Origin of the sequence: Croceitalea sp. MTPC5, assembly GCF_036985505.1 — a bacterium.
In the GTDB taxonomy this organism is placed as follows: Bacteria; Bacteroidota; Bacteroidia; order Flavobacteriales; family Flavobacteriaceae; genus Croceitalea.
This window is the reverse complement of record NZ_BTGQ01000003.1, coordinates 402,343-460,013: the sequence shown is the minus strand read 5'-3', so window position 1 is coordinate 460,013 and position 57,671 is coordinate 402,343. Positions and strand designations below refer to the sequence as shown.

At 40.1% G+C, this 57,671-nt stretch carries 53 protein-coding genes and 1 tRNA gene (2 of these 54 only partly in view); 26 read left to right on the top strand and 28 right to left on the bottom strand.

Annotated elements, in window-relative coordinates; translation table 11 throughout:
* The 18 genes from AACM45_RS12010 to AACM45_RS11925 all read right to left on the bottom strand — a co-directional run.
* Positions 1-183: the 5' portion of a hypothetical protein gene (locus AACM45_RS12010; protein ID WP_339142947.1), read on the bottom strand. The gene continues 24 nt to the left of window position 1, outside the view; 183 of the gene's 207 nt are visible here — the first part of the coding sequence; the start codon lies at positions 181-183; the stop codon falls past the left edge of the window.
* A gap of 1 nt (position 184) precedes the next feature.
* On the bottom strand, positions 185-787 hold the full coding sequence (gene lptC, locus AACM45_RS12005; RefSeq protein ID WP_339142945.1) for an LPS export ABC transporter periplasmic protein LptC: 603 nt from the start codon (positions 785-787) through the stop codon (positions 185-187).
* Between the two features lie 2 nt (positions 788-789).
* The gene (locus AACM45_RS12000; protein ID WP_339142944.1) at positions 790-2,163 is read right to left on the bottom strand and encodes a tetratricopeptide repeat protein; all 1,374 of its coding nucleotides are present in this window, start codon (positions 2,161-2,163) and stop codon (positions 790-792) included.
* A 102-nt stretch (positions 2,164-2,265) separates the two neighbouring features.
* Entirely contained in the window at positions 2,266-3,531 is a 1,266-nt protein-coding gene (locus AACM45_RS11995) for a hypothetical protein (protein WP_339142943.1), read from the bottom strand.
* A complete protein-coding gene (locus AACM45_RS11990; protein WP_339142942.1) occupies positions 3,532-4,260 on the bottom strand; it encodes a type III pantothenate kinase in 729 nt (242 codons plus the stop codon).
* Positions 4,261-4,326: 66 nt separating this feature from the next.
* Positions 4,327-6,075 (bottom strand): hypothetical protein, encoded by a 1,749-nt coding sequence (locus AACM45_RS11985; RefSeq protein WP_339142941.1) that lies wholly within the window; start codon positions 6,073-6,075, stop codon positions 4,327-4,329.
* Positions 6,068-8,344, bottom strand: coding sequence for a tryptophan-rich sensory protein (locus AACM45_RS11980; protein ID WP_339142939.1), 2,277 nt, complete (start codon positions 8,342-8,344; stop codon positions 6,068-6,070). The genes AACM45_RS11985 and AACM45_RS11980 overlap by 8 nt, the downstream gene beginning before the upstream one ends.
* On the bottom strand, positions 8,341-9,630 hold the full coding sequence (locus AACM45_RS11975) for a BatA domain-containing protein (protein ID WP_339142938.1): 1,290 nt from the start codon (positions 9,628-9,630) through the stop codon (positions 8,341-8,343). The genes AACM45_RS11980 and AACM45_RS11975 overlap by 4 nt, the downstream gene beginning before the upstream one ends.
* Position 9,631: 1 nt before the next feature.
* A complete protein-coding gene (locus AACM45_RS11970; RefSeq protein WP_339142937.1) occupies positions 9,632-10,528 on the bottom strand; it encodes a DUF58 domain-containing protein in 897 nt (298 codons plus the stop codon).
* A 9-nt stretch (positions 10,529-10,537) separates the two neighbouring features.
* Positions 10,538-11,539, bottom strand: a complete 1,002-nt coding sequence (locus AACM45_RS11965) for an AAA family ATPase (RefSeq protein ID WP_339142936.1) — start codon at positions 11,537-11,539, stop codon at positions 10,538-10,540.
* A 13-nt stretch (positions 11,540-11,552) separates the two neighbouring features.
* The gene (locus AACM45_RS11960) at positions 11,553-12,173 is read right to left on the bottom strand and encodes a DUF4159 domain-containing protein (RefSeq protein WP_339142934.1); all 621 of its coding nucleotides are present in this window, start codon (positions 12,171-12,173) and stop codon (positions 11,553-11,555) included.
* Positions 12,174-12,287: 114 nt separating this feature from the next.
* Positions 12,288-13,604: a TldD/PmbA family protein gene (locus tag AACM45_RS11955; protein WP_339142933.1), complete on the bottom strand. Its 1,317-nt coding sequence runs from the start codon at positions 13,602-13,604 to the stop codon at positions 12,288-12,290.
* 27 nt (positions 13,605-13,631) lie between these two features.
* Positions 13,632-15,272 carry a TldD/PmbA family protein gene (locus tag AACM45_RS11950; protein ID WP_339142932.1) on the bottom strand — a complete coding sequence of 547 codons (1,641 nt, stop codon included), beginning with the start codon at positions 15,270-15,272 and terminating at the stop codon, positions 13,632-13,634.
* Between the two features lie 196 nt (positions 15,273-15,468).
* Positions 15,469-15,687 carry a GIY-YIG nuclease family protein gene (locus AACM45_RS11945; protein ID WP_339142931.1) on the bottom strand — a complete coding sequence of 73 codons (219 nt, stop codon included), beginning with the start codon at positions 15,685-15,687 and terminating at the stop codon, positions 15,469-15,471.
* Between the two features lie 85 nt (positions 15,688-15,772).
* Entirely contained in the window at positions 15,773-16,057 is a 285-nt protein-coding gene (locus AACM45_RS11940; RefSeq protein ID WP_339142930.1) for a GIY-YIG nuclease family protein, read from the bottom strand.
* An 85-nt stretch (positions 16,058-16,142) separates the two neighbouring features.
* Positions 16,143-16,427 carry a GIY-YIG nuclease family protein gene (locus AACM45_RS11935; RefSeq protein ID WP_339142929.1) on the bottom strand — a complete coding sequence of 95 codons (285 nt, stop codon included), beginning with the start codon at positions 16,425-16,427 and terminating at the stop codon, positions 16,143-16,145.
* 41 nt (positions 16,428-16,468) lie between these two features.
* Positions 16,469-16,541: transfer RNA gene (locus tag AACM45_RS11930), tRNA-Phe, on the bottom strand.
* 297 nt (positions 16,542-16,838) lie between these two features.
* On the bottom strand, positions 16,839-18,410 hold the full coding sequence (locus AACM45_RS11925; RefSeq protein ID WP_339142928.1) for a glycoside hydrolase family 32 protein: 1,572 nt from the start codon (positions 18,408-18,410) through the stop codon (positions 16,839-16,841).
* An 85-nt stretch (positions 18,411-18,495) separates the two neighbouring features.
* On the opposite strand from AACM45_RS11925, the gene AACM45_RS11920 reads away from it, so the two are divergent.
* Genes AACM45_RS11920 through AACM45_RS11900 form a run of 5 tightly spaced genes read left to right on the top strand, consistent with a single transcriptional unit; the run spans position 18,496 to position 22,096 of the window.
* Entirely contained in the window at positions 18,496-19,023 is a 528-nt protein-coding gene (locus AACM45_RS11920) for a rhodanese-like domain-containing protein (RefSeq protein ID WP_339142927.1), read from the top strand.
* Positions 19,004-19,630, top strand: a complete 627-nt coding sequence (locus AACM45_RS11915) for a TIGR04282 family arsenosugar biosynthesis glycosyltransferase (protein ID WP_339142926.1) — start codon at positions 19,004-19,006, stop codon at positions 19,628-19,630. Before AACM45_RS11920 ends, AACM45_RS11915 begins: the two co-directional genes overlap by 20 nt.
* Positions 19,623-20,438, top strand: coding sequence for a purine-nucleoside phosphorylase (locus tag AACM45_RS11910; RefSeq protein WP_339142925.1), 816 nt, complete (start codon positions 19,623-19,625; stop codon positions 20,436-20,438). Before AACM45_RS11915 ends, AACM45_RS11910 begins: the two co-directional genes overlap by 8 nt.
* 41 nt (positions 20,439-20,479) lie before the next feature.
* Positions 20,480-21,187, top strand: a complete 708-nt coding sequence (locus tag AACM45_RS11905) for a TIGR04283 family arsenosugar biosynthesis glycosyltransferase (protein WP_339142924.1) — start codon at positions 20,480-20,482, stop codon at positions 21,185-21,187.
* Positions 21,188-21,193: 6 nt separating this feature from the next.
* Positions 21,194-22,096, top strand: coding sequence for a hypothetical protein (locus AACM45_RS11900; RefSeq protein ID WP_339142923.1), 903 nt, complete (start codon positions 21,194-21,196; stop codon positions 22,094-22,096).
* A gap of 25 nt (positions 22,097-22,121) precedes the next feature.
* Here the strand turns inward: AACM45_RS11900 and AACM45_RS11895 are convergent, their stop codons facing one another.
* The 6 genes from AACM45_RS11895 to AACM45_RS11870 form a co-directional block, all read right to left on the bottom strand.
* A complete protein-coding gene (locus AACM45_RS11895) occupies positions 22,122-23,141 on the bottom strand; it encodes an N-acetylmuramoyl-L-alanine amidase family protein (RefSeq protein WP_339142921.1) in 1,020 nt (339 codons plus the stop codon).
* Between the two features lie 35 nt (positions 23,142-23,176).
* On the bottom strand, positions 23,177-24,097 hold the full coding sequence (locus tag AACM45_RS11890; RefSeq protein ID WP_339142919.1) for a hypothetical protein: 921 nt from the start codon (positions 24,095-24,097) through the stop codon (positions 23,177-23,179).
* Between the two features lie 90 nt (positions 24,098-24,187).
* Positions 24,188-25,447, bottom strand: coding sequence for a POTRA domain-containing protein (locus tag AACM45_RS11885; RefSeq protein ID WP_339142917.1), 1,260 nt, complete (start codon positions 25,445-25,447; stop codon positions 24,188-24,190).
* A 17-nt stretch (positions 25,448-25,464) separates the two neighbouring features.
* On the bottom strand, positions 25,465-26,466 hold the full coding sequence (locus AACM45_RS11880) for a glycoside hydrolase family 113 (RefSeq protein ID WP_339142914.1): 1,002 nt from the start codon (positions 26,464-26,466) through the stop codon (positions 25,465-25,467).
* A gap of 47 nt (positions 26,467-26,513) precedes the next feature.
* Entirely contained in the window at positions 26,514-27,380 is an 867-nt protein-coding gene (locus AACM45_RS11875; RefSeq protein ID WP_339142912.1) for a hypothetical protein, read from the bottom strand.
* Positions 27,381-27,408: 28 nt separating this feature from the next.
* Positions 27,409-28,131: a DUF547 domain-containing protein gene (locus tag AACM45_RS11870; protein WP_339142910.1), complete on the bottom strand. Its 723-nt coding sequence runs from the start codon at positions 28,129-28,131 to the stop codon at positions 27,409-27,411.
* Positions 28,132-28,356: 225 nt separating this feature from the next.
* Here AACM45_RS11870 and AACM45_RS11865 point away from each other — a divergent pair, with 225 nt between their 5' ends.
* The 7 genes from AACM45_RS11865 to AACM45_RS11835 all read left to right on the top strand — a co-directional run bounded on the left by AACM45_RS11865 (position 28,357) and on the right by AACM45_RS11835 (position 35,346).
* Positions 28,357-29,706 (top strand): NAD(P)/FAD-dependent oxidoreductase, encoded by a 1,350-nt coding sequence (locus AACM45_RS11865; RefSeq protein WP_339142909.1) that lies wholly within the window; start codon positions 28,357-28,359, stop codon positions 29,704-29,706.
* Between the two features lie 95 nt (positions 29,707-29,801).
* Entirely contained in the window at positions 29,802-31,406 is a 1,605-nt protein-coding gene (locus AACM45_RS11860; RefSeq protein WP_339142907.1) for a 4Fe-4S binding protein, read from the top strand.
* 2 nt (positions 31,407-31,408) lie between these two features.
* On the top strand, positions 31,409-31,873 hold the full coding sequence (locus AACM45_RS11855) for a toxin-antitoxin system YwqK family antitoxin (RefSeq protein WP_339142906.1): 465 nt from the start codon (positions 31,409-31,411) through the stop codon (positions 31,871-31,873).
* Positions 31,870-32,562, top strand: coding sequence for a glycosyltransferase family 2 protein (locus tag AACM45_RS11850; RefSeq protein ID WP_339142905.1), 693 nt, complete (start codon positions 31,870-31,872; stop codon positions 32,560-32,562). Before AACM45_RS11855 ends, AACM45_RS11850 begins: the two co-directional genes overlap by 4 nt.
* Positions 32,563-32,564: 2 nt before the next feature.
* Positions 32,565-34,049 carry a cellulose synthase family protein gene (locus AACM45_RS11845; RefSeq protein WP_339142903.1) on the top strand — a complete coding sequence of 495 codons (1,485 nt, stop codon included), beginning with the start codon at positions 32,565-32,567 and terminating at the stop codon, positions 34,047-34,049.
* An 82-nt stretch (positions 34,050-34,131) separates the two neighbouring features.
* Positions 34,132-34,836, top strand: coding sequence for a helix-turn-helix transcriptional regulator (locus AACM45_RS11840; RefSeq protein ID WP_339142901.1), 705 nt, complete (start codon positions 34,132-34,134; stop codon positions 34,834-34,836).
* A gap of 54 nt (positions 34,837-34,890) precedes the next feature.
* Positions 34,891-35,346 carry a GyrI-like domain-containing protein gene (locus AACM45_RS11835; protein ID WP_339142900.1) on the top strand — a complete coding sequence of 152 codons (456 nt, stop codon included), beginning with the start codon at positions 34,891-34,893 and terminating at the stop codon, positions 35,344-35,346.
* A 123-nt stretch (positions 35,347-35,469) separates the two neighbouring features.
* Here AACM45_RS11835 and AACM45_RS11830 read toward each other — a convergent pair whose 3' ends face one another.
* The 4 genes from AACM45_RS11830 to AACM45_RS11815 form a co-directional block, all read right to left on the bottom strand.
* Positions 35,470-36,624 (bottom strand): serine hydrolase domain-containing protein, encoded by a 1,155-nt coding sequence (locus AACM45_RS11830; RefSeq protein WP_339142899.1) that lies wholly within the window; start codon positions 36,622-36,624, stop codon positions 35,470-35,472.
* A 55-nt stretch (positions 36,625-36,679) separates the two neighbouring features.
* Positions 36,680-37,483: a helix-turn-helix domain-containing protein gene (locus tag AACM45_RS11825; RefSeq protein WP_339142897.1), complete on the bottom strand. Its 804-nt coding sequence runs from the start codon at positions 37,481-37,483 to the stop codon at positions 36,680-36,682.
* An 82-nt stretch (positions 37,484-37,565) separates the two neighbouring features.
* Positions 37,566-38,303 (bottom strand): LytR/AlgR family response regulator transcription factor, encoded by a 738-nt coding sequence (locus tag AACM45_RS11820; RefSeq protein ID WP_339142895.1) that lies wholly within the window; start codon positions 38,301-38,303, stop codon positions 37,566-37,568.
* Positions 38,304-38,376: 73 nt separating this feature from the next.
* On the bottom strand, positions 38,377-40,155 hold the full coding sequence (locus tag AACM45_RS11815) for a histidine kinase (RefSeq protein ID WP_339142893.1): 1,779 nt from the start codon (positions 40,153-40,155) through the stop codon (positions 38,377-38,379).
* 150 nt (positions 40,156-40,305) lie between these two features.
* Here AACM45_RS11815 and AACM45_RS11810 point away from each other — a divergent pair, with 150 nt between their 5' ends.
* From AACM45_RS11810 to AACM45_RS11745, 14 genes are all read left to right on the top strand, one after another.
* Entirely contained in the window at positions 40,306-40,869 is a 564-nt protein-coding gene (locus tag AACM45_RS11810) for a DUF6252 family protein (protein WP_339142892.1), read from the top strand.
* A gap of 75 nt (positions 40,870-40,944) precedes the next feature.
* Positions 40,945-42,990, top strand: a complete 2,046-nt coding sequence (locus AACM45_RS11805) for a hypothetical protein (RefSeq protein WP_339142891.1) — start codon at positions 40,945-40,947, stop codon at positions 42,988-42,990.
* Positions 42,991-43,400: 410 nt separating this feature from the next.
* Positions 43,401-44,771, top strand: coding sequence for a polyprenol phosphomannose-dependent alpha 1,6 mannosyltransferase MptB (mptB, locus tag AACM45_RS11800; RefSeq protein WP_339142890.1), 1,371 nt, complete (start codon positions 43,401-43,403; stop codon positions 44,769-44,771).
* A 203-nt stretch (positions 44,772-44,974) separates the two neighbouring features.
* A complete protein-coding gene (locus AACM45_RS11795; protein ID WP_339142888.1) occupies positions 44,975-45,595 on the top strand; it encodes a GNAT family N-acetyltransferase in 621 nt (206 codons plus the stop codon).
* Between the two features lie 89 nt (positions 45,596-45,684).
* The gene (gene argG / locus AACM45_RS11790) at positions 45,685-46,866 is read left to right on the top strand and encodes an argininosuccinate synthase (RefSeq protein ID WP_339142886.1); all 1,182 of its coding nucleotides are present in this window, start codon (positions 45,685-45,687) and stop codon (positions 46,864-46,866) included.
* A gap of 121 nt (positions 46,867-46,987) precedes the next feature.
* Positions 46,988-47,962, top strand: coding sequence for an N-acetyl-gamma-glutamyl-phosphate reductase (argC, locus tag AACM45_RS11785; protein ID WP_339142885.1), 975 nt, complete (start codon positions 46,988-46,990; stop codon positions 47,960-47,962).
* Positions 47,963-47,989: 27 nt separating this feature from the next.
* Positions 47,990-48,784, top strand: a complete 795-nt coding sequence (proC, locus tag AACM45_RS11780) for a pyrroline-5-carboxylate reductase (RefSeq protein WP_339142884.1) — start codon at positions 47,990-47,992, stop codon at positions 48,782-48,784.
* 98 nt (positions 48,785-48,882) lie between these two features.
* Positions 48,883-50,010 (top strand): aspartate aminotransferase family protein, encoded by a 1,128-nt coding sequence (locus AACM45_RS11775; protein ID WP_339142883.1) that lies wholly within the window; start codon positions 48,883-48,885, stop codon positions 50,008-50,010.
* 92 nt (positions 50,011-50,102) lie between these two features.
* Entirely contained in the window at positions 50,103-51,041 is a 939-nt protein-coding gene (locus AACM45_RS11770) for an acetylornithine carbamoyltransferase (RefSeq protein ID WP_339142882.1), read from the top strand.
* Positions 51,042-51,116: 75 nt separating this feature from the next.
* Positions 51,117-51,896, top strand: a complete 780-nt coding sequence (gene argB / locus AACM45_RS11765) for an acetylglutamate kinase (RefSeq protein WP_339142881.1) — start codon at positions 51,117-51,119, stop codon at positions 51,894-51,896.
* Positions 51,893-52,963 (top strand): M20/M25/M40 family metallo-hydrolase, encoded by a 1,071-nt coding sequence (locus AACM45_RS11760; RefSeq protein ID WP_339142880.1) that lies wholly within the window; start codon positions 51,893-51,895, stop codon positions 52,961-52,963. Before argB ends, AACM45_RS11760 begins: the two co-directional genes overlap by 4 nt.
* Before the next feature lie 28 nt (positions 52,964-52,991).
* A complete protein-coding gene (locus AACM45_RS11755) occupies positions 52,992-53,363 on the top strand; it encodes a four helix bundle protein (protein WP_339142879.1) in 372 nt (123 codons plus the stop codon).
* Between the two features lie 24 nt (positions 53,364-53,387).
* On the top strand, positions 53,388-54,674 hold the full coding sequence (gene argH / locus AACM45_RS11750) for an argininosuccinate lyase (RefSeq protein WP_339142877.1): 1,287 nt from the start codon (positions 53,388-53,390) through the stop codon (positions 54,672-54,674).
* A 128-nt stretch (positions 54,675-54,802) separates the two neighbouring features.
* Positions 54,803-57,671: the start of a BspA family leucine-rich repeat surface protein gene (locus AACM45_RS11745; RefSeq protein ID WP_339142876.1), read on the top strand. Its footprint extends 4,025 nt past the window's final position; only the first 2,869 of its 6,894 coding nucleotides appear in the window; its start codon is at positions 54,803-54,805; its stop codon lies off the right edge, out of view.

Below are 57,671 nucleotides of genomic sequence, written 5' to 3'. Positions count from 1 at the left end.
TCTCTTTTCAAATCTTTTGCGATACTTTCTTCTAAAAAGGAACATGGCCAAAGATACTACGGCAAAAAATATAAAAATATAGGTTTCCTTCGGGGCGGTTTGCCAAAGTGTAATGATCTTATAAATCGATGCAATGGCCACGACCAAATATAAATACTCCGTATACTTCAAAATCTTAACCATATTATTCTTCTTCTGAAATTGTCATTAAACCAAATGTTTTATGGGCTTTTAAAAAAGTGAAATCACGATTGAAATCCATGCCTTGACCATCCATTACGGTCTGTTCTTCGGGGTTGGTATACGTGAACTTTTCTTCAGTGAAAATCCATTTATTAGACCTGTCCCAATACAACTGTGGTGTTTCCAATCTTTTTCCATCGTGGACATTAATAACTACGTTGCCTTGCAGGTCTATGATATTGGTCTGCGAATAGATGATACCATAGTCTGCTGTTATGACACTTTTTTGGTTGTTCTCGTCAAAAAAATCAACTTGTAGGCCCTCTGGAAACTCTTTGAACTTGAAATTAAGGTTATCAAAATCTTTATTCAATGGGCTCTTTAGTATTGCAATCACCTTTGTCGAGGCAGAATCTAGGGTCGTCATCTCTTTGGTCGCCTCAGAATAGGTTAGGGTAAAATTCTTCGCCACTCCCTGCGGATAGATATTCGCAGCAGCCTCATCACCGACCCTTTTGTAATTGTCTTTGCAGCCCAAAAAAAGGATTGCCACAGTAACTACCGTGGCAAATCGCTTTAACTTATATGTATTCTTATTCGTCACCCTTATAAACTCGGTACCTTCACACTACCACCGACCCAACAGTTAAACGTCACTGTTTTACCGGCCATGTCTGCGTTAAAGATCATTGTTTTATCGGGTGCTTTGGCATTGTAACTTGCTGCCGATTGATTGGCCCTTCCACTGATTGATGGGTCTACCCGACCAGCTTTACGTGCCATTTCAGCGGCTTTCCAATAAATGGCCCTTTTTTCAAATGGCGTGCTACCGCAGGCATTTGCACTACTGGCATAAAGATTCGCAATCAACAAATACGCTTTGCCATTCGAAGCATTTGAATTAATGGCTTTTTGTGCGTAGCTTCTTGCTTGTGACTTATTGCCTCTCTTTCGCATCATACCAGCCACCTTGTATAGTATATCGGATTTTCTGTTGCTATCGGTTTCCAATTCAACTGCTTTGTTAAAGTCTGCAATCGCACCATTACTATCCCCTGATTTAGACTTTAGTACCCCTGAATAGAAATAAGCGTCAGCAGAGGGGTCTAGTGCCAACTGTGCCTCGAACAACTTCTTGAACATAGGATCGTCGGTACATTCTTTTGAATACATTCTACCTACTGCTCTTTTCACCCAAGTGATGTCGTCTTTTTTACTTTCAAAGCTCTTCTCGTATAGTGGAATAAGGTTCTCACAGTCTGCCAGCTTACCAAGCTTGGCGTCAATACTACCGGCCACTTTACCCAAAAGTTCTGAATTACGGGTGTAGATACCCAAGTTTCTTTTTTCCTTCGCGGTCAAAGTGCCCGCTTCCTCTTTTTGAAGATAGCCATTGATTTTATCCGTATACCCTTTATTGATGACCTCATTTTGCTCGGTAACCTCATCATAGACATCAAATACTTCTTGTAAGTCTTTCTTACCCGCTTCATGCAAGTTCACCAAACTTGAGAAATAGATATACAGTACTTTAGGGTTATCGATACTTTTTAAATCACTATCGAACATTGGCTCGATCATCTCATACATTTGGTCATCAGAAGCCATATTATTGTCGCTTTTGTAAATGACCTTATCACTCATTACATCTGCCTTGGTAAATTTCTTGGGAAAGTACTTGTGGCTAGCATCGAACATGGTCAACAAATCTTGTTCGTAACCATCTTTATCAGCCCCTGAAGAATTTTTTATCTTATGTTTCAAAATCCGCTCCCCATAAGAATAAATCGCTTTGTTCAAATCTGGACAAGCCTCATAGACCTTTTTCCAAGGCTCGTAAGCCGCATCATAATTCTTTACTTTTGCGTGTTCTGCAAAAATAGAAAGGTTGGTCATGCATTCTGGGTTTTGTGCTTGGGCCATACTTAATCCCATCGACATAATAACCGCAAACATCGTTAAGTAGTGTTTCTTCTTCATCGTGTTAATTTTAAAGTCGTTAATGTACAAATTTTTGTATAACTAGCTTGAAACAGGTTTGTCAACCGAAGGTTATTTACGAAATATTTAAAATAATACTATCTAATTTATTTTTCTTTTAATAAACCATTTATCGTTGAGCGATAAACCTACATTCAGTTTAAGATAACTTTCCTCAATCAATCCGGCATCCGTTGTCCCTCTTCTTCCCAACTCAAAACCGACGTTCAAATTTGAAAAATTACCTCCTAGTGGTAGACCAAATCCAAAAGTTATGCCAAAGTTATTTATCTCTTTATCGTTCACTAAAAGACCTGTTTGTTCATAACGCATACCGGCCCTGTAGGTAATCCTTTTCAAATAGCTGGAAATAGATCGGTAATCAGGAATGAAAAAACCTCCGACCGCTATGGTACTTGCATCTTGGTACGCCACATTTTCTTGGCCTAAAAAATCATTGGAAAACGAGCTCAAGGCTTGAAAACTATATTCCCCACCAAAAAACCACTTTTTATCTTCGCCGTAACCGAGCCCTATAGTGGTTATGGTCGGTATTTTCAGTTCTGTATTGCTTAATCCCAAGGCAGCCAAATCAACATCGGCACCCTCGATCTCACTACCATTGGCTATTGAAAAAGAACTAATTCGTTCACTATTCTCAGAAACCAGGTTGACTTGGGTATCTACACCAATATGACTGAACAAGGTGTGTTTTTTCGTTATTTTCGGGGTGAAACTTAGTGCATAATTAAAGTCAAAACCTGTGATTCTTGAGGTTCTGATATCCCTTGAGCCAAAAAGTATATCTTCAATACTTTGTGCACGCTCATACTCTAAAGTACCGAAATTGTAATTGATGGTCGCCCCGATAGCCACATTTTTAACCGGTTCATACCCTAAGGATAAAAACACGCGGTTAAGACCACCTTCACCGGCAAAAACATTGGTCACATTTTGGTTGGCGGTATTTACATCTTCAGAGAGCAAGCTGAAGCCCACCGAAGAAAATGGCATTAACCCAAAGCCAATTCCGGCATTTCTTGCGATTGGAAAACCAACCGCTAAATAATCCAGATTGGTTACTGACGCCCTTTGACTCTCGTTGGCATCTTCAAGACGAAATTCCGTGTGCGAAATATTGGCGCTGTACGCCGTTAATTTTAGTTTTGAGTAGGCCGCGGGATTTCTTAAATTCACATGAATACTATCGGCATACAATCTGAGACCGCCCATCATCTGATTCTCAACGGTACCATTATTTCTAAAATCACCAACACCAAAAGTAGAAAAAGGGGATATTGTTCCGTTTTGTGCGTATATAGTAAAAGATACTAGGCAAATGCCTATAATCAGAAAATTTTTAACCATCTAGCTTTTATTGTACTCCAGCAGGTAATTTAGCCCCTCCAACAGAAATTTAGAATTCGCAAATATGGAATTTTTTAACCGTTTGGCAAAAAAATGGGCATCGCCGCCTGTTAAAATAACTGTTAAAAATTTAAAGCGTTCCCTATATTGATTAATGACCCCTTCCAATTCTTGTACAAGTCCATTGATCACGCCAATATGCATACAACTTTCGGTAGAATCACCAATGAAACCATCGGTACTTTCTGGCGATAATAAGGGGAGTTTTGCCGTCAGATTGTTCATGGCCTTGTACCGCATCATCATGCCTGGTGAAATAGCACCGCCGAAGTACTCTTTTTTTTCATTTATAAAATCGTATGTAACACAAGTACCCGCATCTATGACCAGTACATTCGTCTTGGGATAGTTGTAAAAAGCCGCTGTAACAAGGGCTATTCGATCTATACCTAAAGACTCAGGCGTAGCATACTTATTTACAAAGGGTATGTTTGAATTGTGGGATAGTAGGTGAACTTTACAGAAAAGGGAAAGCACCTCGTATTCTTTGTTTTCAAGATTTTTTACCGAGGCAATCAATGCATGTTCGATTTTAGGGTATACTTCAAAGATCTCTTTGACCATGCTTAAAAAGAAGTTACACTCACAGCTATGGCCAACTACCAATCGATTTTTATCATATACGGCATACTTGACCAGGGTATTACCAATATCCACCACTAAATTCATATGCCAAAATTACGAACAAATATGCCTACCATGGATTACTAAGGTTTTTTGGATGCCCCAACAAAACTAATCACGTATCGATTTTCTTAATTTAGGTTCAAGCCACAGATAACTAGAACCCAATACGAAGATTATAAAAAACCAAATGGGGGATATTACATGCAACACCCTAACCTTCTTTGCTGTGTTGGTTTCTTCATTGAAATACCGACGATTGGCCTTTATCAGGTACTCGCTTGTCAATGTTTTCCACTGTGCGGTATCCATAACATAGTAATCATGTATAATCGTGGTATCCGCTTCTAACCGCATGGAATTCCAACCCTTATACCGAGGATAGGTTTTCACCCTCCAAGCGTCTTGCATCAAAATACCTTGAATTGCAGGTAATTCATAACCATCACTGTGTTGAATAACAGGGGAACTAAGCCCTGAATACAACTTGACTTCATAGGGTTGGTGCTGAAAGACAAATTGACCATCGCATTGAAATTCGCCAATCCCTTGGGATTTTTTACTTAACCTATCAATGATATTTGTCCAGAGCTTTCGATAGATTCCGCTCTTGCCGCCCAACACCAATTCGTAGGTGTTTTTAAGCAGTGTCGTACCTTTTTTACCCTGACCAACTAGCTGTAAATATCCGTAATCTTCAATCATATCACCTTTTAAACCAGCTTCTTCAAAACGATAGGGATACTTTTCAAGTTTGACTTTTTTGTTCGCTGAAAATAAAATGGTAGTGGTCTTGTCCGGTTTGGTTTTGATATCCATTAAATTACCTAATCGATTGAATAATAATTCGTTTGGCTGCACCAACAACCCCAAGGCTTTGGCTTGTATGGCCTTATCTATTGTATTTATTGAATTTTGCGATAAATTGAGAAACGTAGGGGTATCTATTACAAATAAATCAAAGTTTTCCAGACTTTTTTCCGTTATGGCGTAAATGGGTTCCACATCGGTATTGAAGTATTCGAACTTATACTTTCGTTTCGTTATTTGATTTCGGACGACGACCTTATGACCTTCTTCCGCTAAAAAGTTCTTGAGGTACTTCGTCTCAAAAGATGGGAACTGATTTATGATCAAAACTTTTAAACGTTCCTTTTCCAATACGACGACCGGAATAGGGTTTTTACATATCTCATTGCCCTTATCATCCCTTTCAACAATCTGGTAGACAAATTTTCCATCTGCTTTTAACATGCCCTTTAAAACAAACGTCTGTTCCGGTTCATTTACCAAGATAACGGAATCAACGACGCTGCCACTAGCAGTCTGAAGGTACAAACGCCTTCCCTCGTCGGGATATCTGTACAACCCTTTTATATACAGGCTATCGCCTACGACGTACTCAGGTTCGTATTTCAATTTCACAAGACCTTCTGGCAAATCTGGTAAGTCATAGTGGACTTTATGGCCAGTGAGTTGCCAAAAATCAAATGGATGGATACCCTCGCCTAGAATGGTAAGCTCCTCTATATCAGACAATTCCTTTTTTATAAATCTTCCCGGATTGTACCTGATTTTTTTTAGACCCTTTATCACTTTAGCAAGACTGTCCAATTTCCGTGAGTCATAACCCTGGGTAAGCACGACCCCTTTAGTAGATGATGCTATATTGATCGAAGGTCTTAAGAAGAGACAGCATAAAGCGAAAACAGTTAATGTGGCAATTATTGAATTTACCACAAATCGAATGCCTGGGCCTTTTTCCCATTCTTTCCAAATAAAAATAGAAAGCACTGGCAATGCGCACATCAAAACTGCCCATAACACCTGACTATTATCAAAATGAAGGTCATTAATCACTAGCTTTCAATGCTTCAAATACATACTCATCTATTGTTCTATTATACTTTTTTTCCGCACTTGGCGCATCAGGTTTTTCCGGAATGGCCTCTGACAAACCTTTATGGGCCTGTAGCAGCATTTCTTTAGAATACCTTTTTGCTTGCGAAAGCCATTTCAATGCTTGTAGCGTGCCCAGGTATTTGCTGGGGTGAACCAAGGCCAAAACCGCCAATTCATTACCGGCTTTTTCGAACAACTCCCTATCGGCAGCCTCAATTTTTCCTTGGGACAAAATCAGTGCTATTCTTGAAAGGGCTTGGTCCATAAATGGATATGTACCTGTTGCCTCAAAATCATCTTGCTTTGTAGTATTTGTAATAGCGGTCAAATCACCGGACAATCGTTTTTCTTCTTTGATAGGGGGTGGGTCAAAACCAATACGATGTACATAGATGCGAGCGCTGTTTTTTATCTCTTGTATGAGTTTCAATGCTCGATATTGATAAGGCAGGGATTTTTCAGGTTCAAATAACCTTAAGTATAGTTCTGCATCCCACATTTCATTCATTGCCTGTTTCAGTTTGCTACGTAATGATTTGGCAAAGAGTGTAGAAGCTTCGGGGTCTTCGTGGTTGTGAACATACGCTTCCAATGGGTCTTCTAAACCATCAGGGGACTCATCGTCATGATCATGATCGTGTTCCGTGGCATAATTATGTTCTTCCCCATGATTATCATCGTGCCCTTCTTCGTGGTCATGCTCAACCAAATTGTGCTCATTGTCACCATCATGGTCATGGGTATAAGAGGCCAAGGTATTCCCTTCAGAATTACTTTCATTTGGCATCGGTGTTATCTCAGAAGAAAAGGCTCCCTCAGACTCATCACCCATAAACTCACCATATTTTAGTCGCAATGCCTTTTGATCAAACCCTAGCTCATTACTGGTAAAGTTAAAATCTTGTTTTTTAAGGTTGTCTCGATCGGCAATCAGCTTTTTGGTATCGATAATGAGTTGTCGCTGACTTCTGAAATAATCTGGCATTAAATCAGCTCCAACAGTACCCGCTACGGCAAATTGATTGGAAACCGTATCTTTTATAACGGCAAAATAAGTTTCCGTTCGAGTTATATTGGGGCTGGGTTGTTTGTAGTCGACAGCTTCAATATAAAAGTACAGTTCATCGCCAGCCTCCATCTTCAATTGCTTTAGGTCCAATCTTTTTTGAAGTACCATTTTCTTTGCTCCTTTTGAAATAGCATCATCAAAACGAAGCTGTTCTTCCCGAAACTTTACCGACTCCCCCGATCCCTTGCTCACCGTGGCGATAATCGCTACGTCTGAAACCCCGAAATCATCACGTACCGTTGCAGTAAACCGCAATTCTTGTTTTTCGCTATAACCGAAGGTATTAAACTGTGCCAAATTAGAAATACCAATTTCGGGGGCCATGTCTTTTTGCAATTCCAACGTATACAGCTCAGACAAATATTCATTGTTTTGGTCATCAAAGAACTTAAGGTTATAAATGGCGGAAGAATCAATCCTTATTGATTTAACATACTGTCTATTCTTAAAATCCATGGATACGTCTTCACCTCGAAACTGCAAGAGCGCCTCAGGCACTGGCTGATCAAATTGAAAACGCCAGGTCACTTTGGAACCTTCTAAAACCTTAAGGTTCATTTTTTTTGTCACTGATGTATTTCGTCTTGTATAGTTAGGATAATCAATTTCCACCTCTTGAAATGAAATCTTTGGGGGCACCGGTTTCTGGGCATTTGAATCTAAAGGCTGAAAATTCACCATCTCCTTTAGCGGGGTCTGTTCTTCGCTAACCCCGTCTTCTGCGAAGACCCTGGATTGGCGGATTACAAAACCCAACAACAAACACAAAAGGGCGATACCAGTATTGCGAACCAAATGATGACCAAACGGAATTTGACCTTGATGCAATTTGATTTTATCAGCGATCTTATGCCGTTGTATCTTGGCTATTGCCGTAAGTCCTTCACTTGGTTTTAACAACAAAGAAGAACTGTACTCCATTTCAGGCAAAGACTTGTCAAGATATTCACATGCCTTGACTAAATCGAACTGCCAGGGCCTAACCAGCATTCCTAATACAACAAGGGCCAAAACAAAGACCACTAAGGCAAGTGGTTCGCTCAGCGTAATAAAATATGAAAGTACAACAAGGCCTATGGCCAAGATAAAGATTTCAGCGACCCTAAGAAGTTGCCATTTTCTGACGACTGCCAAAAGTATGTGATCATTCCTCTTCATTGTTTTCGATGTTTGGCCAATAATCGTTCCGTTACCAATACAGGAACCAGCAAAAACCACAACCAGTCTGGCACATCCTTTACTTCCTTTTTAAATTGATTACGGGCATCGGCAATGTACACCGGAATCAATTCGGCTTTGGGCAAAAGTCTTATATCATCAAAATTCGCGATTTCCTCAACTTTGAAATCCAAATTCAAAATATCTTCCAATTCTGAAACTAATCGTCCATCTTCAATGGCATTTAAACCCAACCGTTCGGTAAGATGGTATTTGCCTTTTACAGCTGTGGGCTTAAGCAGTTTATTGGCTACTTCATCTAAGTCATAACTTATCTGTACCCCTTCAAATTTCGGACCTTCATTGTGCGCAAGCCAAATCAATACGTTTGTATCGCTCAGGTCTAGATTAGCCTGCGCTTCTAAACGATATATGGAACTAGGCCATTCTGAATATCTTAAAATGGCCTTACAGGCCGCCTCAAAATAGTGGGACTCTTTTTCAAATGCCTTCTCAAACATGATGGCCACTTTTATGGTATCCCTCTGTACAATAGGTACAACCCTGCTTTTTTCTTGACTGACGAGTCGTAAACTATCCCCTCCAATCGTTTTTAGATTATCGCCCATGGCTGCCGGGGGTAGTACTTTAAACGAAGTAACACGTTCATCACTAACTTGTGTGATGAGCTGATATTTATCCTTATCCACAAATGCTACTATAGGCTTATCAACGCTAGCAAGGTCATCTACAAGTATCCAATTACTGTTTATAGTGGTTTTTGGCCGCATTCCCTTTACACTTTCAATAAGTCCCTTGGCAAATATCACAATACTATCTGTAGGTATTTTCTCCATATCTTGCATCAATTGCCAATAATTCGGTTTCCCCATGTTGATATCAGTACCTTCTTCTATTTCAGGAAATCCATCACTGAGCAACTTAAGATCGGCACCATCGGGTATTTTATCGCGTAAGGATTTCAGCATGTCATGGGTTGCCAATGAGGGCTCAATTAAGAAGGTCAAAGGGGTATTACTGGGGTTGTGAGTAATCTGAGGTTGCGCCATTAGCAGTACTACAAGCGTCAAGGCTAGCAAACGCAACGCAAGCAATACATATTCGTTAAGTCTTATATTTTTAGTTCGCGCAGTCTCGTATTCTTTTAAGAGCTTAATGCTCCCTACTTTAATCACCTTTACTTCGCCCCTATTCAAAAAATGTATCGCCAAAGGAATAGTCAACGCTAAAAAACCCCATAGGTATGTCGGATTCTGAAAAATCATCTTAATGTAATCTCAACCTCTTTTTTAAAAATAACCGTAAAACTTCATGCAGCGGTATATCAAACCTGAACAATTCGTATCCAATACCGGAAGTGGTCATGGCTTCTTTTATGCCTTCAAGGTGTTCTTTCAAACTATTCAAATATTCGGCTTTTGCGTGATTTGCCTCAATTTTAACACGATGACCTGTTTCTAAATCCTCAAAGACCATCGCTCCTGAATACTCGAACTCCATTTCATTCTTTCCCATCAATTGTATGACGACAACTTCGTTTTTCGAGGTCTTGAGCTGTTGTATCCATCCCGATAATTCATCGTCATATTCATACATGTCAGTGACTAGAAAAATCAGTTCTTTATGGCTCCTATTATGGATTTTTTGAATATCCCTTTTATTTTTTGGCCAACTTCCTGTACTCGTTGTTCGTATCAACTCATTCAAAAGTCGATTGTAATGCTGCTTATTTGAAGTCGGGTACAGGCTTTTCAAAGCCCTATCATTTAGGGCAAAAAGACCAACGGCATCACCCTGTTGGTACGACAAATAAGCCAATGACGCTATCAAGACCCGTGCATAATCCATTTTTGACAACCCGCTTTCAGCATATTGCATAGAGGCGCTTGAGTCAACCACGAATTTAATCGCCACTTGCGTATCAATCTCCGCCTGTTTTATATAATACCTGCCGGAACGGGCCAACATCTTCCAATCCAACAATCGCATATCATCACCAGGCTGGTATGCTTTGTATTGACTAAACTCCAACCCTTGGCCCACTTTTCTACTTTGGTGGTTACCTGCTAAAAAGCCATCTACAACTACTCGCGCTATCAATGCGAGACCCGACACCGAATTGATGAGCTCTGGTTTCAGTAGCTGTTGATGATCTTGTTTCACATTGTGGGTTTAATTTGTGAATGACAGTTCTTCCAATAGGGTTTTACTGACTTTATCTGAATCAATACCTTCTGCCTCGGCCCTAAAGTTTACGATTATACGATGTCTTAGAACGGGGAGTGCCACTTTTTTAAGGTCATTCAAAGTAACCGCAAAACGTCCATCTTGTAAGGCCCGGGCTTTCGCCGTTAGAATCATAGCTTGACCGGCCCTAGGGCCGGCACCCCAACTCACCCATTCTTTCACATATGCATTGTTGGTGGTTTCCGGACGGGTCGTCCTTATCAATTTGGCCACATAATTAATAAGGTCTTCACTGATTGGAACATCCCTGACCAATTTTTGTAGTTCTAAAATAGCCTCACCACTAATCACTTTTTTGACCTCTTCCGATTTGGCCCCAGTAGTATTCATCAGAATGGTAGCCTCTTCAAGCGCAGTGGGATAACCCACCTTTATATAAAACAGAAACCTATCTTGTTGTGCTTCGGGAAGCGGAAAAGTTCCTGATTGTTCTATCGGATTTTGAGTGGCCAATATGAAAAAAGGCCTATCTAAAGGGTAGGTTTTACCCGAATAGGTCACCTCAAACTCTTGCATGGCCTCAAGCAATGCTGCCTGCGTTTTTGGAGGGGTTCGATTGATTTCATCCGCCAAGACAATATTGGCGAAAATAGGGCCTTGATTGAACTGAAAGAACTTTTTGCCGGTAGTATGGTCTTCCTCTAAAATTTCGGTTCCAACAATATCGGAAGGCATTAGGTCAGGTGTAAATTGAATTCTTCTAAACTTAAGATCAATAGCTTGGGCCAAGGTTCTTATCAATAAGGTTTTTGCCAAACCCGGCACCCCTTCCAATAGGGCATGGCCACCTGCAAGAAAAGCGATTAACAGCTGTTCTATCGTTTCTTCTTGCCCAACGATTACTTTGCCTATTTCTTTTTTGAGTAATGAAATCTTATGGGTCAACCCACTGATTTTACGCTCTGCAACTTCCAAATTTTCATCCATAATCTTCCTTTTGTTAAGAAGTTAGTGCATACATTACAATATTGACCCCGAATCGGGTGTTGTCAATTTTATACCAGCGTTTGTTTCTAAAGTCATAATCCCACTCACAGCCATAGTCTTTGTTGCTGTACAATAATCCTATTCTTCCATTTACCTCAATTGCCTTTAGGTATTCATGAACCAAATCGTCACCCCAACCATTCAGCTCTTGCGAAGTGGTCGGTGGCCCGTCTTCAAACTCAAAGAAAATAGAATAGAGCTCGTGGTCATTGGGTATCTTTTTGAGGGCCCCTACCCCAAACAATTCTTCCATCTGCCTTTCGAAGGATTTTGCAAAAAGTCCATCAATGTCATGATTGCAGTCGTCTACAAAAACAAAACCGCCATTGTCGATGTATTTTTTGAAATTCTCTTTCTCTTTTTTTGTGAACTGCACCAATTTATGACCTGATAAATAACAAAAAGGTGCCTTAAAAACATCGGCGCTGGCCAAAGGAACAATGTTCTCATTTGTATTGACCTTTAGGGTGGTATATTCCACCAATGAGTTCAGAAGGTTTGAGGGCATGCGCTGGTCCACATCCCAATCTCCGGATTCATACTGTAAGCGCGTAAAAAAAAATTCGTTACTCAATTCCCAATAGCAATTTAACTGATGATGTATTTGGGCTAAATGGAATAGCCGCAACCAAAATAAAAACTGGTTGCAACGAAAACCGTTGCAACCAGTTTTTTGAATTGTATTTATTTATACCGCATCTGACAGGCTTGTAAATGTAAAGTCCCTAATCTTCATATAAGGGATTAAGTTGCCATTGATACGCACTTGTTTCCCTAGGGTTTCTAGGTTGTTCAACATGATGATAGGGCTTTCGTTAAACCTGAAATTCTTTATCGGATGCTTAATTTTCCCATTCTCAATGTAAAACGTTCCATCCCTTGTCAGACCGGTATACAATAAGGTCTGTGGGTCTACAGATCTAATGTACCATAGTCGTGTCACCAAAATACCTTTTTTGGTGCTCTGGATAAGTTCTTCTAAAGAAGCATCACCACCTCCCATAATAAGATTATTAGGAAAAGGTACGGGGTCGACACCTTTCTGTTCAGCCCAATACCTGCTGTAAGCCAAGTTCTTGACTACTCCGTTTTCTATCCAATTTGTTTTTTTAAGTGCTTGCCCTGAACCATTCCAAGTTCCTGTTGGCACCTCGCTATTCAAAGGATCGGACCAAAGATTCACCCTTTCGTCAACAATCTTCTCACCAATTTTGGTTCCCCCGCCTTCTTTTGACATAAAACTACGTCCTTCATCCGCCGTTCTCGCATTGATTGAAAAACCTAGGTTGCTAATAAGGTTCTCACCTGCAGCAGGTTCTAGAATGACCGTGTATTTACCCGGTTCAATAGCCTTTGCCTCTTTAGACAATACCGCTTTATCAATCGCGATCTTTGAAGCCTCGGCAGCATTGAACTTCCTAATATCGTTGTAATCACGTGAAACCCAGCCAGAGCCCGTGCCATCATTACTGCGCATGGTCACGGTAAAATCAACATTGGATGATTTGTTATAGGCAAAAAGGCCCTTTGAATTCATCATCGCGCTAAAGCCGTAAGAATCGTCCAAGAATCCAGCGGCCGTAACATCATTCGCCAATGCCGGCTGAATACTATCATTCGCCACCGATGTGCGATATTCAGGTGTTACCTTAGCGGTTTCATCTACATAGTTTATTGCTTCATCGTAGACCTGCGGCCCCAGTGGCTCCATGAATTCTGGATTTTCAGGGGATAACTTTGCCAATTCTTGGGCACGTTCTACTACCTTTTTCAAGGATGCGTCGTCAAATTCATCAATAGTTGCGGTACCTGATTTCTTTCCATAACTGGATTGCACCACTAAGGTTTGGTTCGATCTATGACCGGAAGTCGAAACGGAATTTCGGGCATATCGTATATTCCCACTTTCACTTCCACTTAAATTTATTTCGCAAGTATCGGCCGAGGAAAAGCTCAGTGCCTTTTCCATTATTTGTCTAGCCTCTTCTTCTGTATATATTGCCATTTTAGTATTTTTTGAGTTAGGTATCGCTTAAATGCTACGACCGGTATTGATTACATTGATATCATTGAACCTCGTTGTAGAACTACCATGGGACACGGCACTTATCTGCGAAGGCTGTCCTTTACCATCGAAGAATGACCCGAACATACGGTAGTCACTTTCGTCACATATTTTAGCACATGAATTCCAAAACTCTTGGGTATTTGACTGGTAGGCCACATCGTTCAGCATACCCTCAATTTGACCGTTCTTGATTTCATAAAAAGTAGTACCCCCAAATTGGAAATTGTAACGTTGCTGATCAATGGAGTAAGACCCCCTACCTGCAATGTAAATACCTTTTTCAACATCTTTGATCATCTCATTGATGGAGTATTTTTCCTTACCTGGTTCTAAAGACACATTTGGCATACGTTGAAATTGCACGTCATTCCAACTTTGTGCATAACAACAACCATGCGATTCGTTTTGGCCAATGATATTGACCTGGTCTCGAATGGCCTGATAATTTACCAAAGTACCATTACGCACCAAATCCCATTGTTTGCATTTCACACCTTCATCATCATAACCGACTGCTCCCAAACTTCCGGGCTGTACCTTATCGGCTACCAAATTGACCAGTTTGCTACCGTAATTGAAATTCCCTGATTTCCATTTATCAAGGGTAGCGAAACTAGTGCCTGCATAGTTCGCCTCGTAGCCGAGTACCCTATCCAACTCTAATGGATGCCCTACCGACTCATGGATCGTCAAGCCCAAATGGTTCGGTTCTAAGACAAGGTCGTATTTACCTGGATCTACCGATTTGGCGGTAAGCATTTCTTTTGCTTGTTTCGCAGCCAAAGTTGCGTCTTCAACAATATCGTAACTTTTTCTGTACAAGGTCATCCCTGCAGGGCCCTCCAATTTCTCAGAGGCCAAACCGTCCATATATTCGTACCCCATACCCATGGGCGCACTCATTGCTTGTCTGGTCTTGAACTTACCAGCCGATTGGTCTACCGCGGTCACCCCGAAAGTAGGCCAGATACGATGCACATCTTGATCAATGTAAGAACCATCCGTAGAGGCGAAATATTTTTGTTCGTTCACCATAAATAAAGCCGAATTGACAAAGTTTGCCCCGTTGTCCATCGCCGCGGCATTCGCCTTCAGCAACAAATCAACTTTTTCGGATACCGGTACATTTTTAAAATCCTTTTCTATCGGCGTTTTCCAAGAAACCTCCCCATGCGATTGAACCGGTGCTAATTTTACCGGCTCCGTTTGGATTTTGGAATTGGCTTTTGCAATCGCCACCGCTCTTTCCGTGGCTTTTTTAATACCATCTTCGGTAACACTGTTCGTTGAGGCAAAACCCCAAGTACCATTGGCTATTACTCGAATACCAATACCAAAAGATTCGGTATTTACCACGTTCTGCACTTTGTCTTCACGCGTAAAAACGTATTGATTCAAATACCTACCAATTCGAGCATCGGCATAAGTGGCCCCCATTGATTTTGCCGTATTCAATGCCACGTCGGCCATACGTTTTTTCACAAGCACATCCATACCTGGCTCAAGCAAAGCCTCGGCCTCAATATTATTGCCCATCATACTTGTAGGCAACAATAAGGCTCCAGCGCCTAAACCGGATAATTGCACAAAATTTCTTCTTTTCATCTAGTGTAAAGTTTTATGCCTGAAAACCCCTACTGATAATTTGATAAACATAGGAAATCAGCAGCGTATCAAGACTGGTTGTTATTGCTGGGGCGCCTTTAAGAATCACCCCTTATCCGTTTTTTGAACGATTAGCTCCTAAAATACTGAATTTTGGATAGTCGTACTATGTGTTTTTAGATTTTATTAAGAGAATTTAAAAAGAATTACATGCTAGTAACACTACTTGGCATCTTAAAAGTTTCAGCTTGCATCCCTCGGAGAAAACGATCCGCCAATCGTTCGCCATCTTGGTAAATCCATTTTTATAGACGTGCGTATTATGCCGTTCAAGGCGCAACATCAGATCATGGGTCTCGCCAACATAATAGGAAGACGACTTTTCACTGTGGATGATATATAGAAAGTGTGACATTGCATCAAAACAAAAAACCCCGCAAGTAGCGGGGTTTGAAGTGGTGCCTCCAGCCCCGAAGCCTCGGGGGAACCAGGGACGGGGCTTATCGTTTTGAAAGGATGTCGTCTAAGATACCACCATCCGAAATCACCTTCTCGATGAACTTCCTGCTTTTCATCCGTTTGATGAAACCTTCGAGATAGACCGCCTCTTCCTTGGTCTTGCACTCTTTCGAGAGGACGATCCGCCAATCGTTCGCCATCTTGGTAAATCCTTTTTTATAGACGTGCGTATTATGCCGTTCAAGGCGCAACATCAGATCATGGGTCTCGCCAACATAATAGGACGACGATTTTTCACTGTGGATGATATATAGAAAGTGTGACATTGCATCAAAACAAAAAACCCCGCGAGTAGCGGGGTTTGAAGTGGTGCCTCCAGCCCCGAAGCCTCGGGGGAACCAGGAACGGGGTTTATCGTTTTGAAAGGATGTCGTCTAAAATATCCCTATCCGAAATCACCTTCTCGATGAACTTCCTGCTCTTCATCCGTTTGATGAAACCTTCGAGATAGACCGCCTCCTCCTTCGTCTTGCACTCCTTGGAGAGGACGATCCGCCAATCGTTTGCCATCTTGGTAAATCCTTTTTTATAGACGTGCGTATTATGCCGTTCAAGGCGCAACATCAGATCATGGGTCTCGCCGACATAATAAGATGATACTTTTTCACTATGGATGATATATAGAAAGTGTGACATTACATCAAAACAAAAAACCCCGCAAGTAGCGGGGTTTGAAGTGGTGCCTCCAGGAATCGAACCAGGGACACATGGATTTTCAGTCCATTGCTCTACCAACTGAGCTAAGGCACCATGCTTGTTTAAGCGGCAGCAAATATAATTTCAAATTTAAGATTAACCAATAAAAAAGTGAAAAATCAATCACAATGTGTTTTATCTTATGAATTCTTCAAAATGGATGCTACCGTTTATACGTTTTTCAATACGATCCATAAAATATAAGAACGTAACATGGTGCGAATGGGATACTTTTAAATAACCTTTAGAACCATAACAGAAAATGAACACTTTTGATAGAAAATTAGGTTATGTATTTTGGTACGGAGTGGTACTTATCTCCGTGGCATTGTTACTGAATAGCCTAATGATTTACTTTAATTGATCATCCCCTTCCCAAATCGATGATATGCCTTGAAGCTTGAAGTCATTAAGCTCGATTGAGTTCATCGATTCGTTTTCAATAGTAAGATTTGTGTAAGCGGCCGTAGGGAAAATCTGATCTGTCATTACATATTGGCCCTTATTTAGAAAAATCTCAATGGATGATCGATCTAGAAACAGTTTCACCTCGAATTCTTCCGGTAAATCTTTCACAGGCATATAGTGTAATTTATTCCCGAATTCATAGTTAAAGTTTGTTTTTCCTGATTTGGTCCGATCTAGCATCAACAGATTTGAATTCATATCAAACAGCAAAGTGGTTGCCTCGCCCAAGACGTTGCCAACGGATAACTTAAAACTTTTTTTAGGGGCCTTAAATGAAATTACAGCTTGACCAAGTGCATTTTCGGTAAGGTTAAAAGGTTGGGTTGAATCAATTATTTTCTTTTGACCACTCAAACCCTTGGAAAAATCTAAACTTGAAATCGGATAATTTTTCAAATCGTAAAATCCATCCCGTTTTTTAAGCGATAGTTTTCTTGGCAGGGTCATAGTGCTCCGCCAAGTGCTTGTTGGCGTTTTAAGGGCGTACTGCCAATTACTCATCCATCCCACAAAAATACGGTCCCCATTTGGCGTGTTGTTATAGGTTACCCCTGCATAATTATCGGCACCCCAATCCAACCATCGGTGCATTTTTTGATCTGAAATAAAATTATCACCGTCAAAATCCCCAATAAAATATTGTGTGCCACTGCCGCCATTCGGTCCTCCACTACCGATACTGATGATCAAGACCCATTTTTCCTCATCTGATCCTTCAACCTTTAATTTAAAAAGATCCGGACATTCCCAAACACCGCCATGCGCACCTTGTTCTTTACCGAAATCACTGATATGGTTCCAATCCTTCAAGTTTTTTGAACGATATAGTTTCGCATGATCGCCCGCCACCAATACCATGATCCAGCTTTCGGTCCCTTCATGCCAAAAAACCTTCGGGTCTCGAAAGTCTTTCATTGTGGTATTATCCAACACCGGATTACCCTCGTATTTGATCCAAGTGTCCCCATTATCCAAACTGTAGGCAATACCCTGGGTCTGGGTATTGATGCCTCCTGCTTTTTCAATATCCAACCTAAAATAGGTGAAAACCGCCACTATGGGCACTTTCCCATCCTTACCGAAACCTGAGGTATTATTAACATCCACAACGGCACTTCCAGAAAAGATAAATCCTTTTTCATCAGGAAAAAGTGCAATGGGCTTATGCTCCCAATTCATAAGGTCTTTACTAACTGCATGACCCCAATGCATTGGCCCCCAAACCGTAGCATCAGGAAAATATTGATAAAACAAATGATAAAGACCGTCATGATAAACCAAACCATTTGGGTCGTTCATCCAACCCGACTTGGGTGAAAAATGGTATTGTGGCCGATACATTTCATCGTATTGCTTTGTAGTCTTGACGGCTACGGCCTTTTCTTTTTCGACTTCTTCTTTGCAGGCGGTCAATAGAACAACCGCCACAAAAAGAGTGTAAATCCTTTGAATCATATTTTTCAGGTTATGCTAGTTCCAATCACTAAGTACATAGTTCAAAAGATACAAAATAGTATCTTTGATTTTCAATATTTAAAACATGCGGCTTTTTATAGCACTTCTGTTGACCGCTTGCCTAACTTCCAATGCGGTATCACAATCTAAAATTGACAAAACACTTGAAAAGTTAAATAGTAATAGTGTTCCCTACATATCAGTTGATGAATTAAAGCATACTGAAAACCATATAATTCTAGATACCAGAACCAAAAAAGAGTTTCAAGTAAGCCATCTTAAAAATGCCCTTTGGGTCGGTCATAAAAAGTTTCAAATAGATGCTTTGAACAAATACGTCACGGACAAAAACAAGCCAATCGTAGTATACTGCTCCATTGGGGTACGATCGGAAAACATTGGAGAAAAGCTACTTAAAGCGGGCTACACCAATGTACAGAACCTATACGGAGGTATTTTTGAATGGAAAAACAAAGGAAACCCCGTATATGACCCGGAGGGCAATAAAACCGAAAAAGTTCATGCCTACAGTAAGCATTGGGGTAAATTACTGACCAAAGGAGATAAAATATATCAACCCAAACCTGAAGAACTTGACACAAAGCACGAGTAACCTGCTCCTTATTTTCACCCGAAATCCAGAACTAGGAAAGTGTAAGACCCGTTTAGCGGCAACCACTGGAAACCAAATAGCTTTGGATATTTACAATTTTCTACTGGAACATACCTCTGAGATCACCAAAGGCCTGAGAGCCGAAAAATACGTTTACTATTCAGAGGAAATCTGGGAGGACGATATATGGCAAGCCAAAACCTATACCAAAAAATTGCAACAAGGTATAGATTTGGGGGAACGTATGAGAAATGCCTTTACGGATGGTTTTCAAAAGGGATTTCAGAAAATCATAATCATAGGTAGTGATATGTACGATCTTTCAGAAAAGGACATTGAAAATGCATTTTCAATGCTGAATGACCATGAATTCGTTATAGGCCCAGCAACAGATGGAGGGTATTATCTTTTAGGCATGAAATCACTTGAAGAAAAATTATTTTCAAATAAAGCATGGGGAACGGGCAATGTTTTGAAACATACTTTAGAAGATTTAAGAGAAACAAACTACGCCATGCTGGAAGAACGGAACGACGTAGATGTTTACGAAGACATTGAAACTGTGGAAGCCTTTCAACCCTTTATAAAAACTTTAAAAAATGACTAAAAAACAACTAGGTGAATCTGTTGCTTATTTACGCAGTAAAGGCTTTGATACTCCAGATATAGGTATTGTACTCGGTACTGGTCTTGGACAATTGGTCAATGAGATTAAAAACCCCATTGAGGCGCATTACCATAACATCCCTTATTTTCCTTTAGCCACGGTCGAATTTCACACGGGCAAATTAATATTTGGTTCCATAGAGGGTAAAAAAGTGGTTGTGATGCAAGGTCGTTTCCATTTGTACGAAGGCTATGACCTATTGGATGTCACCTACCCCATAAGGGTCATGGAACAATTGGGTATTCAAAAATTGTTTATCTCAAATGCAGCAGGTGCTATCAATTTAGATTTTAGAAAAGGGGATATTATGCTTATCGAAGACCATATTAACCTTCAAGGTGGCTCCCCTTTGGCTTTCAAGAATGTTGCTGAATTCGGTGATCGTTTCGTTGATATGATGGAACCGTATGATACCAAGATGCGGGCAACGGTCACGGAAATTGCGCGTAAAGAAAATATTTCATTGCAAAAAGGGGTTTATGCCTCGGTTTTTGGGCCTCAATTGGAGACCAAGGCAGAATACCGAATGTTAAAAACACTAGGGGCAGATGCCGTCGGTATGAGTACGGTACCCGAAGTTATTGTTGCCAACCACCTTAGATTACCCGTGGTAGCGGTTTCTGTATTGACCGACGAATGTGACCCTGACAACTTGAAACCTATCAATATTCAAGAAATCATTGAGATTGCCGGCAAAACAGAACCAAAAATGATCAAGTTGTTCAAAGAACTTATTAAAACCTTGTAAGTATTTATATAACATCCGTACTTTTTAAATAAATGGGTTACATGGCCAATAATGATTCTTTTAAAATCAGTATCATCATACCGGTACTGAACGAGGCTTCGACCATAGCGAGACTTCTAGAACATATCTTGGCAACCAGCTCAAAAGAAAATATTCTAGAAGTACTGGTAGTTGATGGAGGAAGTACCGATACCACTTTGGAAATAGTCAAAAAATTCAACGTGAAGGCCTTAACCTCAAAATTGGGAAGGGCAGTTCAAATGAATCTTGGAGCGAAACATGCCAAAGGAAAAATACTTTACTTTCTACATGCAGATACCCTTCCGCCAAAAAATTTTGATAAGATTATTTTGGGAGCTTACCATAAAGGATTCGAAACGGGATGCTTTCGCATGCAATTTGATTCTAAGAACTTTTTCTTACGCGGGTTTGCTTATCTATCGCGCATCAACCATACCCTTTGCAGGGGCGGTGACCAATCTTTGTTCATTTCGCAACGATTATTCGAGAAAGAAAAAGGGTTCAATGAGGCCTATCTCATTTATGAGGACAGTGAATTTATCAAACGGCTCTATGAAACTACGAAGTTTGTGGTTTTAAAACAGAGCGTCGTAACCTCAGCAAGAAAATACCGACAAAAAGGCTGGTTGTACATACAATTCCATTTTGGCATGATACATCTTAAAAACTATCTTGGTGCCGGGCCTGAAGAACTATACCAGTATTACTCCAAAAAAATAGTAACCTAACACACTATGAAAACAAGTCTTTTCCCTTTTATCGCCATTACATTACTTTTAGCTTCCTCCTGTAATGAGAACGCAAAAAAAACCGTTATCCAAGAAACCACCGAACAATCTAAAAGTGTTGTCAAAGTCCCAAATTCCTGGATTACCAGTAGGGTAGAGAAAACAAGGGAAAGACTATATAGCTCTGATGCCGGAAAAGTAGTATGGCAAGCCATGGAGGCCCATGGTGGGCTTGACAAGTGGTATCAGAACGGCCCGATATCCTTTCGATTCAATTACCAACCTTTAGATGGTGGAACCCCGCGAGATACCTATCAGGCGATAGATACTTGGCGCAGTAAGGCGAGACATTACCAAGCCAAAGATTCTACTTCACAATATGGTTGGGACGGAAAGGATGCTTGGGTAATTGCCAAAGACAGTACTGTTTTCCCCTACAATACGCGATTTTGGTCTTTGACCCCATACTTTTTTGCGGCACAACCCTTTGTATTGGATGGAAACGGGGTTAACCTCGAACTTTTGGATCAAAGAACGCATAACCAAAGAAAACAGGATGTAATAAAGGTAACCTTTGATGAAGGAACGGGTGACGCGCCCGACGATTACTATGTGCTTTACTTTGATAGTGAAACGCATATACTTTCAGTAATTCGATATATTGTTTCCTATCCTGGATATTTTAAGGATGGTGGACACTTACCTGAAAAATTCATGGAACTTAACGGGGAACAATTGGCCGATGGCATTTCATTTCCAAAAGAGTACAAAACACATTGGTTGACCGAAGAAGAATTACCAGGGGAACACATTACGAATATTACCCTAAGTGACATTGACTTCAAATCCAACTTAGAAGATGGGTTTTTCAAAGCACCCAAAGGTGCCAAGATTTTAAAAGGATTGTAAAATTGACAAGCGTCGGTAAAACAAATTAATTACGCATTTTGCTATTTTCAAACTCATAATCTAAAAGGATGCCCTCTGAAATCCATTTGGCCAATGCCTGCCGATTGTCAGGGTCAAGAATACGTTTTTGGTCTTTTTTATTTTTAATATTACCTATTTCAATATAAGTCATTGCCGGTAAGGTATTCTTAACTAAATACAAGTTACTACGGTCGGCAAAAGTACCTTTATAGCCCCGATTAGGTTGATAACGCTTATATTTTTTTGAAAAGGTTTGATGTATACTCTCAGCCAAACGTTTACCATTCGTACTTTTTTCATGATGGTAAAAAAACACGTCAATATTGGTTCCTTTACTACGGCTATCAATATGCGTTACCAACAATCGCTGGTATTTAGAGCGGTTTTCTTTGTAAAGTTTGTTGACTGCCTCAACCCGCTGCTGCAGTCTTTCGAGTTGATTCAAAGGAATTTTCAGGTCAGGGTATGTAACCTCATCCGTATCCAAGGGCAGCACCCTCTCATTTCTTATGCCATCATCTTCATCTTGAATGATCAAAAACACTTCCGCCCCCTGGGCAATCAACTCGCGAGCCAAACGTAAAGTGATATCATAGGCATACTCATCTTCGGCTATAATGGCACCTTTGTAATCTTCAATTGCCCCGGGGTCAGGGCCGCCATGACCTGAAATGAGGTAATATACCGTGCCGGCCAAACGATTACCCAAAACAGCGACTGTAGAAAAATCAGGACCAAAGATGGGATAGTTACGACTACTTTTTAGATTACCGTCAATCGCTTTTGAAAGCGTTATCGTATCTGGCAAATAATAGGTTTGCCCAGCTTTTAAGACTTCTTCTTCACCGATGAGGTTTTTATTCGCCTCTATAAACGCCGCATAGAATTTAGCAGGGTCGATGTTATTTTTTCTTAGTAATGAATACACACCATCACCTCGAGTGGCTACGGCAGTGGCCAAAGAATCTTGACTGAACAGCTTGATAACATTAAATACGACTAAAAGGAAAACGGGTAACCGCACTAATCTTTTTTACCTAAAAGTACTAATTGTGCAGCTTATTCCTCTATTTCAATGTCGGCATAATCATTCAAAACACCGCTGGCAATCATGTTAGTGAAGTCTTTTTCATTTTTACCTATCGCAATACGCTCTTCGATGTTAGGATCTTTAGAATCCCCAATATCTATCAATGTAATGGCTGGCAGGGCATTTTTTGCAAGGTAAATGGTGTGCTTATCTGAAAACACCTCAGTATATGTCTTACGGTCTTTCGTAATACGGTTCTCGTTGAAAATATGCTGTATATTTTCTGCAAAACGCTCCCCCATGGCACTATTGTCATGGTGGAAAACCGATACATCAAAGTACTTACTATTGGTAACCCCCTTATTGAGATTGATGAGTAGAAGTCGTTGGTATTTTCCGCTGTTTTTTAAATAACGCTTATTGATCGTCTCTACATAATATCCCATTTCATGGATATTGACAGACGGTTTCTTATTTTCTACGAGATAGACTTGGGCTCCATGTACCATCAATTTTTCAGCAAGTTGTTGTATGATTTGATTCTTGAGTACACTTATCTTATTGGATTCAATACTTGTTTGTTGGCTAGCCATTAAATATATGACCGCATTTTTTAGTTTCTCACTTTTGGGGGATATTTGGGCCAACTCTTTTTCAAAAAGTGATAGTTCTTTACCGTTAGTGATGCTAACTGCCTTTTTTCTGTAAGAATCTGGGGTATCTGGTATCAAATATTCACGGTCTAACCTCAGTTCACTGCCATTGGTAAGGTTTTTTTCGTTCAAAGCTATAAATTCAGCATAGTGTTTCACTGGGTCCAAGCCCTGTTTTCTTAATAGGGAATAAATGCCGTCACCACTTTCTGCGCTGATCTTATAAAAACCTTTCTTTTGGGCCATAGCGGAGTGAAAACAAATAAAACCGAGAATGAAAATAAGGCTATTCTTCATAACTTAATACGCTTGTATGCCAGCAAATATAGCACCTAATCGATGAAATGCAAAAAAATACGATAAAATGTAAATTATCTCGATGGTAAATCAGAAGTACTGGCCAATACCAAAAACGATTCCCCTTGTGGCCTCTCTAGTGACCCCGTGCCCATAGTCTATTCTAAAGATAGCATTAAAAATGCGTTTATGGATAAATCGAAGACCGGCCCCTGGGTAAATCCTTAAATTTTGATCATCGGCAAAATCACCAAAATCACCACCTGGGTTGCGCCATGTGCCCCCATCGATAAAAAGGTTACCCTGTAAAACGAACCAATCTTTTTCAATTAGGGTATGCCTATATTCTGAATTCAAAACAATCGCTGCGGTACCCCGATCGATCGTATTTCCCACACCGCGAATATTTAGATTATTATCTACTGCAAATGGTGCAAACGGTGTATCGATATTACTGGCTAGACCCAAGCGTAATCGGTTCGCCCAATTCCCTCTTTTCCCAAATCGTTTAAAATATAAGAAGTCATTAAATCCTATAGCGAAATCGGGTAAAGTCTGGTCTTGGCTACGTACTAATTGAAAGTTCAACGTGCTTCTGAAGCCTGATAGGTAGTGATAATAATATTCGATTCCATTGAAATCATAGATGAACTTGTATAAATATTTGTCCACAACCAAACTTTGCGGAACGTTGGGGTCAGTGCTTCCCGATATAAAAGAATAATCTTCGGTAAAGAGGTTTAAACCGAATTCAATGCGATGCTTGAAATCAAATTCATATAGTGCCAATAATTCAATGGATTCATTATTGTAGCGGTAATCGGCAGTTCCACCATCAAGAAAAACAGGTTCTTGGGTCGTCAAATCCTGATAACTAAAGGCCAGGCCTATTTTCGGGGTTATCAGATGCGGTGCCCGAACATTTACGCCATAAGAATTGAAAATATCATATTGATAAAAAGCCCCCAATGTGATTCCCCGACCCAAAAAATTGAACTCTTGCAACCCTACCCGGAATGCGAATTCATCATTATTCGAGGTATAAACACTCGCAAAGGGAATTATCGTGAAATTCTCTTCAACACCATAATACACATTATACTCCCCCTCTTGATTCGTTTCGAAAACCTGATAATACGCATGGGCTATACTTGGTAGCAGTTTGATACGGTTAATATCTTTTTCGATAAAAGAAGAGTCTAGGGCCATGCCCGGTTTTAATCGGGCAATTTTTTTCAAGAATGTCGTTTTCGTCTTTTTATTGCCCTGTATTTTCAGGTCAACAACCACGTTTTGACCATTTACCGCCAAGGCGATAAAGAACATAAAAAAAATGGAGCGCCTAAACATTTAGGGGCGCATTTATCTTAATAAGAACCATAAAATTCCCTTATTACCTCTTCTGAAGGTTTATTTTGTGGTGTAAAGCGATTATCACCTGATCCACCAGACCTTTCGTGATGTATGAACCATTTCCAAACAAAACCGCCAGCAAACCAATCTTCGTTCCAAAACTCATCAAAAGTAACTTGGGTGGCATTTGCCTGGGCCTGTAGGTTTACATCCATTTGGTTGCGATCTACAAGCCAAGGTTTCTTCGCGGTATAATCCATACTCCGATATCCGAATTCGGTAAAGATCACCGACCTGTTTTTTTCTTCGGACAGTTCAGCAAGTTTCATTTTCCATTTTTGCCATCCACTTTTCATTTGCTCTTGGCTCGGATCTTTTTCATCTGATAATGGAAAGTAGGCATCAACACCAATGTAATCCAATTGTTCCCAAAATGGTGTTCTTGTATACTCGTCCCAATTAGCGGCATAAGTCAGTTTTCCTGAATATACCTTTCTAACTTTTGCGATCAGCCCATTCCAGTAACCTGGCCGCTGCTTTACAAACTCCTCTAACTCGGTACCGATACAGTAAAGCTCTGCATCCACTTCTTGGGCAAGTCTTGCATAGGTTAAAACAAAATCGGTGTAGGTAGCCTCAAACGTTTTCCAAGTACTTTCATTTTCCATACTGATATCACCTGTAAATTCACCACGCCAGACCCATATCTGGGGTTTTACCATAATCTTGATATTATTCCCTTGCAACATCCGTGCATATTGCTTGGCACCTTCAAAGGTCTCACCATACCATTGGCGATCGGTATTGAAAACCACGTTTGGTTCAGAAAGGCTTCGAAGAAAGCCAAAAGGCATCACTGCCGCATAATTTGCATTTATCTTGACGACGGGGTCAACCTGCTCTTGGGTGACTTTTTCGCGGGAACCGACAAAACTTATTCCATTGATTTTTTCTTCGATCTGACTCTTACAAGAGAACTGGAGAAGGCATAAAAAGAGAAGCCCTAATCTTTTCATAGATAAAAAATTAAGACTTCTAAAATACTTCTTTTGTGTTCTAAAGTCTAAAAAACAGCGCGCAAACCTATGTTAAAACTTTCACCAAGACCAGTATCCCTACCCCTTACAAAATTGGTATAAAGGAACTCTACATTCAATTCTTTGGTCAATTGGTATTTAGCCCCTCCACCTAACGTTGTAAAATTTTGGCTAAAGTCATTTCCTAAATCTATCAGTTCGGTATGTTGCCCTAAAACCAAGACCGTAAACTTGGAACTTGGAAAATAACTCAAGAAGACCCCAGGTGTCAATCGTAGGCTATTATTTGCAAAGCTATCTTCTTCGTCACCAAAATTGAGTTCAGAATTCACCTCACTGAATATCTGCCATTTTTTTCCAGGAAACGTATAATCATAAAAGAACCTATTCTGCCATGTAAATCCATTTTGATCCAAAAACACGCCATTATCATCAAACTCATCACTGATGAGCGGAATCGAAAAAGCACTTAAGACTGAAAAGTTACCGACATTTTTAAAGGGGACGAATTTAATTGCCGGTGCAAAAGACGTCAGCCCGGTCGTTGTTCTTCGTTCGGTACTTCCATCGGTCAAAACAAAATCCCTTCCGTTGGCACGATATTCAACAATGGCACCGATATTAACCCGTCTATTGGGTGAAATTCCTGTAAAAACCTCTAAAGTAGAAGTGAAGAAATTTTGTCGAATTCCATCCTCAGATGGAAAAGTACTCTCATTTTGAGTGAAAAAATTATTGAATAATTTAATATCCCATTGGCCTTGGGCTATCAATTTAGAGGGCGTTAAGTTCTGAATAACACTTCCTCCATCATCGATATCATCTTGGGCAATTAGCGTAAGTGTGGACAAAAGAAGTCCAGCCATTAAAACATGGTTTTTTAAAATTTTCATTTTGATTGTTTAAAGTATTGTTGTTTAATTATTTGGTTTCATTCAAGCTCCAGTTGTAAGAATAGTACCCTACTTTGGCGCCATCATCAATTTTTTCCTTTCGATATTGATTTACGAAATCGACTTGACTTTTTCCACCTTGGGTAAAATCACCTTTATACCACTCGAAAAGTTGTGAAAGCTGTACTTTATTTCCCTTGACCCTGATAAAATTCGGATTGTTCAATGATAATTCTGTTTGCTTCTGTAACTGGGCTTCTAAAGTATTTGGCAAGTATGCGCTATTAATTATCGGTGGGCAACCCAAACCAGCGCAGACCAATACGAAATGAAACCGTGCTTCTTTCGGAAATTTAGCTCTGAGCAACTTATTTTCTATATCGTTTAGGGTGATGCTTTTACCACCAACATCATATTTTGTTTTGTCGAAAAAACCAGCTTTATCCAAAGGGGATTTAATAGGATAATTATCAACGATTCCCTTGATCACGGATAAATTGTAGGTATTGATCCAAAAAGCTTGATACGTTTTTTGGTCATCAACCGATACCGAAATCCCTTGGGCCGTTTGTATGAGTTCGTCTAAAGCGGTACGATCGGCTTTGATGGCTTGGTAGTCAACCTTGCCATTCTTTACGTAAGTTTTGAAAAAAGTATCTGCATCAGTAAAGAACTTTGAGGTACTTTGTGCATACCCTATCTGAAATAAGGCTATCAAAAACAGGGCGGTCAGTGTTATTCTATTTTTCATTTTTGTAAAATTTAGTTGATCAAATCTGTGGTTGAGTCGTGTGTTATTTCATTGCCCTACAGTTTTATAGGCACTTTATGAATTATTTAAGATTTCAAAAGCCTATCGTATCTTTAATATATACCCGTATATTTTTACTCTATTTAAATCCTTTCTAAATTATCTTTCTAGGTTAAGTTCATATCTTTAAGAACGACACAAAGCGTAACCAACATAAAGATCCAAATGGAGAACATTATTATCATAGGTAACGGAATTGCTGGCGTATCTGCTGCCAGGCACATCCGAAAACTTTCTGACAAAAGAATCATCATCGTCTCTGCAGAGACCGATTATTTTTTCTCAAGAACAGCCCTGATGTATGTATACATGGGGCATATGAAATTTGAACATATTCAACCCTATGAAAACTGGTTTTGGGAAAAAAACAGGATTGAACTGGTGCGGGCCTTTGTAAACAGTGTCGACACCGAGAATAAACAGCTACTTTTAGATGGCTCGAGGGCCCTCAAATATGATAAATTGATTATTGCCACGGGTTCTAAACCAAATAAATTCGGTTGGCCAGGTCAAGACCTGCATGGGGTTCAAGGCTTATATTCTAAGCAGGATTTGGATTTGTTGGAAGTCAATGCACCAAATAAAGAGGTATGCAAACGAGCTGTTATCGTTGGTGGAGGTTTAATTGGTATTGAACTCGCCGAGATGTTGAGAAGCCGTGACATTCCAGTGACCTTTTTAGTACGCGAAGATAGTTTCTGGAACGGTGTCTTGCCCAATGGGGAATCACAATTGATCAATGAACATATTAAGGAGCATCATATTGATTTACGTTTGGCCACCAACCTCAAAGAAATCGTTGGTGATGAAAACGGAAAGGTCAAGTCGGTCATCATTCAGGAGACAGGTGAAGAACTGGCTTGTGATATGGTCGGTTTAACAGCAGGGGTTACCCCCAATATCGATTTTCTTAAGGATTCTGATATTGAGCTTGGGCGCGGCGTCAAGGTTAATCGTCATTTAGAAACCAATGTAAAAGATGTTTATGCCATTGGTGACTGTGCCGAGCAGCATGAGGCCATTGGTAACCGTCGACCTATTGAAGCCGTTTGGTATACCGGTAGAATGATGGGGGAAACCGTAGCACAGACCATTTGTGGAAATAAGTTGGAATATAAACCTGGGCACTGGTTCAATTCAGCCAAGTTCTTAGATGTTGAATACCAAACCTATGGTTGGGTATTCGGTGCTCGTGGCAAGCAAGATTATGAAGAGCAGTTTCATTGGCGACATGATACAGAGAAAGTCTGTGTCACCATCTCTTTTCACAAAGACACCAATTTGTTCTTAGGAATAAATACGTTCGGAATTCGAATGCGTCACGAAATCTTTGACCGATGGCTTACCGCAGAAAGGGATGTTGATTACGTTATGGAACATTTGATCGATGCCAATTTTGACCCGGAATTTTATAGGAACTATGAAAATCAGATCGTGTCAAAATTCAATGCTGACTTTGGCAAGTCGGTCAAAACCAAAAAGAAAAGTATAAAAAGAATATTTCAATTTAGTTGATGGTTACTTTTTTACCGTGTTCCATTTTCTTGAATGAAACATGCCTAGCCTTTGACTTTCACCATCAATAAAACTAAATAAACTATCAACAAATTATGAGCACTTACGATAGAAGCATGGCCTTAACAGGGCAACCCCCTAAACAATTGAGCAGAAACCAAAAAATTGCAACGCTGATCGGTTTCTTTGGTCTAACGGTTATTTTATTGGCCGCATTCAATGTTAACCTACCCAATAAAGCCCTTTGGTTAAGTATTTCTTTGGGTGCAATCACGGCCGGTACAGTTTGGTTCGCTTGGGATATGTATGCAAACAAAGAACCAGGCATCAAAAATGATGGGGTATGGTTCAAATCGATATCGAGCAAAGGCTTCTGGGGATGGATGGCAGGCATTTCCCTCACGAGTTTCTACATCATTCTCTATTTCTATCCAGAATATTTGGGCCTGGTCGCAAAAGGGGATAATAAAGGGGTAATCGGTCTTTTTGACCCCCTGAGTCGTGCGTTGAGCGGAAATCCGGCCAGTCAATGGTTCGTCTATGGAACCCTTTATACCGTTGCGATACTGGCTTTCGGAATCAAGTTTTTATGGAAATACCGTCATAATCGTTACGAACGAATCCGTACCATTAGCGTGATGTTCTTTCAAACCGCTTTTGCCTTCATAATTCCTGAGGTAATGGCTCGATTGAATGGAACTTCAGTTTTGAACGGTGGTAAATTGCCTTATTACGACTTGAAATTGGTATGGCCCTTGAATTATTACAATTTTGAAAAATACCGGATAAATGACTTCTTAAGCGCAGGTAATATTGGTTTGGCACTTCTCATTTTCGGAATACTTTCGATTTTAGTCATAACCCCTATATTAACATACAAATACGGTAAAAGATGGTACTGTTCTTGGGTCTGTGGTTGTGGTGGTTTGGCAGAGACTGCGGGTGATTCTTTCAGGCAACTGAGCGACAAAACCGTAAAGGCCTGGAATATTGAACGATGGGTCGTACACAGTGTCGTCGTTTTTGTTACCTTGATGACTACCGCAGTAATTTATTCTTATTTAGGTAATGATACCAGTAAATATTTGTTGACCAAGACTACCTTTTTAATAAGTGTTGCAGTGGTATTTACCCTGATTTTTGCTTGGGTGATGATATTTAAGCGAGAGCAGCTACAGAAAGATGCGCAGTACGGTGCAATTGGTTACATGGTTATTATTTTGGCACTTATAGGCATACACTTTTTGAGTGGGGATGGCAATGTGTTTTTATTTAAATCTGGAACGCTACGCAAATCCTATTCCTTTTTGATAGGAAGTGTTTTTTCTGGGGTGATCGGTACCGGCTTCTATCCTATTTTTGGTAACCGGGTTTGGTGTCGTTTTGGTTGCCCTATGGCCGCGATATTAGGTTTTCAACAACGTTTATTCTCAAAATTTAGGATAACGACCAACGGAGGGCAATGCATTTCTTGTGGTAATTGCTCTACCTACTGTGAAATGGGCATTGATGTCCGTGCCTATGCACAAAAAGGCGAAAACATTGTTCGCTCTAGTTGTGTCGGTTGTGGTATCTGTTCCGCGGTATGTCCTCGTGGAGTATTGAAGCTAGAGAATGGTCCATTAAAAGGACGTATAGATAGCAATCAGGTATTGTTGGGCAATGACGTTGACCTAATGAATTTGGTAAATCAAAAATAACAATGTCCCGCTTTCTTATCTTGCTCTTTTTGTGTGCTTCACTGGGTAAATCGTATCACAGGGAGTTTTATGAAAATGGACAATTAAAGGCACAAGGCTGGAAAAAGGGGGATTCAAAGGAAGATTTTTGGAAATTTTACTACGAAAATGGCAAAATCAGTGAACAAGGCCATTTTAAGAATAATGTCAAAGTTGGCTATTGGTACGCTTATGACACGACTGGAAGATTAAAAAGCGAAGGCCACTTTGATAAGGGCAATAAAGTAAACTGGTGGCTATTCTATGATGAGAATCAAAAAGTCGACCACAAGTGCCAATTAAAAGACGGCATTAAAAACGGGTATTGCCTGAAATATAGAAACGAAGAGTTAAAATCTGCGGAGAAATATAAAAATGGAAAAAAGATAAAAGAATGGTTTAGCTTTAGCAGCTTTAAAAAAGAGAACAAACTCTCAGATCTTAAATGAGTGCTATAATCAAAGTTATCATTCCCGCCTTTAATGAAGGGGATTCCATTGGTAAGGTGGTAAGCGAACTGCCAAATTCAGTAGCTGAGATTATTGTTGTCAACAATAATTCAAACGACGATACGGTAGAAAATGCACAAAAAGCAGGTGCCACGGTCTTGACTGAAAATAGAAAAGGCTATGGATATGCTTGCTTGAAAGGACTGCAGTATATCGACGAACAATCCAAACAACCCGACATTGTCGTATTTATTGACGGAGACTACTCCGATTACCCAGATGATTTGGATAAGGTAGTAGCTCCCATATTAAATGAGAATATGGATTTGGTCATCGGTGCACGGAAAAAAGAACTACGCGAAGCAGGTTCAATGACGTTTCCCCAAATTTTTGGCAATGAATTGGCCACTTTTTTGATGCGCTTGTTTTTTGGGGCAAAATTTACGGATTTAGGACCTTTCAGGGCCATTAAATACGAAAAGCTCAAAGAATTACAAATGCAGGACAAAACTTACGGGTGGACGGTTGAAATGCAATTGAAAGCTTTACGCAAAAAATTGGCATATACCGAAGTACCAGTACGTTACAAGAAAAGAATCGGGGTCTCAAAAGTATCAGGTACCGTAAAAGGTGCTATATTTGCAGGCATTAAAATTTTAGGTTGGATATTCAAATACAGCATTAAATAATTATGGGACTAACAATCGCTTACATCATCATCGCTATTTACAGTTTCGCATTGATTTTAATTTTTTGCTATAGCCTGGCGCAATTAAATTTATTGGTCAACTATTTGAGTAATAAACGCCAAAACGAAGAAGCTCCGAAATTCAATCTTTTGGATCCTAAGGAAATACCACACGTTACCATACAATTGCCCATTTACAATGAAGAATATGTTATGGAGCGGTTGCTGGATAATATTGCTAAAATCGAATATCCCAAAAGTAAACTGGAAATTCAGGTTTTAGACGATTCTACCGATGATACCGTAATAGAGACGGCCTCTAGAATCGAAGAGCTTCAAAAAACAGGATTGGATATTCAACACATACGCAGGGAAAATCGCCAAGGCTTTAAGGCTGGCGCCTTAAAAGAAGGTTTAGAAATCGCGAAAGGGGAATTTGTCGCTATTTTTGACGCAGACTTTCTACCCGAAAGCGACTGGTTGAAAAAAACCGTACCATATTTTAAAGACAGTGAAATTGGTGTAGTACAGACCCGCTGGGGGCATATCAATAGGGATTACTCTACACTGACAAGAATTCAGGCCTTTGCCCTCGATGCGCATTTCACCTTAGAACAGGTAGGTCGTAATTCAAAAGGACACTTTATCAACTTTAATGGTACCGCAGGTATTTGGAGGAAAACCTGTATTCTAGATGCCGGTAACTGGGAGGGGGATACCCTTACTGAGGACTTAGACCTCAGTTATCGCGCACAATTAAAAAACTGGAAGTTCAAGTATTTGGAAGATGTTGAGACCCCAGCTGAATTGCCCGTGGTGATGAGTGCTGCGCGTTCGCAACAGTTTCGATGGAACAAGGGTGGGGCTGAAAACTTTAGAAAAACAGTGCTTAGCGTAGTAAAATCAAAGAACATTGATTTCAAGACCAAGTTCCATGGCGTAATGCACTTATTGAACAGTTCCATGTTCTTATGTGTCTTCATTGTGGCACTATTGAGTATACCCATGCTCTACATTAAGAACACTTATGGTCATTTGGGATGGGTATTTGAGGTTACCAGTTTCTTTATCGTAAGTACCATCATCTTATTTTTCTGCTATTGGTTTACCTATAAGAGCATACAGGGCAGTGGTTTTGACAAATTTGTTGACTATATTAAATTATTCTTCACCTTCTTCTCTGTGGCATTAGGCTTGTCATTGCACAACTCCATTGCGGTAATGGAAGGCCATTTGGGCAAACGCAGCGAATTTGTTCGAACACCAAAATTCAACATCAATAGCCTTACGGATAGTTGGAAGGGAAATAAGTATATCACCAAAAAGCTTTCACCAAATATGGTCATTGAATTTGGTCTGATGATTTACTTTTTGTTCGGCATGTATAGCGCCATTCCCTTAAATGACTACGGATTGTTTCCTTTTCATTTGATGTTGTTCTTAGGTTTCGGTTTCGTCTTCTTTAAATCGTTGACGGCCAAAGCTTAGATTTCTTTTTCTTGAAATTGTTTCATTAATTGGTGTTTTCCAATTTTATGATGAGCTTCATGGCCCATAATAAAGTTCAAAGATGGAAGAAAAGCCAAGACTTTCACGATTGACTGCCATACTTACCCAGTTACAATCTTCAAAAATCGTAACGGCAACGGCATTGGCCAAAAAATACAACGTTAGTGTTAGGACCATTTATCGTGATATTCGAACGCTTGAAAAATCAGGTATTCCGATAGTGACCGAAGAAGGTCGGGGCTATAGTATTATGGAAGGCTATAAATTGCCGCCCATTATGTTTTCTGAAAGTGAGGCAAACGCCTTAATTACTGCTGAGCAATTGGTGGTCAAAAACAAAGATGCATCATTCGTGCAGCACTATCAAGAGGCTATTCAAAAGATAAAAGCCCTTCTAAAAGGTCCGCAAAAAGAAAAGACCGAACTACTATCAAATCGAGTCTATTTTAGAAGTAACCATACGCACCAAAAGACCAGCAACTATCTAATGCAAATTCAAGCAGCTATTACCGACTTTCGGCTATTGCGAATTGTATATTTCTCGTCGCTTCAAATACGTACCGAACGAGATATTGAACCCTTTGCCCTCTATAGTACCGAAGGCAATTGGCTTTTGATTGCATTTTGTCGACTTCGTAAGGAATTTCGAGTATTTAGAATAGATTACATTCAAAAAATCATACCCCTTTCAGAACAATTTGAATCCCATGATATGACTTTAGAGGAGTATTACAAAAAATATTATGGCATTCAAGACAACCCCTGACATACCCTTGTCACCATGCTATTTTAGTTTTGTTTAAAATTAAAATTGATACGCATGACAACTTTAACAAAAGAGGCTTTTAGCCTAGTAGGTATTTCGACAACAACCTCAAATGAAAATGGTAAAGCAGCACAAGACATTCCTGCCCTATGGCAGCGTTTTATGAGCGAAAACATCGGTCACAAAGTACCCAACAAAATCAATGAAACAGTCTACGCGCTTTATTCTGACTACGAAGGTGACCATACACGACCTTATCAAATTACCATCGGTTATAAAGTGGCTAGCCTCGATAACATACCCGAAGACTTAACGGTAAAATTGGTTGCAAAATCGAAATTTGTCAAATTTATGGCTGAAGGTGATTTGACCAAAGATGCCGTCATCAATACTTGGATGGAAATTTGGAATATGGATCTACCGAGAACCTATACCGCAGATTTAGAGATTTATGATGACCGTGCCGCCGACTTGACCAATGGCGTTGCAGAAATTCTTATCGGTGTTTAATAAGCAGGCATTAAAACAAGGTGCACTTTGTGTTCTTCAACGTAAAGTGCGCCTTGTTTTATATTGGCTGTAGCAGTTTTAGCTTAGCCATGGTAAAACGTAACATTTAACACAGCTTAATAATCATGACTTTTTATTCTTCCCTTTTGCCAATACGTAATCAATGGTTTGTTGTAATACATCGCTATTGCCATCGTACGTATTATTAAGGGCAATACTGCAGTTATACGCAGGTATATGCATGAAGACCGTACCCCAAAACCCAGAGTGCAGATACACTTCGACCCCTGATTTTTTTCCAATAATACTGGTAAATCCAAGACGTTGCGCAGGAAGAACCCCTGACCTGTCTCCATAACCCATTTTCAACAACATAACATCCAGCGTCGTATCCTTCTCAAATACTTTTCCATTGAAAAGGGCTTGTAGAAAAACGGTCAGGTCATGGGTATTCGATACCAGCCCACCCCCTCCATACAAATCAATTGAATTGTCCCAATCTGAGGCGTCAATTTCACCCATATATCTTTTCACCTTTGGCAATAGCCCGTCAGGGCGCTTTTCAAGACTCTCTAGATAGGTAGCTGACATCCCTAATTTGTCAAATTTTAAAAGTTGGCGTAAACTCTTGGCAAGTCCCAATTGGTTCACATTTTCTATAATCTCACCCAACAATACATACCCCGTATCACTATAATGTTCTTCAACACCTGGTGTTGCATGGGGTTTCCCGTATTCCATAGCGAACTGGACCTGTTCGGTACGGGTCCAACGTTTTGAAGGATCTTTTGAGGCCACTTCGATATATTCAGGCCCACCTACGGCATAATCATACAATCCGCTGCGATGACTAAGGCAATGCCGAATAGTTATCTTATCTGGGTCATATCCGCCATCCCTCAAAATAGTAATGTGTTCTTGCGAAATGTATGCTGAGATGGAATCATCAAGTGATAGCAACCCATTTTCATACAATCGTAAAATAGCGGATGCTACAAAAACCTTTGTTAAACTGGCAATTCTAAAAGGCTGTTCCACTTTTACCAAACTTGTCTTTTCTAAACTATCAAATCCGCAGCTGTTCGAAAAGTCAATATTCAATTCGGGAGAAATGACTGTTAGCGACACCCCTATGACGGTTGTTTCTTTGTGGGAACAGTTTTTATCTAAAATATGTTGCAGCGCTGCATTTGAATCTTCTTTGTAGATACGGTTTTTTCCAGATGAACAGCTTAACAATGAACTGATAGCAAAGTATATCCATATTTTTTTCATCATCTTCGGTTTTTGACAAAGATTGGCATTAATAATAGAACACGATTGTAAAAATTCGTCAACTATAATCAGGGCGTACTTTGATAAAACTTGGAACTTGCAGTAGTTCTGACGGTGTATGGCCTGTAAATCGTCTCATTTCTTTAATAAAATGGCTTTGGTCATAATAATCGTATTTAGATATGTAGTGCTGCCAATTTTTATTCGTTGTGGTATGGAGTTCACGAAGTGCTTTTTTAAAGCGTTGTAAAGTCTGAAAACGCTTAGGTGTCAGTCCCGTTTCTCTTTTGAAGTAACGTTCTAGGGTCGAATAAGAGTACCCTGTGGCATCCATAATAACCTTCAAATCACAGTTCTTGCTTACTTCTTGTGACATCTCGACTACAAAACCCTCAAATTCTTTTTTATAGGCCGCAGCAAACCATTGATCAAGTTCATCTACCCATGTAATCGGGTCGATGTGCAACAGTCTGTTATTAAAGGTTTTAAAATCGGCGCCAAATACATCATCGGCAAAGGCTACCGAATCCCTCATAATCGTATCGGCACTAAAAGGAAGAAAAGGTTTCAGGGAAGAAAGCCCCCTTGACTTAAATTTTACAATAATACAGCTTTGAAGGCCAGAAAAGTCTATGTGTACGCTATGATGAATGAAACTAAAAAGCAAACTTCGGTTTGAAGAAAATGTTTTCCCCATATATGTTATCGTATAATGGCCATCAAGTACAATGATCATATCTGGGGTTATGCCAGGATAGGCATACATATGACTACTATCCAACGCTTGCAGGACTGCCCTTTTAAGGACCCAATAGTGGTCAATATGCTTTTTTACTTCCGGTAGCTGTGGCTTGTAAAGCATGGTTTTTTTGAAATTTAGCCGTCACAACCAATAAATTGAGTGCAACGTTTTACGCTATTGTAATATCCCAAATCAATAGTCCTTAAATATCAAACTTACCAAGAAATTCCTCTTTTCGCCTCACGGCTATAGGAACTTGGTTGCCATTGGACATGATTACATAGGCCTGTTTTCCTTTATGATAATTTTTCACTTGGTCCAACTTGATGAGATGTGATTTATGGCATTTGAAGAAATTGCCTTTATCAAGCAGGTCTTCGTAGAACTTAATGGGCTTAGAAACAATCTTTTCGGTGTCTTTGGTATGGAGATAGGTATAGTTTCCGCTGGCCTCAAGATGAATGATATCGGCAATTGGAATCGTCTCAAAACCATCTACCGAAGAGACCGTCAATAAATTGGGTTGCGGCCGTTCGACATTTTCAAGCAGGGCTTTTACTTGGTTATTCTTCTGATTTTGCGCCATTTTCCCTATAAGTCGTTCTATGGATTCGTTGAATTCATCTACATCGATGGGTTTCATCAGATAATCAAAGGCACTATACTTAAAGGCCTTGATCGCATAGTTGTTAAAGGCGGTGGTGAATATGGTATTGAAATGGATATGTTCTACTTGACGAAGAAAATCAAAACCCGTTTTGTCATTGATTTCAATATCCAAAAACACTAAATCCAATTCATTATTTTTGACAGCTTCGAGAGCTGTTTTTACGGTTCGGCAAGTTTCAATGACCTCAAACGTATTCGGTCGTCTTTCGATTAAATGCAACAGCCTGTTGATGCAGTGGGCCTCATCATCAACAATCAAGGTTTTTATCATCGTGGTTCAAGTTCAAGCAGGTCGCGTTTTGCCACTAAAGATAAGAATACTTCAAATTAGGTGCGGATGAACACTAAGCCGAGTGTAATGGCAATGTTACGATTACCTTCGTGCCGGCATCCTTATCTATGATCTTGATCAAACCATTGGCATTATTAGTGTTGTTGAGTACATCAATTCGGTTTTGGGTGATGGCAACGCCTTTAGAACTTTTTCCGTTCACTCGAATCGATGTCTGGGCTGACCTGCGCCCAACACCGTTATCGTCAACTGTGCAAACCAATTCATCGTTTTGGCTTTCAAATGAGATATTGATCTTTCCACCTTTTTCAATGGTGGACAAACCGTGAATGATGCTATTCTCTACAAAGGGCTGCAATAGCATAGGGGGCAGCAGTACTTCATCGGCATCCAAATCATCAGCCACCTCAATATCGAAATCGAAGGTATTTTCAAACCGTTTCCGTTCTATGGCGAGATAGGTCTTGAGCAATGCGATATCTTCTGCCAAGGTGATTGCTTTTTTATCAGAATTTTCTAAGGTCATTCGCATCAATTTGGCAAACTTACCCAAATAGTCGCTGGCCGCTTGACTATCATTTTTCAAAATATAATCACCAATGGAATTAAGGCTGTTGAAAATAAAATGTGGGTTCATTTGCGCCCGCAAAGCTTTCAATTCCACCTCAGCTACCGTGGCCTTAAACTCGGCGTCCTTTTTTTCCGTATCTGCTTTTTGTTTTCTTCGGTACAATACAAAAGCGAATAAAGATGTTACGATAATGCCTCCGCCGCCGAGAATAAAGGCATTTTTGATGGCGCGTTGGCGTTCTGTTTCGGCCAAGGCAAGAGCTTCTTTTTTATCGGCTTCATATTGGATTTCCTTCCGTGATATTTCAACTTTGAGGTCTGCATTGATTAGGCTATCATTCAAGGTGGTATAGGCTTTGAAGTTTTCAAGTGCTTTTTGGTAATCCCCCTTTTTTTCTTGGATTTTGGCCAAGGTCTGAAGGGATTTCGTCTCGGTATAGAGATTGTTCAACGACTTGACGGCATTTAAACTGGCTTGGGCGTACGACTCGGCTTTTTCCAAATCATCGCTATGCATATACACTTCTGCAGCGTTGATGTAAACAGGCACTCTCAACATTTCAAGATCTAACGAATCTATCATTTTAAGACTTGTAGAAGTATTGGCCAAGCCTTCGTCTAGGCGTCCGGCCTGTGCTTGTACCAAGCCCAAATTACTCTTTACATTGGCAATCTGAAGTACGTCTCCGGTATGTTCCGCTTCCTTAATGGAAGCTTTAAAATAGTACACCGCAGAATCGGTTTGTTGCCGAAGACCAAAAATGTTTCCGATATTCGATAGGCTATTGCTCTTTCGCTGCGGAAAGGCCAAGAGTTTCTTAAAAATGGGCAATGCCTTGTCAAAATCTTCCTGCTCGTAATGGATAAGGCCCATATTGGTGAGCGAGGCAAATTGGTATCGCTTAAATGAAGGGTTCGTTTCACTGATGGCATATGCCATTTGATAATAGTCAAGTGCGGTAAGTGGGTCTGATAGAAAATAATGGTACACCACGCCAACATTATTGCTCGCCAGCAACTTTCCCTTTTCATAATTCAATTGCTCAGCTAACGATAAGGTCTTTAGATTATAGGTCAACCAAGTGGTGTCAGATGGGGTTTGCAGCATTTTATTGGCGACGTACCGCTGTCTTAAATTGACCAAAGTAGTATCAATCCCTTTATAATTTTTGATGATATTTTGTAACGAGTCCGCAACCTGAATCTGCCCGAAAGAAATGTAACAACCTACCAGCAGTATGGCGGTGAAAAATGTTTTCATTAAAATTTCATTTGGGCATTTAAAATAACCATTAAAAACGGTAAAACCATTAATCCCTGACATTAAGCTGAAAAGTACCTACGATAATACATTTTCCATGGTCAACCTAGAAAGAAATACACACCTTGCTATTGATTAAAACAAAGACTTATGAGATATTTTATTCCATTGCTACTCTCCATGGTATTTATTGCATGTAGTAGTGACGATGATTCTGGTTCAACAGATGACGATAATCCGGTCTTGGGCGACTCATTTATCACGGCAAAAATCAATGGTGATGATTTTCAGGCAGTACCTATGGACAGGGGTGTGCCCACCATTTCAGCTGCACTCAGCGAGAGCCCGGCCTTCTTTTCATTGGTAATATCGGGTATCGACCTATTTGAGGATATTACCGAAGGGGAGGCCATCATTATTGCGATGGCCGGGTCAAGTTTTGATTTGGTAACCGAAGGTGCCCAGGTAAATAACCCTGTCGATAATCCTTTGGAACTAACCTTTGGTGGCGGGTATGCACCCTATGAAACCGGTGGGCCAAATGTGGATTTTGACACCGACGGCAGTTCTGGGTTTTTGAGGATTACGGCTATCGATAAAGAGGCCCAAACTATTTCCGGTGAGTTTGAATTTAGTGTGGAAAATTCAGATACCGGTGAAGTACTTCAGATTACCGAAGGTGTATTCAACAATATCGATTATGGTGTTAATTAATACCTTTATCCCCTAAATTGAAGACTTATCCATAGAAATCAATTCAAATCGAAATTAACCGCATTACTTCTATTTATGCCGACCAAAAGAGTTTTATGTGTTTTGATTTTCATGTTTAGTGCCGTTCTTATGACCGCACAGAACTGTAAAGATTTGGTAGGTTGGATAAATTTGATTAAGCAAGAATATCCGCAAGCGACCTCTTTACGGTATATGCATCGAGGGAAGGTTGAAAACCTTGCCGCCAATTATTTCTCAAAAGCCTATTTTGAACCGTATCGCGGGAAGGCTTACGCACTGCTATCCCAGAAAACCGCAGTTAAGGACTTCAGAAAAATCCAAGTCTGTTTCGTTAAAGGCAATTACAGAAATGACCCCCATTACAATTGGGCGTTCCAGAACATTATCACCAATTACTATATGGCGTATGGCAATCCTGGTTTTATGAATAAAATCACGACTGTTGACGCCAAACGAAGTCAATTGGAAAAAGAGTTGGCAACGGCCTCAAAAAACGGCTTTTCAAAAACGGAACTAGTACAATTTAAGCAGCGTTTGACTCGCGAGTATGCAGTACTTCTAGAAAGCGAACTGAAGCAGGCCAGTGTGGAAATCGATGCGTTGATTGCCGAAAAGACCGACACAGCACTTGATGACATTCTAGCATCCATAGAGAAATTAAATAATGAAAAACAGTCGCTACCCAAATTAGCTTCACTAAAACAACAGGCACAAAAAGTAGTAGCTGAAGCCTCACGGCCCAAACAAATCGAATTCCAATCCCGAATGGATACCAAGGCAAAGGCACTGCTACAGAACGCTGTGAAGGCAGATTTAGGCTTGGTCAGTCAGAATGAGGATATCGCTCAGATTAACGGAAAAATCAAGGTATTTCAACAAGATTATGCATCATTTTCTGGATACGATGAAGTGAAAAAAGCCCAAAAAACATTGATTTCGAAAAAAGAAAACCAGATTGATACGAAAATAAATAGCATTGAAAGTAAGATAGGACAGGCCGATAATACCGCTTTTCAACGTTTGAAAAATGAGTATTTGAGTTATTTGCCCGCACAATCTGCCCAATTTCAAAAACTGACCAGACTCTTGGATGCCAGAAAAAAGGAATTGGTAGCGCAACAACGACTGAAACAACAACAGCAAAAATTGGCCAACAGTCAAGACCGTATTGCCTATCTAGACACCAATGGAAAAGATGAGGGAACAATGCAGTTCAAGACATTGGGATTGAACAAGGCCGCATTTTTTGATTACGTCTATAGAGGTCATTTCGAGAATATCGAATTGGATGTTAATGATAGCCATTTCCTCATGATCTTAAGTGCATACTTGAACACTTTTGGCAGTCTATGTCCAGATCAACTCCCCGAAGATAAGGTAGAGATAATGACCGAGGTCTGCTCACGAGAGAGTGTGACTACAGATGGCTGGGGCGTTGAGGTAAGCAGGTATTGCATCGCTTGGAAAACAGTAGGCACGGGCATTTACGCAGACCCCAAATTATATGCCGCAAAAATGCGTTTGGTCGCACAACAAGATCAGAACGCCTTGCGAACCGTAATGGACATGTACACCAATCCTAATGCGATGGGCAATTCAGTAGATCAGATCCACAAAGCCAAAGCACTGCAAAGCGATATGTCCAACTTTTTTAGATTGAACGCATGTGATTCAAAAAGCATCACACAATTTGCCAACAACCTACTGGCCTTTGCCACCCAGCGGCCACCTGTGCGCTTAAAGGGAATGAGCAATTATGAAAAAATCAAGATATTGGGCGGTCCAAGTGGCGACCAAAACTATACAAAGCTGCTCAATGATATATTGAGAAATCAATCCAATACCTGGGCTATGAATAAATATATTGGCAATAGTATTGCCAATGTGCGCGAGTTTAAATCACAAGATAAAACCCAAATGATTGCATTGAAAGCCAATTATGGTTTTAGCGGGTTATTAGGAAAACAAACCGGTGCCGTAACCGTAAAATTCAAAGATGGCTTACCGGATTGTATCTACTTTTCAGACTTTCCGGAAAATTGCAAAAAACCCAATAGCACATTAATTGCAAAATATGCAACAGGAAAGTACGAAAAGTAGCAAGGGTAAATAGATTTATTTCAGATTTCTTATTGAAGCACAACCTATTTAGGGAAGGTTATGAGGTAATGAACAATGCTTTATTTGAATTACCTACATATTGGTAATGGCCAAGCCTCTTTGATTTAAAGGGAACATACGTAAGTTGATTTCAATGATCCTTTATAGCCCAGTATGGTTTTCTTTTTTTTAGTAATTGAATTTAAGGGTATTGCCGACCGTTAGGCCAAATCAAAAGGATATTCTAACCTCTAATACCGTATTGCTTTTGCGCTCCACACTTTTTTTTCAAAAAAGCTTCTATCTTTCCCTTCTGGAAAAGGGTTCTTAACATCTATTAAGAAGGGGTTTTTATGGGGTTGTGCTCCCCAAAAAAGATTTATTTTAGTAGACCACAATCTGACCAAAAAATGCCCAATCAGTTTTTTAAGTACTGGAAACTTCATAAAGTACCAATTCTCTTGGTATTCTTGATTCTTTTGTTGTATGCAGTCTTTGCATACGATCTAAAGCGGGAAAATTTCATCATGCTTATAACCCTTTTTGTGGTGTTATTTTTTTTATACTTCAAGTTGATTCAGCTAGAAAAATGGAACTTTAAGATTTTACTGGCTTCCGGATTGCTTTTTCGACTGGTGTTCTTAGTGGTTGAACCCAATCTTTCTCAAGACTTTTACCGTTTTATCTGGGATGGGGAACTCATCAAAAATGGTATTAATCCCTATTTATATACCCCAAATGAATTCTTGGAGAATAACAACATTACCATTGCAAACTCCCAAACCTTGCATGAAGGTATGGGGTCATTGAGTGCCCGGCACTACAGTAATTATCCCCCTTTGAACCAAATTATTTTTTTCATTTCGACTTTTATTGGTGGTAGCAGTATTATGGGTTCTTTAGTAGCCATGCGTATTTTCATTATCGTGGCTGACATTGGGGTACTCTATTTTGCCCAAAAACTATTGAAAAAATTGAGACTGTCAGGTCACCTTGCCTTTTGGTATTTTTTAAATCCATTGGTAATCATAGAGCTTACGGGAAACTTACATTTTGAAGGGGTGATGTTGTTCTTTTTTGTTTGGGCAATTTATCTGGTCAGTATTGAAAAATGGAAGGTCGCTGCCCCTATATATGCCTTCTCCATACTATTAAAACTAGTTCCTATGGTATTTTTACCTCTATTTTTAAAACATTTGGGGTTTAAAAAAAGTATCTTATTTTATGGATTTATAGGTCTTACCTGTATCGCTTTTCTGCTTCCATTCTATTCTCCCATGTTCATTGACAATTATGCCAAGACCGTCGGACTATGGTTTTCCAATTTTGAATTCAATGCAGGACTATATAATATGGTAAAGAAAATCGGAGTGCTCTATTTTGAGGCCAAGCCATGGGAATTGGTGAAGTCTTATGGAAGTTTAGTTCCTAAATTGGTTGTCATCGCAGCACTGCTGTTGACCGTTTTTCGAAAGAACCAAAACCTCAAAACCCTCATAAGCTCAATGCTGGCCCTATTGACCTTTTATTATTTTTTGTCTTCAACGGTACACCCCTGGTATATTATCTTTTTGCTGGTCTTAGCTATTTTTACCGAATATCGTTTTGCCATAATCTGGTCTGGTATGGTTGCATTTAGTTATTATGCCTATGCCAATGCTGATTACAAAGAAAATCTTTGGTTACTTGCCCTTGAATATTTTGTCGTTTTTGGATATCTCGCTTATGAAATATTAAAAAATCATAACATTAAATCGTTCTTTCGTAAAAAATTGGTGTAGTATTAGTGACTTTAGAATTAATTTGTACATTTATCCCAATGAACGCGCAGTTTTACATAGCACCGTTTACCATGAATACATTATTTGCTGTATTCGTACCTCGTCGCCGTCGCCCGTAAGGGTGCACTTCTATTTTGGGAATAGGTGAGTCCATTCCCGCCAAACAAACAAATCATTTTATTCCATTTTTAAATCCTTTAGCAATGAAGATTATAATTGCTAACGAATCACATTTTAAATTTGCACAGACCATCAGTGATACCATTACCGAATCTGCCAAGGTACGGGGTACCGGTATTGCAATGCGAACACCAGAATACATTATCAAGCGATTAGAAAACGGGAATGCCGTTATTGCTCTGGATGGTGATAAATTTGCTGGTTTTTGCTACATCGAGGTTTGGGGCAACAAAGGGTTTGTTGCAAACTCGGGTTTAATAGTACATCCTGATTATAGGGGGCAAGGTCTGGCCAAAAAAATCAAGAAAGCCATTTTTGATTTGTCAAGGGAAAAGTTTCCAAATGCCAAAATTTTTGGAATCACTACCGGACTTCCCGTCATGAAAATGAATTATGAATTGGGGTACAAACCAGTAACATTTTCTGAGCTTACCGATGATCCTGATTTTTGGAAAGGCTGTCAAACGTGTAAAAACTTTGATATTCTAACGAGAACGGAACGTAAAATGTGCCTATGCACCGGAATGTTATATGACCCTAGTACCAATGACGAATCATTGGAAAAGAGAAAAATGAACAATAAGGTCTTTCATCGATTGAAGGGTATTAAAGAAAATATGTTCTTAAAAAAGAAAACAAAATAAAAGCTGTCAAATCTAGCGTGGTCAAGATGGTCCATTACCAAAACCCATTCTCGATTACGTACCTACTGACAGTTAAGATTTATTGAATTATGAAAAAATTAGTACTTGCTTACAGCGGCGGATTGGATACTTCGTACTGCGCCAAATACCTATCTAAAGAAAAAGGATTTGAGGTTCATGCCGTAAGTGTCAATACGGGCGGATTTTCATCAGAAGAAATTCAGGTCATCAAAGAAAAAGCTTTGTCATTGGGCGCTACGAGTTACACCTCTATTGATTCGGTACAAAACTTTTATGACAAGGTAGTCAAGTACCTCATTTTCGGAAATGTTCTGCGAAACAACACCTATCCCCTTTCCGTGAGTGCCGAACGAATCGTGCAAGCTGTCGAAATTGTTACCCATGCCAAAAAAATAGGGGCCAGCTATATTGCCCACGGCAGTACGGGGGCAGGCAATGACCAGGTCAGGTTTGATATGATCTTTCAAACACTGGCACCAGAAATTGAAATCATTACACCCATTCGAGACAATCAGCTCTCACGAGAAATGGAAATTGAATATTTAAAGCAAAATGGCATAGACTACCCGTGGCAAAAAGCGAAATATTCCATCAATAAAGGCCTCTGGGGAACTTCAGTTGGTGGCGACGAGACCTTGACCTCTCATTTGCCCTTGCCAGATTCGGCATACCCAAGTCAACTTGAATCAAAAGAACCCAAACAACTCAAACTAACTTTCGATCATGGAGAACTTATAGCCCTTGACGACGAAAAAGGGAATCCGGTGGCGAACATCGAGAAATTGGAAGCTATTGCCTCAAAATATGCCATTGGTAGGGATATTCATGTTGGCGACACCATTATCGGAATAAAAGGCCGTGTCGGTTTTGAGGCAGCTGCCGCATTGATCATCATTAAGGCGCACCATTTATTGGAAAAACATACCCTCAGCAAATGGCAGCAATACCAAAAAGAACAACAGGGCAATTTTTATGGAATGCTCTTGCACGAGGGTAATTATTTGGATGAGGTCATGCGAAACATTGAAGCTTTTCTCACCGATACCCAAAAAAACGTAACGGGAGATGTTTTCGTTAGCCTTTATCCCTTTCAGTTTCGATTGGATGGTATTTCGTCACCCCACGATCTCATGAACGCTTCATTCGGAAGCTATGGCGAAATGAACAAGGGCTGGACTGCCGAGGAAGCTAAAGGTTTTATAAAAATCCTGTCCAATCCAGGTAAAATAGCCAACCATGTTAATAGCTAGGGATAAGGAATTGGCATATAAATAAGCGCTATAAAAAATACAAACGTCAAAATCAAATACAAATGGTCATCCTAAAAAATGCATTGAATTTGAATTTTGTGGTTGAACTTGAATTTGAAATATGATTAAAGTAGGAATAATAGGTGGTTCAGGGTACACTGGTGGAGAACTGATACGGTTATTACTTCACCATCCTCAGGTCGAAATTGACTTTATATACAGTACCACAAAGGCCGGAAAAGCGATAACTGCTGCCCACGCGGATTTACTTGGCCAGACGGATTTAAAGTTCACCAATGCCCTAAACCTTGACATTGACCTGGTCTTTCTATGTTTGGGACATGGGAACTCCCATAAATTTTTATTGGAAAATCCATTTTCATCCGCTACAAAAATCATCGATTTAAGCAACGATTTTCGACTACAGGCCGATGCTGTTTTTAAAGGAAACAAGTTCGTTTACGGATTACCTGAACTTTTTAAATCAGAAATAAAGAAAGCTGTGGCAATCGCCAATCCCGGATGTTTTGCAACAGCGATTCAGTTGGCGCTGTTACCTTTGGCCAAAGCCGGAAAATTAAGTAATGAAGTCCACATCAATGCGGTGACCGGCAGTACCGGTGCGGGTATCAAACCTTCAGAAACAACCCATTTCAGTTGGCGCAACAATAATGCCAGCTGGTACAAACCCTTTACACACCAACATTTAGGTGAAATCGGTGAAAGTTTAAATTCTTTTGGCACCGATGTGGGCAAACGCTATTTTCTACCCCACCGTGGCAACTTTACCCGTGGAATATTAGCAACGGCCTACACAAAATTTAATGAAAGTCTAGAGGTTGCAGAACAGCTTTACGGTTCTTTTTACCAAAACGCCGTTTTTACCCATATCGCTGAAGCACCCCTTCATTTGAAACAAGTAGTCAATACCAACAATTGCCATATCCATTTACAAAAGCACGACGATATTTTGTTGGTTACCTCGGCAATCGACAATCTATTAAAAGGAGCTTCGGGCCAAGCCGTTCAAAATATGAATTTGATGTTCGGTTTTGAAGAAAATTTGGGATTGAACCTAAAAGCCAGTGCTTTTTAAATTTAGAAGAATCAAATAACCAATATCATGAAAATAGCTATTATAGGAGCAGGTAATTTAGGACTAGCGATTGCCAAAGGTGTTTTACACAGTAATGGGGCAACCACGATGTACCTTACCAAACGTAATATCAGCGAGATCAAAGACTTTGAAAAGTATGGTAATGTCACCGTGACTTCCGATAATACGCAAGCCGTCAAAAATTCTGACATTTTGATTTTTGCAGTACAACCCGGCCATTTCGAAGCTATACTATATGATATCAAAGGCTTGTTGACCGAAAAACATGTGGTCATAAGTACGATTACGGGTTTTGGCATAAAAAAGATAGAGTCCATTATAGGTTCTGATAACCATATCATTAGAAGTATGCCCAATACGGCGATATCGGTCAGTAAATCCATGACCTGTATTTGCAGTAATGACTTGGGCAAAAAACGCATTGACCTCGCCAAGGCCATTTTTAATAGAATGGGACATTCGCTAGAAATACCGGAAGAACAAATGCAAGCGGCTACCGTAATTTGTGCAAGTGGTATCGCTTTTTGGATGCGCTTGATACGTGCCACCACCCAAGGGGCGATTCAGTTGGGTTTTGATGCGAAAGAAGCCCAAGAATTGGCGATGCACACTTGTAATGGGGCAGCTAGCCTATTGATTGAATCAGGCAGCCATCCCGAAGAAGAAATTGATAGGGTGACCACTCCTAAAGGATGTACCATTTCTGGCCTTAATGAAATGGAACACCAGGGTTTAAGTTCCTCTTTAATTCGTGGAATTGTCACTTCGTTCGAAAAGATCAGTGATATTAGAAAGGGATAAATAATACCAGGTCGAATTGTCATCCTGAGCGCAGTCGAAGGAGTTGTCGAGACCCTAATAATAAGATTCCCCATTTTAGGGAATATCAAAACAGTACTATGAAACTATTTGATGTATATCCACTTTACGATGTAACTCCGCTGTCAGCAAAAGGAATAGAGGTTACCGATGAACACGGTCAAAAATATCTGGATTTCTACGGTGGCCATGCGGTTATTTCCATAGGGCATTCCCATCCCCATTACATAAACCGATTAAAGGAACAGCTTGATAAAATTGGGTTTTACAGCAATTCCATTCAAAATCCTTTGCAAAAAGAATTGGCCCACAAACTAGGAAAGCTGTCAGATTGTGAAAACTATGACCTTTTCTTATGCAATTCAGGTGCCGAAGCCAACGAGAATGCATTGAAAATGGCATCGTTCCATACCGGCAAATCAAAAGTGATCGCCTTTCAAAATGCCTTTCACGGACGAACTTCAGCTGCGGTGGCCACAACGGATAATGCCAAAATCAATGCCCCGATCAACCAGCAGCAAAAAGTTACTTTTTTGGCTTTCGAAGACTTTGAAGGTTTGGAAGCTGCGTTAAATACAAGGGAATATTGTGCTGTAATTCTTGAAGCCATACAAGGTGTTGGCGGTTTGGATGAACCTAGCACCCCATTCTATCAATTCATTCACGAAAAGTGTAAAGAAAACGATGTCTTGGTCATTGCTGATGAAGTACAGTCAGGTTTTGGTAGAAGCGGTCGGTTTTTCGCATTTCAACATCACAATATAACCCCTGATATCATAACCATTGCAAAAGGAATGGGTAATGGTTTTCCTGTGGGTGGCGTACTCATACATGAATCCATTAAAGCGTCTTACGGGTTGCTTGGCACCACCTTTGGGGGCAATCATTTGGCATGTGCTGCCACCTTGGCCGTTTTAGAAGTTGTGGAAAAGGAAAAACTCATCAAAAATGCCGACAAATTGGGGCACTATTTTCACGAAAGGGCAAAGGAAATCAAGGCTATCAAAAAAGTTAAGGGAAGGGGGCTTATGTTAGGTCTGGAATTTGACTACGAAGTGGCGGAATTACGAAAAAAACTCATTTACAATCAACATGTCTTTACTGGTGGTTCTGCCAATAAAAGATTATTACGATTTCTACCGGCATTGAATATCACAAAGCAACATATTGATATTTTCTTTGAGAGATTGAGAGCTGAATTAAATTAAATACAAGGTCGGGCCTGCCTTGCCGGCAGATAGGCGCGGTCAAGACCCATATAATTAGATTCCCACTTTTCGGGAATGATAAGAAGTAAGCAATGAAAAATTACCTGTCTATAAACGACTTAGGAAATCTGCAAGAAGCAGTAAAGGAAGCATTGGATCTAAAACGACATCCATATCACTTTAAAACATTGGGCAACCAAAAAACTATTTGCCTATTGTTCTTCAACAATAGTTTGCGTACCCGCTTGAGCACGCAAAAAGCGGCGATGAATCTCGGAATGGACGTCATGGTGATGAATTTTGGCAGTGAAGGTTGGCAATTGGAGTTTGAAGATGGCACGATAATGGACCAAGGCAAATCGGAGCATATTAAAGAAGCGGCCCAAGTAGTTTCCCAATTTTGTGATATTGTCGCCATTCGGGCATTTGCAAGTTTGATTGATAAAGAAAGGGATGAGGCTGAAGTGGTCTTAAACGGATTTGTAAAATATGCCAATATTCCCATAGTGAATATGGAAAGTTCCGTCGCACATCCATTACAAGCTCTGGCCGACGCCATCACTTTGGAAGAAAACAGCGTAAATGACAACCCTAAAGTAGTACTATCATGGGCGCCACATCCTAAAGCGTTGCCGCACGCCGTGGCCAATTCATTTGTCGAGATGATGAAATTACAAGACGTCGAATTTGTTATCACGCATCCAAAGGGATATGATTTGGATCCAGAAATCACAAAGGGATGTAAAATTGTTCACAATCAAGAAATGGCACTTGAAAATGCGAACTTTGTCTATGTTAAAAATTGGAGCAGTTATGTTGACTATGGCAACGTATCGACCCAAGGCACCAACTGGATGATGACCAAAGAAAAATTGGGAGATGCCAAGTTCATGCATTGCTTACCGGTCAGAAGAAACGTAGTGGTTGAAGACGCCGTATTGGATGGCAAGCAGAGTTTGGTAATCGAACAGGCCAATAACCGGATTTTTGCGGCACAATTGGTACTAAAACGGATATTGGAACATTTATGACAGGTGTTAACCCGATAGTGTAAGGTGATGAGAAATCCATAGTTTACCTGAAGATTCAAAAAACGGCAAAACAATATGAAGCAAAAGCTTTCCATAGTAAAAATAGGCGGTAACATTATAGAACACCCTGCAGCACTCACCAAGTTTTTGGCCTTATTTTCAAAACTGGAAGGTCACAAAATTTTAGTGCATGGTGGAGGCAAAAAAGCAAATCATGTCCTTAAAAAAATGGGGCTGGAACCGAACATGGTTAATGGCCGCAGAATTACCGATGCCGATACCTTAGAGGTGGCTATTATGGTATACGGCGGTTTGGTCAATAAAACGATTGTCTCAAAATTGCAGGCCTTAAAAACAAATGCGATAGGCATAAGCGGCGCTGATGGCAATACCATTAGGGCCAACAAAAGACCTGTTAAAGAAATCGACTATGGTTTTGTAGGTGATGTGACCGCCGTGGATATCAAGATGATAGGAAATCTTTTAAAGGCAACCTTGGTTCCCGTTTTCTGTGCGCTGACACATGATGGCCACGGACAACTGCTGAATACCAATGCTGACACCATTGCCGCTGAACTATCAGGAGAAATGAGCAGGTATTACGATACTATTCTTTATTATTGTTTTGAGAAAAACGGGGTATTGGAAGATATAAATGATGAAAATTCCATAATACCGATAATAGATTCAAGAAAGTATCCGGGCCTATTGAACAGTGGGGTTATTGTAGACGGTATGCTCCCCAAAATACAAAACAGCTTCCATGCGCTTGAAAGAGGTGCTATCGAGGTTAGAATTGGCAATTTAGACCTATTCAAAAAAGAAAGTAAGAACTACACAACTATCGTGTTATGACCATAACTAAAGACACTTTGGCACAAGAGGCCTTGAATTTGTTAAAACAATTGATCTCTATCCCTTCCCTTTCTGAAGAAGAAGATGAAACGGCAACGGCCATAGCTAATTGGCTGAAAAAATTTGGAGTGGATACCAAACGCCAACATAACAATATCTATGCATTCAACAAGTACTACGATGAAAGCAAACCCAACCTACTTTTAAATTCACATCATGATACCGTAGAGCCCAATTCTGCCTATACCAAAGACCCTTTTCATCCCCATGTCGAAGATGGAAAGCTATATGGGTTGGGAAGTAACGATGCCGGGGGGGCACTCTGCTCGCTTTTAGCAACGTTTGTACACTTTTATGAGCGTGAAGACCTCAACCATAACGTCATTATGGCGGCCACTGCCGAAGAGGAGGATGCAGGTGCTAAAAGTCTTTCTGCGCTGCTTCCCATCTTACCCGAGATAGATGTGGCCATTGTTGGCGAACCTACGCAGATGCAATTGGCCATTGCTGAAAAAGGATTGATCGTGTATGATGGTAAAGTTGTGGGCACACCTTCGCATGCGGCGCATCCAAATGATAACAGTGCCATTTACAAGACCGCAGAAGTGCTGACTTGGTTTGAAAATTATGAGTTTGCCAAAGTTTCAGAGGTATTGGGGCCAGTAAAGATCACTGTCACACAAATGAGTGCAGGAAGCCAACACAATGTAGTTCCCGCGCATGTAGATTTGGTCATTGATACTAGAATAAATGATTGTTATACCAACCAAGAAATCAATGAAATACTTCTAAACGAAGCGCCGTGCGAATTAAAACCAAGATCACTGAACAAAGACAGTTCTTCCATTGCAATTGACCATCCCTTGGTACAGTCGGGTATTGCCCTAGGCCGAGAAACCTACGGTTCTCCAACGTTGTCCGATCAGGCAAAGCTCAGTTGCCAATCATTAAAGTTGGGACCTGGTTACAGTCCGCGTTCGCACTCTGCCAATGAATTTATCTATGTGGATGAAGTATATGAAGGCGTACAGTTGTATATTGATATACTCGAAGGATTCCTTTCTTAGTTATAAGTTAAAAGTTTTAAGTTAGGAGATGTATAATTATAGAGATTTAATAGTGTGGCAGAAATCAATGAATTTGGTGGAGCTGGTATACAAAATAACAACTCGGTTTCCGAGTGAAGAAAAGTACGGACTGACAAGTCAAATCAGAAGAAGTGCGGTTTCTATTCCTAGCAATATTGCTGAAGGAACAGGTAGGAACTCAAAAAAATCATTTCGAAATTTTCTGGAAATATCCAACGGCTCAATTAATGAACTCAAAACACAATTGGAAATTGCTGAAAAACTTAGTTATATTCCAAAAGAGGAATTGAACACCACACTAAAACTCTGTAATGAAGTTCAAAAAATAACCTACACCCTCATTAAAAAATATAGTAACCCCAAAGACTTAGAACTTTAACCTAAAAACTTAGAACTAAAAAAAATGAAACTCTGGGATAAAGGCTTTAGCACCGATAAAAAAATAGATCATTTTACCGTGGGCAATGATCGGGAATTGGATTTGGTTTTAGCAAAATATGATGTCATCGCCTCAAAAGCACATGCAAAAATGCTGGGTAAGGTTGGTTTGATTTCCACCAACGAAGCTGAATCACTGGTCAGTGAACTTGATAGTATCAGCGAGTCAATAAAAAGAGGCACTTTTACCATTGAAGACTCTTTTGAGGATATGCATTCCAAAATAGAATTTATCCTCACCGAAAAACTTGGGGATATCGGCAAGAAAATCCATACCGCAAGATCTCGTAATGATCAGGTTTTGGTGGCTATGCATTTATACTTAAAAGACGAGCTTATTGAAATCAAATCACTGGTAAAAGCCCTTTTCGATTTACTTTTGAAATTGGCCGATACCCATAAAACGGTATTGCTCGCCGGGTATACCCATCTTCAAATTGCCATGCCCTCTTCTTTCGGACTTTGGTTTTCGGCCTATGCCGAAAGTTTGATTGATGATCTATATTTTGTGGATGCTGCGTACAAAGTTGCCGACCAAAACCCCTTGGGAAGTGCCGCCGGCTATGGCAGCTCCTTCCCTATTGACCGAGGTTTCACTACCAGTGAAATGGGTTTTGAAACCCTAAAGTATAATGTCGTAGCTGCCCAAATGGGGCGTGGAAAAGTGGAAAAAGCCACCGCATTCGGAATCTCATCCATTGCAGCGACACTATCAAAACTTGCTATGGATATTTGCCTCTATATGAGTCAAAATTTCGATTTCATCTCGTTCCCAGATGAATTGACCACCGGCAGTAGCATTATGCCACATAAAAAAAATCCTGATGTTTTTGAATTGGTTCGCGGTAAATGTAACAAGTTGCAATCCATACCAAACCAACTAACGTTAGTGATAAACAACCTACCCAGTGGCTATCATAGGGATTTGCAATTGGTTAAGGAGATTATTGTTCCCGCGATTCAGGATATGAAGGCCTGTTTGGAGATTCTGACTTTCAGCCTAAAAGAAGTAAAAATAAATACTTCCATCTTGGAAGACCCAAAATACGACTATCTCTTTAGCGTAGATACGTTAAATGAACTCGTTCAAAACGGAATGCCTTTTCGAGACGCCTATAAACACATGGGGCAAGAGATTGAAAAGGGTACGTTCAAACCCAAAAGGAATAGCGCACATACCCATGAGGGCAGTTTGGGCAATCTTTGCCTAAACCAGATAAAATTAAAAATGGACGCGCTGTTTCAAAACTAATTTCACGGTTTACAGGGTAATACTGACCACACCTTACCCCTAGTTTTACAACAAAATTTTGCTTGATAGTGGGTAGAAGAAATATTTTTCACCCTAAATCGTTGAGAGTAAACCCCAAACCCTGACACATGTTTAGACAGCTACTGCTACTTGGTGCCCTGTTATTTTTCACCGATAGCTTTGCCCAAGATTTCATTACCCGTTGGAACACCAATTTGCCAGGATCCGCAAACAATGAAATCACGATACCGACAAATCCAGCTTTTACCAACTACGACTATAGTGTAGATTGGGGTGATGGCATACAAGACAACAATGTAACCGGTAACATCACCCATACCTATGCCGCTCCCGGTATTTACACCGTAACGATAAATGGTGATTTTCCAGCGATTTATTTTAATGGCACTGGTGATAGACAAAAAATCATAGAGATTCTAGATTGGGGTACCATTCAATGGCAAACAATGGAAAATGCCTTTTACGGGTGTACCAATTTGAATTTTGATGCAATCGGCCCTCCAGATTTAAGCCAAGTTACAAGCCTTCGAAACATGTTTCGGTTGTGCGGCTCGTTCAACGGTATTGTAAACGATTGGGATGTAACCACAATAACCGATATCTCAGGTGTTTTTAGACAGGCAAGCACCTTTAATAGACCCTTGGATAATTGGACCACGAACTCCATCACGGATATGTCCTCTGTTTTTGAGGGAGCCGTATTGTTCAATGAGCCTTTGGATAGTTGGAATACAGCAGCCGTTACGACAATGGAAAAAATGTTTTCAGGGGCCCAAAGTTTCAATCAAAACATTGATAACTGGATTGTTACGAACGTGACCAATATGTCTCGGACTTTTGCCAGCACAGGAGCCTTTAATAGCCCTCTGAATAATTGGGACGTGACCAACGTCACCACAATGGAAAGTATGTTTAGCTCATCAGCTTTTAACTTGCCTTTGGACCAATGGAAGGTGAATCAAGTAATCGACATGTCCGGTATGTTTTCAAATACTTCTTTTAATCAACCTCTAGATAGCTGGAACGTTGATGAAGTGACGAATATGTCCCGCATGTTCTCTAGTTCTTCATTTAATCAACCCATAGAAATTTGGAATGTCGATAATGTTACCAACATGTCGTTTATGTTTCAATCCAACCTGGTATTCAATCAACCTTTGAACAATTGGAACGTGGGCAACGTAACCAATATGAGCGGTATGTTCAAGGGATCCGGGTTTAGTGCCACGGTATTCGACCAACCATTAGACCTGTGGAATGTGAGCAACGTTACCAATATGGCCGGTATGTTCGAGGTATCCCAGTTTAACCAACCCCTAAACGACTGGAACGTAGGCAATGTTACCGATATGAACAATATGTTCGCAGGCTTTAGTACTTCGACCACATTTTTTAATCAACCATTGCCAGATTGGAACACCAGTAAGGTGGAGAACATGAATGGAATGTTCAGATCTTCAAGCTTTGACCATCCTATTGATAATTGGGATGTTTCAGGGGTAACGACCATGAATAGAATGTTCAATCTCGCGATGGATTTCAATCAGCCCTTGAACGGTTGGAACGTAAGTGCAGTTACAAATATGGGATTTATGTTTGCCGATGCACCAGCGTTCAACCAGCCTTTAGTTGGTTGGAACACCTTATTGGTTATCGATATGTCAAGCATGTTCAATAACGCAGGGGCATTTGATCAAAATTTGGCAAATTTCAATATCGAGAACGTTACCAGTATGTCGGCAATGTTCAATGGGGCGGCACTGTCCTTGGAAAATTATGACAATACCCTCATTGGCTGGGCAACGCAAAATGTGACCGCGGATGTCGATTTGGGCGCCAATGGACTGACCTACTGCGAAGGTCGTGAAGAGCGACAAGAATTGATCGATGACCATAATTGGAACATTACCGGAGACTCCGTGGATTGTAGCTTTGTACTATGCACCTCTTTTATATCTCCACAAGATGGTGATACCAATGTACCGGCCAATTTTGATTTACGATGGAACCCTGCACCCAATGCAACGGGTTATAACCTGAGTTTAAGTTACGAAAGGGGCGGCACGACCACAGTAGTATTTACAGATGAAGATCAAGGGAATGTTGTAGGGGTTGACTTTGTAACGGACTTTATGCCCGGCGATATTGTAACAGCAAAGGTTACTCCCTACAATGATGATGGGCCAGCAACGGGCTGTGATGAGATCACCTTTACCGTAGTTCCTAATTGGAGGGATGGCCTAGAAGCCTTTAAATTAACCATTGATACCAGAAATGTCACTTTTCCTGGGAACTATTCAAATGCCAACCAATTTCGAATAACCGCAAGATCTGGGGTCACTTATAATTATTCCATTGATTGGGGAGACAACCAATTTGACAATAATGTTTCAGAGACCATTACACATACGTATCTGAATCCGGGCATATACACCATTGCGATAATCGGTGATTATCCTGCCCACTATTATCCAAGTCCCTTTGCAGATAACAACAAGGTTCTCTCCATTGATCAATGGGGAACCATAGCGTGGGAAATATTGGAATCCGCCTTTTACAGTTGCGGTAGTTTTACCGGGTATAACGCAACGGACACACCTGACCTCTCTCGGGTCACCGATATCTCAAGAATGTTTGAATCTTCGAACTTTAATGGCAATATCAATAATTGGGATGTTAGCACTGTAGAAAACATGAATCGAACTTTTATTGGCATGAGTGTATTCAACCAACCCTTAAATGACTGGGACGTTAGCAATGTCACTACGATGAGGGACATGTTCTTGGGTACTACTGAATTTAATCAGCCCTTAGACCAGTGGGATGTTGGCAACGTGACCGATATGAGTAGAATGTTCGATGGTTTTAACAGAGATATGCTTTTCAATCAAAACTTGAATAGCTGGGATGTTAGAAAGGTTGAAGATATGACTTCCATGTTTTCAAAATGTGTTGATTATGACCAACCGATGAATA

Excerpts from the sequence above, each read along its gene's own strand:
- AACM45_RS12000 (WP_339142944.1), bottom strand. The coding sequence starts at position 2,163 with ATGAAGAAGAAACACTACTTAACGATGTTTGCGGTTATTATGTCGATG.
- AACM45_RS11995 (WP_339142943.1), bottom strand. The coding sequence starts at position 3,531 with ATGGTTAAAAATTTTCTGATTATAGGCATTTGCCTAGTATCTTTTACT.
- AACM45_RS11990 (WP_339142942.1), bottom strand. The coding sequence starts at position 4,260 with ATGAATTTAGTGGTGGATATTGGTAATACCCTGGTCAAGTATGCCGTA.
- AACM45_RS11980 (WP_339142939.1), bottom strand. The coding sequence starts at position 8,344 with ATGAAGAGGAATGATCACATACTTTTGGCAGTCGTCAGAAAATGGCAA.
- AACM45_RS11975 (WP_339142938.1), bottom strand. The coding sequence starts at position 9,630 with ATGATTTTTCAGAATCCGACATACCTATGGGGTTTTTTAGCGTTGACT.
- AACM45_RS11965 (WP_339142936.1), bottom strand. The coding sequence starts at position 11,539 with ATGGATGAAAATTTGGAAGTTGCAGAGCGTAAAATCAGTGGGTTGACC.
- AACM45_RS11955 (WP_339142933.1), bottom strand. The coding sequence starts at position 13,604 with ATGGCAATATATACAGAAGAAGAGGCTAGACAAATAATGGAAAAGGCA.
- AACM45_RS11950 (WP_339142932.1), bottom strand. The coding sequence starts at position 15,272 with ATGAAAAGAAGAAATTTTGTGCAATTATCCGGTTTAGGCGCTGGAGCC.
- AACM45_RS11945 (WP_339142931.1), bottom strand. The coding sequence starts at position 15,687 with ATGTCACACTTTCTATATATCATCCACAGTGAAAAGTCGTCTTCCTAT.
- AACM45_RS11940 (WP_339142930.1), bottom strand. The coding sequence starts at position 16,057 with ATGTCACACTTTCTATATATCATCCACAGTGAAAAATCGTCGTCCTAT.
- AACM45_RS11935 (WP_339142929.1), bottom strand. The coding sequence starts at position 16,427 with ATGTCACACTTTCTATATATCATCCATAGTGAAAAAGTATCATCTTAT.
- AACM45_RS11925 (WP_339142928.1), bottom strand. The coding sequence starts at position 18,410 with ATGATTCAAAGGATTTACACTCTTTTTGTGGCGGTTGTTCTATTGACC.
- AACM45_RS11920 (WP_339142927.1), top strand. The coding sequence starts at position 18,496 with ATGCGGCTTTTTATAGCACTTCTGTTGACCGCTTGCCTAACTTCCAAT.
- AACM45_RS11910 (WP_339142925.1), top strand. The coding sequence starts at position 19,623 with ATGACTAAAAAACAACTAGGTGAATCTGTTGCTTATTTACGCAGTAAA.
- AACM45_RS11905 (WP_339142924.1), top strand. The coding sequence starts at position 20,480 with ATGGCCAATAATGATTCTTTTAAAATCAGTATCATCATACCGGTACTG.
- AACM45_RS11900 (WP_339142923.1), top strand. The coding sequence starts at position 21,194 with ATGAAAACAAGTCTTTTCCCTTTTATCGCCATTACATTACTTTTAGCT.
- AACM45_RS11890 (WP_339142919.1), bottom strand. The coding sequence starts at position 24,097 with ATGAAGAATAGCCTTATTTTCATTCTCGGTTTTATTTGTTTTCACTCC.
- AACM45_RS11885 (WP_339142917.1), bottom strand. The coding sequence starts at position 25,447 with ATGTTTAGGCGCTCCATTTTTTTTATGTTCTTTATCGCCTTGGCGGTA.
- AACM45_RS11880 (WP_339142914.1), bottom strand. The coding sequence starts at position 26,466 with ATGAAAAGATTAGGGCTTCTCTTTTTATGCCTTCTCCAGTTCTCTTGT.
- AACM45_RS11875 (WP_339142912.1), bottom strand. The coding sequence starts at position 27,380 with ATGAAAATTTTAAAAAACCATGTTTTAATGGCTGGACTTCTTTTGTCC.
- AACM45_RS11870 (WP_339142910.1), bottom strand. The coding sequence starts at position 28,131 with ATGAAAAATAGAATAACACTGACCGCCCTGTTTTTGATAGCCTTATTT.
- AACM45_RS11865 (WP_339142909.1), top strand. The coding sequence starts at position 28,357 with ATGGAGAACATTATTATCATAGGTAACGGAATTGCTGGCGTATCTGCT.
- AACM45_RS11860 (WP_339142907.1), top strand. The coding sequence starts at position 29,802 with ATGAGCACTTACGATAGAAGCATGGCCTTAACAGGGCAACCCCCTAAA.
- AACM45_RS11855 (WP_339142906.1), top strand. The coding sequence starts at position 31,409 with ATGTCCCGCTTTCTTATCTTGCTCTTTTTGTGTGCTTCACTGGGTAAA.
- AACM45_RS11850 (WP_339142905.1), top strand. The coding sequence starts at position 31,870 with ATGAGTGCTATAATCAAAGTTATCATTCCCGCCTTTAATGAAGGGGAT.
- AACM45_RS11845 (WP_339142903.1), top strand. The coding sequence starts at position 32,565 with ATGGGACTAACAATCGCTTACATCATCATCGCTATTTACAGTTTCGCA.
- AACM45_RS11840 (WP_339142901.1), top strand. The coding sequence starts at position 34,132 with ATGGAAGAAAAGCCAAGACTTTCACGATTGACTGCCATACTTACCCAG.
- AACM45_RS11835 (WP_339142900.1), top strand. The coding sequence starts at position 34,891 with ATGACAACTTTAACAAAAGAGGCTTTTAGCCTAGTAGGTATTTCGACA.
- AACM45_RS11830 (WP_339142899.1), bottom strand. The coding sequence starts at position 36,624 with ATGATGAAAAAAATATGGATATACTTTGCTATCAGTTCATTGTTAAGC.
- AACM45_RS11825 (WP_339142897.1), bottom strand. The coding sequence starts at position 37,483 with ATGCTTTACAAGCCACAGCTACCGGAAGTAAAAAAGCATATTGACCAC.
- AACM45_RS11820 (WP_339142895.1), bottom strand. The coding sequence starts at position 38,303 with ATGATAAAAACCTTGATTGTTGATGATGAGGCCCACTGCATCAACAGG.
- AACM45_RS11815 (WP_339142893.1), bottom strand. The coding sequence starts at position 40,155 with ATGAAAACATTTTTCACCGCCATACTGCTGGTAGGTTGTTACATTTCT.
- AACM45_RS11810 (WP_339142892.1), top strand. The coding sequence starts at position 40,306 with ATGAGATATTTTATTCCATTGCTACTCTCCATGGTATTTATTGCATGT.
- AACM45_RS11805 (WP_339142891.1), top strand. The coding sequence starts at position 40,945 with ATGCCGACCAAAAGAGTTTTATGTGTTTTGATTTTCATGTTTAGTGCC.
- mptB (WP_339142890.1), top strand. The coding sequence starts at position 43,401 with ATGCCCAATCAGTTTTTTAAGTACTGGAAACTTCATAAAGTACCAATT.
- AACM45_RS11795 (WP_339142888.1), top strand. The coding sequence starts at position 44,975 with ATGAAGATTATAATTGCTAACGAATCACATTTTAAATTTGCACAGACC.
- argG (WP_339142886.1), top strand. The coding sequence starts at position 45,685 with ATGAAAAAATTAGTACTTGCTTACAGCGGCGGATTGGATACTTCGTAC.
- argC (WP_339142885.1), top strand. The coding sequence starts at position 46,988 with ATGATTAAAGTAGGAATAATAGGTGGTTCAGGGTACACTGGTGGAGAA.
- proC (WP_339142884.1), top strand. The coding sequence starts at position 47,990 with ATGAAAATAGCTATTATAGGAGCAGGTAATTTAGGACTAGCGATTGCC.
- AACM45_RS11775 (WP_339142883.1), top strand. The coding sequence starts at position 48,883 with ATGAAACTATTTGATGTATATCCACTTTACGATGTAACTCCGCTGTCA.
- AACM45_RS11770 (WP_339142882.1), top strand. The coding sequence starts at position 50,103 with ATGAAAAATTACCTGTCTATAAACGACTTAGGAAATCTGCAAGAAGCA.
- argB (WP_339142881.1), top strand. The coding sequence starts at position 51,117 with ATGAAGCAAAAGCTTTCCATAGTAAAAATAGGCGGTAACATTATAGAA.
- AACM45_RS11760 (WP_339142880.1), top strand. The coding sequence starts at position 51,893 with ATGACCATAACTAAAGACACTTTGGCACAAGAGGCCTTGAATTTGTTA.
- AACM45_RS11755 (WP_339142879.1), top strand. The coding sequence starts at position 52,992 with ATGTATAATTATAGAGATTTAATAGTGTGGCAGAAATCAATGAATTTG.
- argH (WP_339142877.1), top strand. The coding sequence starts at position 53,388 with ATGAAACTCTGGGATAAAGGCTTTAGCACCGATAAAAAAATAGATCAT.